At 61.5% G+C, this 55353-nt stretch carries 58 protein-coding genes (1 of these 58 only partly in view); 26 read left to right on the top strand and 32 right to left on the bottom strand.

Annotation, left to right across the window (positions count from 1 at the left end):
- On the top strand, positions 1-1024 hold the 3' portion of the coding sequence (locus HX823_RS22900) for a methyl-accepting chemotaxis protein (RefSeq protein WP_177076863.1). 617 nt of this gene lie to the left of the window's left edge; the window shows 1024 of its 1641 coding nt (coding positions 618-1641); the start codon falls outside the window, past its left edge; its stop codon occupies positions 1022-1024.
- On the opposite strand, the gene HX823_RS22895 is transcribed toward HX823_RS22900, so the two are convergent.
- Positions 1021-1752 carry a GntR family transcriptional regulator gene (locus HX823_RS22895; RefSeq protein ID WP_177076877.1) on the bottom strand — a complete coding sequence of 244 codons (732 nt, stop codon included), beginning with the start codon at positions 1750-1752 and terminating at the stop codon, positions 1021-1023. The two genes, HX823_RS22900 and HX823_RS22895, sit on opposite strands and share 4 nt — an antisense overlap.
- Before the next feature lie 113 nt (positions 1753-1865).
- Between HX823_RS22895 and HX823_RS22890 the strand changes: the two genes are divergently transcribed.
- The 3 genes from HX823_RS22890 (at position 1866) to HX823_RS22880 (ending at position 6091) form a co-directional block, all read left to right on the top strand.
- A complete protein-coding gene (locus HX823_RS22890; RefSeq protein ID WP_177076861.1) occupies positions 1866-3221 on the top strand; it encodes an adenylosuccinate lyase family protein in 1356 nt (451 codons plus the stop codon).
- A gap of 164 nt (positions 3222-3385) precedes the next feature.
- Complete coding sequence (locus tag HX823_RS22885; protein ID WP_177076859.1) at positions 3386-4690, top strand: cation:dicarboxylate symporter family transporter; 1305 nt, start codon at positions 3386-3388, stop codon at positions 4688-4690.
- A gap of 12 nt (positions 4691-4702) precedes the next feature.
- Positions 4703-6091: a lyase family protein gene (locus HX823_RS22880; protein ID WP_177076857.1), complete on the top strand. Its 1389-nt coding sequence runs from the start codon at positions 4703-4705 to the stop codon at positions 6089-6091.
- 32 nt (positions 6092-6123) lie between these two features.
- Here the strand turns inward: HX823_RS22880 and HX823_RS22875 are convergent, their stop codons facing one another.
- Together HX823_RS22875 and HX823_RS22870 are read right to left on the bottom strand one after the other, a co-directional pair.
- On the bottom strand, positions 6124-7209 hold the full coding sequence (locus HX823_RS22875; protein ID WP_177076855.1) for a hypothetical protein: 1086 nt from the start codon (positions 7207-7209) through the stop codon (positions 6124-6126).
- A gap of 192 nt (positions 7210-7401) precedes the next feature.
- Entirely contained in the window at positions 7402-8232 is an 831-nt protein-coding gene (locus tag HX823_RS22870; RefSeq protein ID WP_177076853.1) for an IclR family transcriptional regulator, read from the bottom strand.
- 242 nt (positions 8233-8474) lie between these two features.
- Between HX823_RS22870 and HX823_RS22865 the strand changes: the two genes are divergently transcribed.
- The 7 genes from HX823_RS22865 to HX823_RS22835 are packed head-to-tail and all read left to right on the top strand — an operon-like array spanning position 8475 to position 14914.
- Positions 8475-9503 carry an ABC transporter ATP-binding protein gene (locus HX823_RS22865; RefSeq protein ID WP_177076851.1) on the top strand — a complete coding sequence of 343 codons (1029 nt, stop codon included), beginning with the start codon at positions 8475-8477 and terminating at the stop codon, positions 9501-9503.
- A complete protein-coding gene (locus tag HX823_RS22860) occupies positions 9500-10345 on the top strand; it encodes an ABC transporter permease (protein WP_033897415.1) in 846 nt (281 codons plus the stop codon). The genes HX823_RS22865 and HX823_RS22860 overlap by 4 nt, the downstream gene beginning before the upstream one ends.
- Before the next feature lie 4 nt (positions 10346-10349).
- On the top strand, positions 10350-11144 hold the full coding sequence (locus HX823_RS22855) for an ABC transporter permease (RefSeq protein WP_177076848.1): 795 nt from the start codon (positions 10350-10352) through the stop codon (positions 11142-11144).
- The gene (locus HX823_RS22850; RefSeq protein ID WP_038846668.1) at positions 11144-11434 is read left to right on the top strand and encodes a (2Fe-2S)-binding protein; all 291 of its coding nucleotides are present in this window, start codon (positions 11144-11146) and stop codon (positions 11432-11434) included. Before HX823_RS22855 ends, HX823_RS22850 begins: the two co-directional genes overlap by 1 nt.
- On the top strand, positions 11431-12774 hold the full coding sequence (locus HX823_RS22845) for an NAD(P)/FAD-dependent oxidoreductase (protein ID WP_177076846.1): 1344 nt from the start codon (positions 11431-11433) through the stop codon (positions 12772-12774). The genes HX823_RS22850 and HX823_RS22845 overlap by 4 nt, the downstream gene beginning before the upstream one ends.
- Positions 12771-13868 carry an FAD-dependent oxidoreductase gene (locus HX823_RS22840; RefSeq protein WP_177076844.1) on the top strand — a complete coding sequence of 366 codons (1098 nt, stop codon included), beginning with the start codon at positions 12771-12773 and terminating at the stop codon, positions 13866-13868. The genes HX823_RS22845 and HX823_RS22840 overlap by 4 nt, the downstream gene beginning before the upstream one ends.
- Before the next feature lie 14 nt (positions 13869-13882).
- On the top strand, positions 13883-14914 hold the full coding sequence (locus HX823_RS22835) for an ABC transporter substrate-binding protein (protein WP_033897411.1): 1032 nt from the start codon (positions 13883-13885) through the stop codon (positions 14912-14914).
- Here the strand turns inward: HX823_RS22835 and nadE are convergent, their stop codons facing one another.
- The 3 genes from nadE to HX823_RS22820 are packed head-to-tail and all read right to left on the bottom strand — an operon-like array spanning position 14915 to position 17602.
- Positions 14915-15724, bottom strand: a complete 810-nt coding sequence (gene nadE / locus HX823_RS22830; RefSeq protein ID WP_177076842.1) for an ammonia-dependent NAD(+) synthetase — start codon at positions 15722-15724, stop codon at positions 14915-14917.
- A 1-nt stretch (position 15725) separates the two neighbouring features.
- Positions 15726-16943, bottom strand: coding sequence for a nicotinate phosphoribosyltransferase (gene pncB, locus HX823_RS22825; protein WP_177076840.1), 1218 nt, complete (start codon positions 16941-16943; stop codon positions 15726-15728).
- 11 nt (positions 16944-16954) lie between these two features.
- Complete coding sequence (locus tag HX823_RS22820) at positions 16955-17602, bottom strand: nicotinamidase (RefSeq protein WP_038846683.1); 648 nt, start codon at positions 17600-17602, stop codon at positions 16955-16957.
- A 147-nt stretch (positions 17603-17749) separates the two neighbouring features.
- Between HX823_RS22820 and HX823_RS22815 the strand changes: the two genes are divergently transcribed.
- Positions 17750-18442, top strand: coding sequence for an NUDIX hydrolase (locus HX823_RS22815; protein ID WP_177076838.1), 693 nt, complete (start codon positions 17750-17752; stop codon positions 18440-18442).
- Positions 18443-18579: 137 nt separating this feature from the next.
- Here HX823_RS22815 and HX823_RS22810 read toward each other — a convergent pair whose 3' ends face one another.
- Together HX823_RS22810 and HX823_RS22805 are read right to left on the bottom strand one after the other, a co-directional pair.
- Positions 18580-19353, bottom strand: a complete 774-nt coding sequence (locus HX823_RS22810) for an L-iditol 2-dehydrogenase (RefSeq protein ID WP_177076836.1) — start codon at positions 19351-19353, stop codon at positions 18580-18582.
- An 18-nt stretch (positions 19354-19371) separates the two neighbouring features.
- Complete coding sequence (locus HX823_RS22805) at positions 19372-20631, bottom strand: sugar ABC transporter substrate-binding protein (RefSeq protein ID WP_371317978.1); 1260 nt, start codon at positions 20629-20631, stop codon at positions 19372-19374.
- 261 nt (positions 20632-20892) lie between these two features.
- Here HX823_RS22805 and HX823_RS22800 point away from each other — a divergent pair, with 261 nt between their 5' ends.
- The 3 genes from HX823_RS22800 to HX823_RS22790 all read left to right on the top strand — a co-directional run bounded on the left by HX823_RS22800 (position 20893) and on the right by HX823_RS22790 (position 23974).
- On the top strand, positions 20893-21831 hold the full coding sequence (locus HX823_RS22800) for an AraC family transcriptional regulator (RefSeq protein WP_177076832.1): 939 nt from the start codon (positions 20893-20895) through the stop codon (positions 21829-21831).
- 155 nt (positions 21832-21986) lie between these two features.
- Complete coding sequence (locus tag HX823_RS22795) at positions 21987-22934, top strand: nucleoside-specific channel-forming protein Tsx (RefSeq protein ID WP_177076830.1); 948 nt, start codon at positions 21987-21989, stop codon at positions 22932-22934.
- Positions 22935-22948: 14 nt separating this feature from the next.
- Positions 22949-23974, top strand: a complete 1026-nt coding sequence (locus HX823_RS22790) for a purine nucleoside permease (protein WP_177076828.1) — start codon at positions 22949-22951, stop codon at positions 23972-23974.
- Positions 23975-23983: 9 nt separating this feature from the next.
- On the opposite strand, the gene HX823_RS22785 is transcribed toward HX823_RS22790, so the two are convergent.
- The 3 genes from HX823_RS22785 to HX823_RS22775 all read right to left on the bottom strand — a co-directional run bounded on the left by HX823_RS22785 (position 23984) and on the right by HX823_RS22775 (position 26002).
- Positions 23984-24943: a zinc-binding alcohol dehydrogenase family protein gene (locus HX823_RS22785; RefSeq protein ID WP_177076826.1), complete on the bottom strand. Its 960-nt coding sequence runs from the start codon at positions 24941-24943 to the stop codon at positions 23984-23986.
- A gap of 30 nt (positions 24944-24973) precedes the next feature.
- Entirely contained in the window at positions 24974-25147 is a 174-nt protein-coding gene (locus HX823_RS22780; protein ID WP_080642457.1) for a DUF1427 family protein, read from the bottom strand.
- Between the two features lie 90 nt (positions 25148-25237).
- Positions 25238-26002, bottom strand: coding sequence for a helix-turn-helix transcriptional regulator (locus tag HX823_RS22775; RefSeq protein ID WP_177076875.1), 765 nt, complete (start codon positions 26000-26002; stop codon positions 25238-25240).
- Positions 26003-26148: 146 nt separating this feature from the next.
- Here HX823_RS22775 and HX823_RS22770 point away from each other — a divergent pair, with 146 nt between their 5' ends.
- Positions 26149-26421 (top strand): hypothetical protein, encoded by a 273-nt coding sequence (locus tag HX823_RS22770; RefSeq protein WP_177076824.1) that lies wholly within the window; start codon positions 26149-26151, stop codon positions 26419-26421.
- A gap of 29 nt (positions 26422-26450) precedes the next feature.
- Here HX823_RS22770 and HX823_RS22765 read toward each other — a convergent pair whose 3' ends face one another.
- The 3 genes from HX823_RS22765 to HX823_RS22755 form a co-directional block, all read right to left on the bottom strand.
- A complete protein-coding gene (locus tag HX823_RS22765) occupies positions 26451-26621 on the bottom strand; it encodes a metallothionein (RefSeq protein ID WP_016977247.1) in 171 nt (56 codons plus the stop codon).
- Positions 26622-26710: 89 nt separating this feature from the next.
- Positions 26711-27163 carry a DMT family transporter gene (locus HX823_RS22760; protein WP_038850769.1) on the bottom strand — a complete coding sequence of 151 codons (453 nt, stop codon included), beginning with the start codon at positions 27161-27163 and terminating at the stop codon, positions 26711-26713.
- A gap of 4 nt (positions 27164-27167) precedes the next feature.
- The gene (locus HX823_RS22755; protein ID WP_033901583.1) at positions 27168-27656 is read right to left on the bottom strand and encodes a DMT family transporter; all 489 of its coding nucleotides are present in this window, start codon (positions 27654-27656) and stop codon (positions 27168-27170) included.
- A 118-nt stretch (positions 27657-27774) separates the two neighbouring features.
- On the opposite strand from HX823_RS22755, the gene HX823_RS22750 reads away from it, so the two are divergent.
- From HX823_RS22750 to HX823_RS22740, 3 genes are all read left to right on the top strand, one after another.
- Entirely contained in the window at positions 27775-28707 is a 933-nt protein-coding gene (locus HX823_RS22750; protein WP_038850770.1) for a LysR family transcriptional regulator, read from the top strand.
- A gap of 141 nt (positions 28708-28848) precedes the next feature.
- Positions 28849-29208, top strand: a complete 360-nt coding sequence (locus tag HX823_RS22745) for a type II toxin-antitoxin system Phd/YefM family antitoxin (RefSeq protein WP_235165522.1) — start codon at positions 28849-28851, stop codon at positions 29206-29208.
- Positions 29205-29582, top strand: coding sequence for a type II toxin-antitoxin system VapC family toxin (locus HX823_RS22740; RefSeq protein WP_177076822.1), 378 nt, complete (start codon positions 29205-29207; stop codon positions 29580-29582). Before HX823_RS22745 ends, HX823_RS22740 begins: the two co-directional genes overlap by 4 nt.
- A 24-nt stretch (positions 29583-29606) precedes the next feature.
- Here the strand turns inward: HX823_RS22740 and HX823_RS22735 are convergent, their stop codons facing one another.
- The 3 genes from HX823_RS22735 to HX823_RS22725 form a co-directional block, all read right to left on the bottom strand.
- Positions 29607-30929: an Nramp family divalent metal transporter gene (locus HX823_RS22735; RefSeq protein ID WP_177076820.1), complete on the bottom strand. Its 1323-nt coding sequence runs from the start codon at positions 30927-30929 to the stop codon at positions 29607-29609.
- 41 nt (positions 30930-30970) lie between these two features.
- Complete coding sequence (locus tag HX823_RS22730; protein ID WP_177076818.1) at positions 30971-32524, bottom strand: DUF726 domain-containing protein; 1554 nt, start codon at positions 32522-32524, stop codon at positions 30971-30973.
- Between the two features lie 103 nt (positions 32525-32627).
- Entirely contained in the window at positions 32628-33425 is a 798-nt protein-coding gene (locus tag HX823_RS22725) for a helix-turn-helix domain-containing protein (protein ID WP_038850778.1), read from the bottom strand.
- Between the two features lie 107 nt (positions 33426-33532).
- Here HX823_RS22725 and HX823_RS22720 point away from each other — a divergent pair, with 107 nt between their 5' ends.
- From HX823_RS22720 to HX823_RS22700, 5 genes are all read left to right on the top strand, one after another.
- Positions 33533-34318 carry a crotonase/enoyl-CoA hydratase family protein gene (locus tag HX823_RS22720; RefSeq protein WP_177076816.1) on the top strand — a complete coding sequence of 262 codons (786 nt, stop codon included), beginning with the start codon at positions 33533-33535 and terminating at the stop codon, positions 34316-34318.
- A gap of 80 nt (positions 34319-34398) precedes the next feature.
- Positions 34399-35358 carry a diiron oxygenase gene (locus tag HX823_RS22715; protein WP_038850781.1) on the top strand — a complete coding sequence of 320 codons (960 nt, stop codon included), beginning with the start codon at positions 34399-34401 and terminating at the stop codon, positions 35356-35358.
- Positions 35359-35403: 45 nt separating this feature from the next.
- Positions 35404-37308: an asparagine synthase (glutamine-hydrolyzing) gene (gene asnB / locus HX823_RS22710; RefSeq protein WP_177076814.1), complete on the top strand. Its 1905-nt coding sequence runs from the start codon at positions 35404-35406 to the stop codon at positions 37306-37308.
- Positions 37309-37361: 53 nt separating this feature from the next.
- Positions 37362-38264 (top strand): EamA family transporter, encoded by a 903-nt coding sequence (locus HX823_RS22705; RefSeq protein WP_038850783.1) that lies wholly within the window; start codon positions 37362-37364, stop codon positions 38262-38264.
- A gap of 82 nt (positions 38265-38346) precedes the next feature.
- Positions 38347-38748, top strand: coding sequence for a RidA family protein (locus HX823_RS22700; RefSeq protein ID WP_038850786.1), 402 nt, complete (start codon positions 38347-38349; stop codon positions 38746-38748).
- Here the strand turns inward: HX823_RS22700 and HX823_RS22695 are convergent.
- On the bottom strand, positions 38738-39634 hold the full coding sequence (locus HX823_RS22695; protein ID WP_371317977.1) for a LysR family transcriptional regulator: 897 nt from the start codon (positions 39632-39634) through the stop codon (positions 38738-38740). The two genes, HX823_RS22700 and HX823_RS22695, sit on opposite strands and share 11 nt — an antisense overlap.
- Positions 39635-39666: 32 nt before the next feature.
- Complete coding sequence (locus HX823_RS22690) at positions 39667-39972, bottom strand: XRE family transcriptional regulator (RefSeq protein WP_177076812.1); 306 nt, start codon at positions 39970-39972, stop codon at positions 39667-39669.
- 186 nt (positions 39973-40158) lie between these two features.
- On the opposite strand from HX823_RS22690, the gene HX823_RS22685 reads away from it, so the two are divergent.
- The gene (locus HX823_RS22685; RefSeq protein WP_177076810.1) at positions 40159-41967 is read left to right on the top strand and encodes a monovalent cation:proton antiporter-2 (CPA2) family protein; all 1809 of its coding nucleotides are present in this window, start codon (positions 40159-40161) and stop codon (positions 41965-41967) included.
- A 72-nt stretch (positions 41968-42039) separates the two neighbouring features.
- Positions 42040-42594, top strand: coding sequence for a hypothetical protein (locus HX823_RS22680; RefSeq protein WP_038850794.1), 555 nt, complete (start codon positions 42040-42042; stop codon positions 42592-42594).
- Positions 42595-42725: 131 nt separating this feature from the next.
- Here the strand turns inward: HX823_RS22680 and HX823_RS22675 are convergent, their stop codons facing one another.
- The 13 genes from HX823_RS22675 to HX823_RS22615 form a co-directional block, all read right to left on the bottom strand.
- Positions 42726-43445: an alpha/beta hydrolase gene (locus tag HX823_RS22675; protein ID WP_028619789.1), complete on the bottom strand. Its 720-nt coding sequence runs from the start codon at positions 43443-43445 to the stop codon at positions 42726-42728.
- A gap of 11 nt (positions 43446-43456) precedes the next feature.
- The gene (gene cobF, locus HX823_RS22670; RefSeq protein ID WP_177076808.1) at positions 43457-44212 is read right to left on the bottom strand and encodes a precorrin-6A synthase (deacetylating); all 756 of its coding nucleotides are present in this window, start codon (positions 44210-44212) and stop codon (positions 43457-43459) included.
- Between the two features lie 45 nt (positions 44213-44257).
- Positions 44258-44812, bottom strand: coding sequence for a histidine phosphatase family protein (locus tag HX823_RS22665; RefSeq protein ID WP_177076807.1), 555 nt, complete (start codon positions 44810-44812; stop codon positions 44258-44260).
- A 105-nt stretch (positions 44813-44917) separates the two neighbouring features.
- Positions 44918-45904, bottom strand: a complete 987-nt coding sequence (locus HX823_RS22660; RefSeq protein WP_177076805.1) for a LysR family transcriptional regulator — start codon at positions 45902-45904, stop codon at positions 44918-44920.
- 51 nt (positions 45905-45955) lie between these two features.
- Positions 45956-46897: a peptidylprolyl isomerase gene (locus HX823_RS22655; RefSeq protein WP_177076803.1), complete on the bottom strand. Its 942-nt coding sequence runs from the start codon at positions 46895-46897 to the stop codon at positions 45956-45958.
- Positions 46894-47346, bottom strand: coding sequence for a YbjN domain-containing protein (locus HX823_RS22650; protein ID WP_080642458.1), 453 nt, complete (start codon positions 47344-47346; stop codon positions 46894-46896). The genes HX823_RS22655 and HX823_RS22650 overlap by 4 nt, the downstream gene beginning before the upstream one ends.
- 20 nt (positions 47347-47366) lie before the next feature.
- Complete coding sequence (locus HX823_RS22645) at positions 47367-47993, bottom strand: hypothetical protein (protein ID WP_038850805.1); 627 nt, start codon at positions 47991-47993, stop codon at positions 47367-47369.
- 18 nt (positions 47994-48011) lie between these two features.
- The gene (locus tag HX823_RS22640) at positions 48012-49712 is read right to left on the bottom strand and encodes a putative porin (RefSeq protein ID WP_177076801.1); all 1701 of its coding nucleotides are present in this window, start codon (positions 49710-49712) and stop codon (positions 48012-48014) included.
- A gap of 42 nt (positions 49713-49754) precedes the next feature.
- Positions 49755-50459: an energy transducer TonB gene (locus tag HX823_RS22635; RefSeq protein ID WP_177076799.1), complete on the bottom strand. Its 705-nt coding sequence runs from the start codon at positions 50457-50459 to the stop codon at positions 49755-49757.
- Positions 50460-50462: 3 nt separating this feature from the next.
- Complete coding sequence (locus tag HX823_RS22630) at positions 50463-50888, bottom strand: biopolymer transporter ExbD (protein ID WP_016980095.1); 426 nt, start codon at positions 50886-50888, stop codon at positions 50463-50465.
- An 11-nt stretch (positions 50889-50899) separates the two neighbouring features.
- On the bottom strand, positions 50900-52699 hold the full coding sequence (locus HX823_RS22625) for a DUF2341 domain-containing protein (protein WP_177076797.1): 1800 nt from the start codon (positions 52697-52699) through the stop codon (positions 50900-50902).
- A gap of 24 nt (positions 52700-52723) precedes the next feature.
- Positions 52724-54307, bottom strand: a complete 1584-nt coding sequence (locus HX823_RS22620; protein ID WP_038850813.1) for a ShlB/FhaC/HecB family hemolysin secretion/activation protein — start codon at positions 54305-54307, stop codon at positions 52724-52726.
- Between the two features lie 59 nt (positions 54308-54366).
- Complete coding sequence (locus HX823_RS22615) at positions 54367-54960, bottom strand: transposase (protein WP_028619777.1); 594 nt, start codon at positions 54958-54960, stop codon at positions 54367-54369.
- Positions 54961-55353 lie beyond the last annotated feature (393 nt).

Below are 55353 nucleotides of genomic sequence, written 5' to 3'. Positions count from 1 at the left end.
CGTGCTGGTGTCCCTGTTGATCATCCGCAAGGTCAAGGCCACCCTTGGCGCCGAGCCGGAAGAAGTCGCCGAGGCGATCCGTCGCTTGGCCAATGGCGACTTGAACCAGCCCATCGAAACCCGCTACCCCGACAGCGTGATGGGTATTTTGAAAAACGCCCTGGCGCGCCTGGGCGACACCATTACCGAAGTGCGCTCGGCAGCCCAAGCCCTGCGTCACGCCTCGGTCACCCTGTTGTCCGTAGCCAGCGACAACCGTCAGCAGATCACCCTGCAAACCAGCGAAGCCCAGCACGTAGCGGCTGCGATTACACAAATGGCGGCCTCGGTCAGCGAGGTATCGGGCTACGCATCCGCTGCGTCCAAGGCGACCATTTTGGCGGACGCAGAAGTCGACAGTGGCCACCGCCTGGTCGGCGAAGTGACCGTGGCTATCGAGGAGCTCGCAACCATCCTCGACCAGGCCACCAGCCGGGTCAACCAAGTGTCCAGCGACAGTGAAAGCATCGAAACCGTGATCGAAGTGATCAACGCCATCGCCGCCCAAACCAACCTGCTGGCACTCAACGCGGCCATCGAAGCGGCGCGGGCCGGTGAACATGGCCGTGGATTTGCGGTGGTGGCCGATGAAGTGCGCTCGCTGGCGACGCGCACCCAGGAATCCACCCAGGAGATTCGCGACATGATCGGCAAGCTGCAAAGCGGCACCCAGGACGCCGCCGATATCATGCAACGCAGCCGCAGCCTGGCCCAGCTCACCGTGGCGCAGACCCGCGACTCACAGGTGGCCCTGGGCAAGATCAGCCAGGAAGTGGGTGCGATCAATGCGATGAACGCGCAGATCGCCAGTGCTTCAGTGCAGCAAAGCGCGGCGGCGGAAGAAGTCGCGCAGAATGTCACACGCATCCATAGCTCCACCGTGCAATCGGCGGCGGGCTCGGAGCAGGTGGAGCACTCCAATCACGAACTGGCGGAACTGGCGGATCGCCTGAGTACCAAGGTGGCGTTTTTCAACGTGGCCTAGCGTTTGTCGCGCTTCATCTGCATGGTCAGGGTAAAACGGTCTGCGGGGTAGACCGTTTCCGACACCGCGATCACCCCGCCAGCCTCATCACGATACTGGCGGATGATATTGAGCCCCAACGCGCCGCCCTGCGCCTTGAGGCTGGCGGCCAACTCAGCTGACAGCTGCACCGGCCGCACCTGTTGGTCCACCACATCGATATGCCGCGAGAACGCCTTGCCGATCAACGCGGCGATCAGTTCATCCGGGTGCTTGCGCGCTTCGGGAATTACCTCGGCATAGGTCTGCTCGGCGTACACATCGGTCCAGCACAACGGTGCGTTGCCGGCGCTGGCATCGACCTTGATGCTCGACACGCAGAAGTAATGCCCGCCCGGTTCCAGCCCCAGGCGCCGCGCCAGCGCGATATCAGCGACGAACTCGCGAACGTCCTGGATATCGCGGATATGGGTTTCGGCCACCTGCACCAGGTCGGCCACCGACGCCATCGCCTGGGAATACCCGCCCTGAGGTGAGGCCGCTTCGACCCGCGTGCCCACGCGCTTGCGCCGCGAGACCATGCCCTGCCCCTGCAACTGATCGATGGCCGCGCGCACGGTGTGCCGGCTCACCGCGTACAGCGAGCAGAGTTCGAATTCGGTCGGCAACAACGACCCTACCGGGTAATGGCCGCTGCCAATCTGATCGATCAAGTCCTTGGCAACCGCCGCATAACGCCTCTGGCTCACGCTTTCCATTTTTACCCTCGTTGTCGAGTTGACAGTGTATCAGCACAGGCGTAATCATAATGTACGGACATATTAAATATGTATGGTTTAAAAATAACAATTAGGATTTTCCCATGTCGAGCACCGTTTTTGATTCCGCCCTGTTCCGTGACATGTTCGGCACCGCCGAAATGCGCGGTGTGTTTTCCGATAAAGCCCTGATCGAACGCTACATCGAAGTAGAAGTCGCCCTGGCCCGCGCCGAAGCCCGTTGCGGCGTGATCCCAAGCGAGGCCGCCGAGCAGATCGCCACGCTATCGAAATACGAGGCCCTGGACCTGGCGCTGATGCAACACGAGACCGAGATCGTGGGTTACCCGATCCTGCCGTTGGTGGAGCAACTGTCGAAGATCTGCGGTGAAGCCGGCCGCTATGTGCACTGGGGCGCCACCACCCAAGACATCATGGACACAGCCGTGGTCCTGCAGGTCCGCGCTGCGCTGGCCATCGTCGAGCGGGATATCCAGGCCGTACGCGGCTTGCTCGCCGGCCTGGCCGAGCGCTATCGCGACACACCGATGGCGGGCCGCACCCACTTGCAACACGCGCTGCCGATCACCTTCGGCTACAAGTGCGCGGTGTGGTTGAGCATGTTCGATCGCCACGCCGAGCGCCTGGTGGAGCTGCGTCCACGCGTCGAAATCGGCCAGTTCGCCGGGGCCGCCGGCACCCTCGCCTCCCTCGGCGACAAGGGCCTGGAAGTACAGGAAGCCTTGATGGCCGAACTGGGCCTGGGCGTGCCGCAAGCCACCTGGCACGTGGCCCGCGATGGCCTGGCCGAAACCTTGAACTTCCTCGGTCTGGTCACCGGCTCCCTGGGTAAGATCGCCCTCGACATCATGATGATGATGACCAGCGAACTGGGCGAAGTGTACGAACCTTTCGTAAAAGGCCGTGGCGCCAGCAGCACCATGCCGCAGAAGCGCAACCCTATTTCCTGCGAGCTGATGTACGCCGCCGCCAAGGGCGTGCGCCAACACGCCGGGCTGATGCTCGATGCGATGATCCAGGACTTCGAACGCTCCACCGGCCCGTGGCAGGCGGAGTGGATCGCCATCCCCGAAGCCTTCGCCCTCAGCGCCGCGTCCCTCGGCCAGGCGACCTTCATGCTCGCCGGCCTGGAAGTGCGCCCCGAACGCATGCGCAAGAACCTCGACATGACCCAGGGCCTGATCGTCGCCGAAGCCGTGATGATGGGCCTCGCCCCGGCCCTCGGCCGCCAGGTCGCCCACGATGTGGTCTACGCCGCATGCCGCATGGCCAATGACCAGGGCACCAGCCTGCTCGACGCCCTCCTCGCCCAGGGCGAAGCCACCGCGCAACTGGACCTGGCCGAACTGCAACGCCTGACCGACCCGGCCAACTACCTGGGGCTGGCGCCGCAGATGGTCGATATCGCGCTGGCGCGCCCAGGCTCAGTCAAACGCTGATCCCACATCCAATGGAGATCTAACTGTGGGAGCGGGCTTGCTCGCGAAAGCGGTCTGTCAGTTGATGAATGGGTTGACTGATGCACCGCATTCGCGAGCAAGCCCGCTCCCACACTGGGATCTCCAGCGTCACACCGAACCATAACAACAATGAGATCACAGACATGTCATCCACCCCCGCAAAAAAACCGCTCTACAAGGACCTGACTTTCCAGGTCGTCGCCGCCATGTTTCTCGGCATCGCCTTCGGCTTTCTCGCCCCGGAACTGGCCGCCAGTTTCAAGATCCTCGGCGATATCTTCCTCAAGCTGATCAAGACCGCTGTCGCGCCGCTGGTGTTTTTCACCGTGGTCCACGGCATCGCTTCGGCCGGTGATATCAAACGCGTCGGCAAGGTCGGCCTGCGTGCGTTGATCTACTTTGAGGTGGTGTCCACCATCGCCCTGGCCATCGGTCTGCTGTGGGGCAACCTGTTGCAGATCGGCTCCGGCATGCACGACGCGCACCCGAGCGGTGCCGCCGCTGCCGCCGCCAGTGCTGCGGTTGCCAAGGGCCATGCGCCCGCGTCGACCATGGACTTCATCTACGGCATCTTCCCGGACAATTTCGTCGGTGCCTTCGCCGGTGGCCAACTGTTACAGGTGCTGGTGATCTCGGTGTTGTTCGGTTTCGCCCTGCTGGCCTTGAAGCCGGAGCGTCGTGAGGTGATCGAAGACGGCCTGAACCGCATCTCCGAATGCTTCTTCGAGTTCATCAACCTGATCATGAAGTTCGCGCCCCTGGGGGCCTTCGGTTCGGTGGCGTATGCCGTGGGCAGCAATGGCACCGCGGTGCTGATGTCCCTGGCCAACCTGGTGTTGATGTTCTACGTCGGCATTGCGTTCTTTATCTTTGTGGTGCTGGGCGCGGTGTGCCGGTTGAGCGGCTTCAGCCTGTGGCGCTTCCTCACCTACATCAAGGATGAAATCTTCATCGTGCTCGGCACCGCATCGTCGGAAAGCGCCCTGCCGCGTCTGCTGCAAAAGCTCGAAAAATTCGGCTGCTCCAAGCAGAGCGTCGGCCTGGTGTTGCCCACCGGCTACGCGTTCAACCTCGACGGCACATCGATCTACATGTCGCTGTGCGTGCTGTTTATCGCCAACGCCTACGGCGTACCGCTGAGCTGGGAGCAACAGCTGGGCATCATCGCGATCATGCTGGTGACCTCCAAGGGCGCGGCGGCGGTGTCGGGTGGCAGCTTCGTGGTGTTTGCCGCAACCGTCACTGCTATCGGCGTGCTGCCAGCAGAAGGGCTGGCGCTGCTGTTTGGCGTGTACCGTTTCATGTCCATGGCGATTGCCACCTGCAACACCATCGGCAACAGCGTGGCGACGGTGGTGGTGTCCAAGTGGTCTGGCGAGTTCTCCCAGCAGACCGCCCAGGATGAATATCAACGCGTGCTCGGCCGTGCTGCCGGCGCGGCGCTTTAACGGAGCCTGGTGATGACTGCTCTGCGAATCGAACATGACGCGTTCGGCCCGGTGTCGATCCCGGCCGACCGTTACTGGGGCGCACAGACCCAACGGGCACTGGAGGTGTTCGGCAGCAAACAGCCGTTCCCCGCCAGCCTGATCCGCGCCTTTGGCCAACAGAAACGCGCGTGTGCCCGCGCCAATGCACGGCTCGGCGCGCTGGCCCCGAGCCTGGCACACGCGATCGAACTGGCGGCGCAGGCCTTGGCCAACGGCGACCTTGACCTGCACTTCCCGCTGTCGGTCTGGCAGACCGGTTCCGGCACCCAGACCAACATGAACGCCAACGAAGTCATCGCCAACCACGCCAACCTCGCGCTTGGCGGTGAACTGGGCAGCAAGTCGCCGGTACATCCCAATGACCATGTGAACCGCTCGCAATCGTCCAACGACAGTTTCCCCACGGTGATGCATTTGACCACGGTGCTGGAACTGCGCGGTCGCCTACTGCCTGCTTTGGGCCATCTGCGCGATGGACTCAACGCCAAGGCACAGGCCTGGCAGGACGTGCTGAAAATCGGCCGCACCCACCTGATGGATGCGGTGCCGATGAGCCAGGGCCAGGCCTTTGGTGCGTTTGCCCAGCAGATCCAACACGGTATTGCGCGTATCGAAGCCTGCCTGCCGCGCCTGCGCCTGCTGCCCCAGGGCGGCACGGCGGTGGGCACCGGGTTGAACACACCGGTCGGTTTTGACCTGGCGTTTTGCGAAGAAATCAGCCGACTCACCGGCGAACCCTTCGAAACCAACCCCTGCAAATTCGAAGGCATGGGCACCCACGATGCCCTGGTCGAAGCCTCCGGGGCGCTGAATGTACTGGCTGTTTCCTTGACCAAGATTGCCAATGACATCCGCCTGCTCGGTTCGGGTCCGCGTTGCGGCCTGGGTGAATTGATCGTGCCGGACGATGGCCTGACCTCCTCGATCATGCCCGGAAAACGCAACCCGACCATCGCCGAAGTGCTGGTGCAGGCGGCGATGCAGGTGATGGGCAATCACACCACCATTACCCTGGCGGGCGCTTCCAGTACCTTCGAATTGAACGTGGCCAAGCCGGTGCTGATCCACAACCTGCTGCACTCGATCGAGGTCCTCAGCGACTGCGTCAGCCTGTTCACCCACAAGCTGCTGAGCGGCCTGGAGCTGAACCGCCCACAGTTGGCGCGCAATGTGGAGCATTCGTTGTTGATGGCGACGGTACTGAACCCGCTGTTGGGTTACGACCGCGTGGCGCAGATCACCCGCAAGGCGGCGGATGAAGGCTTGTCACCCAAGGAGGCGGCGGTGCAGTTGGGGCTGATCAGCGCCGCAGAGTATGACCAACGGGTGCGGCCGGAAAGCATGATCAGCCCCGGCTGATCACAGGCTCAGCCAGCGCGTTGACGCCCTGATCAGGCCGATACGCGTCCGTTGTCGAGGATAAAGTTGATATTATCCATGTCGAAGCGCTTGTCCTCGTAGCCTGGCCCGCCTTGGTTGTTGGTACCGATATCCAGTTCCCGCAGAAGGCCAGGACGGTTGAGAAGCTCAGCGGCAAAGTGTCGTGCTTCAGGGCTGAACGTACGATTTGATGGCGTCTGACCAGCCGCTTCCTTCAACTCATTGACGTTGATGTATTGATCGTCCGCACCAGCGGTAAATTGCCTGAAGTTATCTTTCACGCCTTGAATCAAGTCGTGGTTACTCATGTTTTTGTACTTGTCCGAGGAATAGGCCAGGTTTTCCCTGGAGAACGCACCGTCGAACACGCCCATGCTGCTCTGGTCGAGTTCCTTGAACACATCACCCCGCTCAAGCAGCTCATTGGCCAGGTCTTTTTCGGCTTGGGTGGCCGGCTGGCCATCCAGTTTGCATCCACTGGCCACCGCATTCAGGGATTTGTCGGTGATCAACCCAGGGGAACTCGGGTCTTCAAATGAACTGAAACGGGCCTGTATCTTGTTGAGAAGCTGCTCCTTGCTGTCGTTCGCGTAAGGACGCTGGCCCGACGCAGACAGGGATGGCTGTTGCCAATCGGCCTGAGGTGAGTAATGGCTTTCCAGGCGCTGGCGCTGCATGCCGCCGCTGTACCGGCCTGGAAACTCACGCATGGGAGGTGCTTCTTGCTGCTCACTTTGATCAATGGTGCGCTCCACATCGCCCATGCTGATCAACCCATCTGTAGAACCTGCGTGGCCGATTGAATCCAGCATCGTGTTCAATTCAGGACGTTGGAGAATCTCCCTTGCCAAAAACGTCATCCGATCATTGAATGGATTACCGGTCAGTGGGCGATTGGCGACCTGCTGGAGGGTTTGCTGTGTCACAAACCCACTGTCAGCACTCTGGAAGTAATCGAAATTTTTCGCGAAATCCCGCGCAACCTCCGAGTTGGGTACGCGCCAGCCAGCGCTCCCGGAGGACGCTTGGGGCTGCTCGAAACGAGGACTGAAATCACTTCTAAAAGGAGTTTCCTGACGAAGGTTTACATAGGACATGGCAAAGGCCTCAGAGACTGGAATCGATAACTGCCCACCCGAATCGGCTGTGCGGCGGGTCAACGTTCCATCTGTGGCCATGAGCAGAAAAACGGTTCCTGCGGGTATTTCCGAAGGCCATTCACCCGCAATCACTTCGGTGCAGTTGGACCCGGATGGCGGCCACGTCGGTAGCGTTGGCCGCCCTCTGAACTACCCACCAAAGGTCTGCGAAGGCCGGCGCAACGTCGGATCAAATGGATTGATCCTTGGACCAATCGCCGCCGCTTCGCGCTTGAGCAACTCCACCACCATCGGCAACCGGCTCGGCCCCAGCCGATCGCTGATGGTCGCCACACTCAACGCCGCCACTGCATACCCATCGCGATTGAGGATCGGCACCGCCAACCCCGCCATACCTTCCAGCACACCGGTATTGCGTGCCGCATAGCCCAGGTTGCGCACGTTCTCCACTTCCGAGCGCAACAGCACTTCGTCATACAGGTGGAAGTCCTTGAGCCGTGGCAGGTTGTAGCGGATCACGGTCTCGCGCTCTTCCTCCGGCAAGAACGCCAGGATGGCCAGGCTGCCCTGCCCTACGCCCAACGCCACACGCCCGCCGATGTCCCCGGTGAAGGTGCGGATCGGGTACGGGCCTTCGCTGCGGTCCAGGCAGATTGCGTCGAAGCCTGAGCGTGCGAGCAGGAACAGCGAATCGCCCAAGGAAGCACTCAGGCGCAGCATGCTTGGCCGCACCAGGTCACGCAGGTTGCCGGTCTTGCCCGCATTCGCCGCCAGGGCAAAGAACTCCAGGCCCAGGCGATAGCGCTTGCTGCGCGCGTCCTGCTCGACCATGCCTTCGTCCATCAGGCTGCGCAGCAAGCGGTGGGTGGTCGGCTGGGACAGGCCCACCTGTTGCGCGAGCTGAGTGACGCGCTCGCCACCCTCCGGCACGTCGCCGAGGGTACGCAGCAGCGCGAACAGCCGAGACACCCCACCGGAGCCTACTTCTTTGGCGCTTTCATTTCGTTCAGTGGAATCCATAACAACCTATCTCTCAGTAAATTCCGGTGAGTGAATAAATATGAAAATAGTAGTCCGTTCAGTGAAATTCCATCTTCCGCCCATCCTAGTCTTCGTCCTAATCTGCGTCCACAGGGGCGAAATGAACAACTAACGGCAGCCGACTCAAGATCGAGCGCCAACGCACCGGCAACACTTCATTCGCATCTGCCCAAAACAAAAAAGCGCGTTTCGACGCGACTCAAAAAAGGTGGAACGCAGACATGGCATTTCTCCAACTCAACGCCTTGAGCAAACGCTACGGCGCCGTCGATGCGGTGGTCGCCACCGACCTGGCGGTGGAAAAAGGCGAGTTCGTTTCCCTGCTCGGCCCCTCGGGCTGCGGCAAGACCACCACCCTGCAAATGATCGCCGGCTTTGTTGACGTCAGCGGCGGGCAGATCCTGCTCGACGGCCGCGACATCACCCACGCCAAACCCGCCAGCCGTGGCCTGGGCGTGGTGTTCCAGAGCTACGCGTTGTTCCCGCACATGACCGTGCGCGACAACGTTGCCTTCGGCCTGAAGATGCGCAAAGTGCCGGCGGCGCAGATCGCCAGCAAGGTCAAGACCGTATTGGAACTGGTGCGCCTGGCGCCCCACGCTGACCGTTACCCACGCGAGCTGTCCGGCGGCCAGCGCCAACGTGTAGCCCTGGCCCGTGCCCTGGTGATCGAGCCGCCGGTGTTGCTGCTGGATGAACCACTGTCCAACCTCGACGCCAACCTGCGCGAAGAAATGCAGTTCGAAATCCGCCGCATCCAGTGCGCCGTGGGCATCACCACCTTGATGGTCACCCACGACCAGGCCGAGGCGCTGTCCATCAGCGACCGCGTGGTGGTGATGCAGGCCGGGCGCGTGACCCAGATCGACGCGCCGTACAAGCTCTACGAACACCCGCGCACACGCTTCATCTCGGACTTCGTCGGCAAGGCCAACCTGTTGCCGGGCGACTACGATCAGTTGGGCACTCCACAGGTCCGCCACGAAAGCGGTAACGGCGAACTGACCCTGAGCCTGCGCCCGGAAAAGATCCAACTGGTGGACGCCGGCACCGGCCGACTGCAAGGCAAGGTGCTCGACAGCTACTTTTTTGGCAGCCAATGGCTGTATCGCATCCACACCCAGCTTGGCGAAATCACCGTAGTGTGCAGCAACGACGGCAGCGCGCCCCTCGGTTGCGGAGCAGCGGTGGGCCTGGACTGGCAAGCCAACTTGCTGCGCGTATTGGCGGCGGATGAGGTGCGCGCATGAGCCGCGGCTATCTGTTGTCGTTGCCCGCCCTGGTGCTGTTTGTCGGGCTGCTGATCCTGCCGTTGGGCCTGACGCTGGTGTTGTCGTTCAACGTGTTCGATTACCAGGTGGGCGTAAAGGGCGATGAGTGGACCCTGGCGCATTACCTGTCGCTGTTCAGCGATTCATACTTTTACGAAATCTTCTGGCGCACTTTCTGGATCAGCGCCTTGGTCACCCTGCTCTGCGTGGTGATCGGCGTGCCCGAGGCTTACATCCTCAGCCGCATGGGCACCCCGTGGCGCTCGATATTCCTGATCCTGATCCTCACGCCGCTGCTGATCTCGGTGGTGGTGCGCGCCTTTGGCTGGAGCCTGCTGCTCGGCGCGGACGGGCTGGTGAACCAAGTCATTCAATTCCTCGGTGGGCGCCCGGTGAAGCTGTTGTACACGCCGTTCGCGGTGATCATCGCCCTGGTGCACGTGATGCTGCCGTTCATGATCATTCCGGTGTGGACCTCCCTGCAGAAACTCGACCCGTCGGCAGAACAAGCGGCGTTGTCCCTCGGCGCCAGCCAGACCACGGTGATGCGCAAGATCGTATTGCCCCAAGTGATGCCCGGCGTGCTGTCCGGCACGCTGATCGTGTTCGGCCTGGCCGCCAGTTCCTTTGCGATCCCCGGCCTGCTCGGCGGACGCCGCCTGAAAATGGTCGCCACCGTGGTGTACGACCAGTACCTCTCGGAACTCAACTGGCCCATGGGCGCGACCATCGCGGTGGTGCTGCTGTTGGTCAATCTACTGATCATGCTGAGCTGGAACCGCATGGTCGAAGGCCGCTACAAAAAGTCCCTGGGGGTTTAAGCGCATGTCCAGAAACGGTCCTTTGGCCCTGGCTTTCCACACCCTGGTGGTGCTGTTCATGATGGCGCCGCTGGTGGTGGTGTGCCTGGTGGCCTTCACCCCGGAAAACACCTTGAGCCTGCCCACCTCGGGCTTCTCGCTGCGCTGGTTCCGTGCGGTGTTCGAGCGCGCGGATTTTATCCAGGCGTTCTACAACAGCCTGATTTTGGCGTTTACCGCTGCGAGCCTGGCCACGTTGATTGCGGTGCCAGCCGCCTTGGCGATCAGTCGCTATCAGTTTCCTGGGCGTAATTTTTTCAGTGCGTTGTTCTTGTCGCCGATCATCATTCCGCACCTGGTGCTTGGCGTGGCGATGCTGCGCCTGTTCGCACTGATGGGCGTCAACGGCAGCTTCACCTGGCTGATGCTCGCGCACGTGGTGATCATCACGCCGTATGTGCTGCGCCTGGTGCTGGCCGCCGCCATCGGCATTGATCGCAGCGCCGAGCAGGCCGCCGAGTCCTTGGGCGCCAGTCGCTTTACGTTGTTTCGCCAGATCACCCTGCCGATGATCCTGCCCGGTGTAGCGGGTGGCTGGTTGCTGGCGTTCATCAACAGTTTCGATGAGGTGACCTTGTCGATCTTCGTCAGCTCGCCGGCGACCCAGACCCTGCCGGTGCGCATGTACGTGTATGCCACCGAGTCCATCGACCCGATGATGGCGGCGGTGTCGGCATTGGTGATTGCACTCACGGCCGCCACCATGATTTTGCTGGACCGGGTCTATGGCCTGGACCGCGTGCTGGTGGGGAAACACTGATGGCTCTGTTCAAACGCCTGGCCGAAACCCAACGCCCTGCCCTCGCCTTCACGCTTGACGGGCAACCGGCCAGTGGCTTGCTCGGTGACACCCTGCTGACCGCCGTGTTGACCTGCGCTGAACACCTGCGTGGCAGTGATTTCAGCGCCGAACCACGGGCCGGTTTCTGCCTGATGGGCGCGTGCCAGGATTGCTGGGTGCGACTTGAAGACGGGCGCCGCGTACGCGCCTGTTCGACGCTATTGGAAGAAGGCCAGGCCATCCGCCGCGAACCGGGGCGCCAGTCATGAAGCCTGTGGTGATTGTGGGCGCAGGCCCGGCCGGGATCAGCGCGGCGCGCACATTACTCGACCATGGCATCAGACCTTGCCTGGTGGATGAAAGCCTGCGCGGTGGCGGGCAGATTTATCGGCGTCAGCCACAGGGATTTCAACGCACCGCCAAGCAGCTTTACGGATTTGAAGCACGCAAGGCCGAGGCCGTGCACCGCACAATGGATGAGCTGGCACCGCTGATCGACTACCGCCCGCAAACCCTGGTGTGGAATGCCGAGGACGGGCGCCTGGATATGCTCAACAACGGCCGCGCAGAAAGCCTCGAGTACGCGCAACTCATCGTTGCCACGGGCGCCACTGACCGCATCCTGCCCGTGCCGGGTTGGACCCTACCGGGCGTGTACAGCCTGGGCGCGGCGCAAATCGCGCTGAAGTACCAAGGCTGCGCCATCGGCGAGCGTGTGGCGTTCTGTGGCAGCGGGCCGTTGCTGTATCTGGTGGCTTACCAGTACGCCAAGGCTGGCGCCAAGGTGGTGGCAGTGCTCGACAGCGCGCCGCTCAGTGCCCAATGCCGTGCATTGCCAGCGCTGCTCGGGCAACCGGCGACCTTGGCCAAAGGCGTGTATTACCGCGCCTGGTTGACGGCCCATGGGATTCCCGTGCACCAGGGCGCCACGCTTGAACAGATCGACGGCGCGCAACGGGTCAGCGGTATTCAATGGGCTGATCAGACCTTGGAATGCGACGCCGTGGCCTTCGCCCATGCCCTGCGCAGCGAGACGCAACTGGTGGACTTGCTTGGCTGTGAGTTCACCTGGAACGCCCTTAACCGCGCATGGCTGCCACAACGGGACAGCGCCGGACGCAGCAGCGTCAACGGCGTGTACCTGGCGGGCGATGGGGCCGGGATCATGGGCGCGGACGCCGCACAAATGGCCGGTGAACGTGCAGCGCTGGCCGTGCTCGGGGATTTGGGCGTGGCCATCGATCAGCGCCGCCCTGCTGTGCTGGAGCAACAATTGGAGGCCATCCAACGCTTTCGTCATGGTTTGGAAACTGCGTTCCCTTTTCCGGCGAACTGGGCGGCCAGAGCCCCCGATGAATTGATCCTCTGTCGCTGCGAAGAAGTCAGCGTCGGCGACGTGCGCGCGGTGGTGGATGAAGGCCACTGGGAGATCAATCGCGTCAAAGCCCACTGTCGCGTCGGCATGGGCCGCTGCCAAGGCCGGATGTGCGGGTTGGCGGCAGCGGAAATTGTCGCGGAGCGCAGTGGCCGGGCCATCGAACACGTCGGCCGCTTGCGGGGCCAGGCACCGATCAAGCCGCTGCCGTTTGGCGTGGAGGTGCAGCCGTGATTGATGTCATCGTATTGGGCGGCGGGATTGTCGGCGCGTCGGCCGCGCTGATGCTGGCACAGAAAGGTCAGCGGGTGGCGCTGGTGGAGCGGGACTTTTGCGGCTCCCATTCCAGCGGCGTCAACTACGGCGGCGTGCGGCGCCAGGGTCGGCCCTTGCACCAGTTGCCACTGTCGCAGCGTGCCCACCAACTGTGGGCAGACTTGCCGGGATTAATCGGTATCGACGGCGAATACGTGCGTTCCGGTCATTTGAAACTGGCGCGCAGTCACGCAGATTTCGGCGCCTTACAAGCGTATGCCGAGCAGACACAAGGATTTGACTTGGGTTTGCAGTTGCTGGATTACGTCGAGCTGCGCGCGCGATTCCCCTGGGTCGGTGACATCGCCGTCGGTGCCTCGCTGTGCCCGGAAGACGGCCACGCCAACCCCCGCCTGGTGTCGCCCGCCTTTGCCCGCGCGGCGAAACAACGCGGCGCTCACCTGTATGAACAGTCGCTGGTCACGTGTATCGAGCATGACGGCCAGGACTTCCAGGTGCACTGCGCCAACGGTCTGCATCTGCAAGCGCCGTGGCTGCTCAATTGCGCCGGGGCGTGGGCCGGGGCGGTGGCCGAACAGTTTGGCGAACCGGTGCCGATGACCTCGGCACACCCGGCGATGCTGGTCACTGAGCCCTTGCCGGTGGTGATGGACGTGAGCACGGGCGTCGAAGGCGGCGGGATCTATGCGCGACAGGTCGCTCGGGGCAATTGCATCCTCGGCGGTGGTCGCGGCTTTGCCCTCGGCCCGCAACAAGCGCGACCGGGGCAGGCCGCAGTGTTGGAGATCCTGCGCAATGCCGGTGAGCTGTATCCGTTTCTCAAGGGTGCCCAGGCCATCCGCACCTGGAGTGGCACCGAAGGTTATCTTCCCGATCATGAACCGGTGATCGGTCCCAGCAGCACCCAACCCGGCTTGCTCCACGGTTTCGGCTTTGCCGGTGCCGGGTTCCAGCTTGGTCCCGCCGTCGGTGAAGCCCTGGCAGAGATCGTCTGCACCGGTGCCAGCCGCCAACCTATCGAAGCGTTTTCCATCCGTCGTTTCCAAGCCTGAGAGGAAAAACATCCATGAACCCACGTATTGCGCTGTCCTGCTTGTCCCTCGCCCTGCTCGCCTCAACGGTGCACGCCGCGCCCACGCTGTACCTGGGCATGAACGGCGGCACCATGGAACGGGTCTACGCCGACAAGGTGCTGCCCGCGTTTGAAAAGGCCAATAACGTCAAGGTGGTGATCGTGCCCGGCACCTCGTCGGACATCCTTGCCAAGGTCCAGGCCAACAAAGACAACCCGCAGATGCACGTGATGTTCCTCGACGACGGCATCATGTACCGCGCAATTTCCATGGGGTTGTGCGACAAGCTGGCGCCAAGCCCGACCCTGGAGCAGATCCCCGCCAAGGCGAAGATCAAGGAACACGCCGTGGCCGTGACCCTCGGCGTTACCGGCCTGGGCTACAACGCCAAGATGTTCAAGGAAAAAGGTTGGGCCGCACCCACCTCGTGGATGGACCTGGCCGACCCGCGCTTCAAGGACAAAGTGGTGTTCCAGTCCCTGGCCTCCTCCACCTTCGGACTGCATGGTTTCCTGATGTTCAACCGCCTCCAGGGCGGTGACGAAACCAACGTCGACCCCGGCTTCAAGGCCTGGCCAAAAACCGTCGGTCCCAACGTACTGGAATACATCGCCAGCTCCGCGAAGATCTCCGAAATGGTGCAGACCGATGAAGCCGCGATCTTCCCGCTGACGCCCACCCAGGTCGCTACCCAGAAACTGCTCGGCGTGCCCATGGAATATGCGCAACCCAAGGAAGGCGCGGTGGTGCTGAACGTGGCCGAATGCGTGATCGCGCGCAACGACCAGCCGGAACTGGCGCAGAAACTCGCCGCGTTTTTGCTGACCGCCCAAGCCCAGGCCCCGGCGTTGGAAGAAGGTGACCAGATCCCGTCCAACCCGACCACGCCAACCACCGACAAGACCCGCGCACGGGTAGAAGCGATGCAGGGTTACTTGCAGACGGCAATTTCGATTGATTGGGACCAGGTCAACCAGGCGCGGCCGGAGTGGAATGCACGGTGGAGTCGGTCTATCGAACGTTGATCAAAGGGGAACAATCGGCAGCGCACGCTTGTGCGCTGTCTTGCTGTACGCGCCCTCGACCAGGGTTCTCACCCGCTCACTCACCGGCTCGCCCATCAGGTACGCGTCGATCTCTGCGTAAGTGCAGCCGTAGGCCTGTTCATCCAGCTTGCCCGGCGCAAGCTCTTCCAGGTCGGCAGTCGGGTGTTTGTGTACCAGGTTGTCCGGGGCGCCGAGGGCCGTGGCGAGCAGGCGCACCTGGGTTTTGGTCAGGCCCGACAGTGGCGCCAGGTCGCAGGCGCCGTCGCCGAACTTGGTGAAAAACCCCATCAGCGCTTCAGCGCCGTGGTCGGTGCCGACCACCAGGCCGTTGTGCAGGTTAGCCACCGCGTACTGGGCGATCATCCGCGTGCGTGCCTTGACGTTGCCCTTGATGAAATCGACATGGGCGGCGCTGGCTTCAGTGGCGGTCAGGCTGGCCATGAGGCCGTCGACGCTGGCGGCGATGTTGAGGGTGTCGATCTGGTCCGGGGTGATGAAGTCCAGGGAGGCCTGGGCATCGCTTTCGTCGGCTTGGGTTTTGTAAGGCAGGCGCATGGCGATGAAGCGCGCGGCGTAGTCTTCGCCGCGCAGTTGCTCTATGGCCAACTGGCACAAACGGCCAGCCGTGAGGGAGTCAACGCCACCGCTGATGCCCAGTACCAACGCCTTGCCGCCGGCGCCGCGCAAGGTGGTCTTGATGAAGTCGATGCGCCGCTGGATCTCTTTGGCTTCACCGCCTTTGACCAGTTGCCGATTGATATTCAGTTCCTGTGCGATACGTGCTTGCATGTCACACCTCCACGCTGCCGACATTGAACACTTGTGCTGCATACTGCAAAAACGAGGCGTCTTCGCAGACGTTCTTGATTGGGTCATCCGAGAACTTCACCACCGGCTCGCCGTGCACCCGCACCAGTTTCATCACGATGCTCAGCGGTTCGACGCCCTCCACATCGCAGGCCAGGCTGGTGCCCATGCCAAAGCCGAATTTGGCCTTGCCACGCACGTGCCGCAGGATCGGCAGGCATTTTTCGAAATTCAGGCCGTCGGAGAACATCAGGTCCTTGGTCATCGGGTCGATGCCCAGTTGTTGGTAGCGGGCCAAGACTTTGTCGGCCCAGGCGATGGGATCGCCGGAGTCCTGGCGCAGGCCGTCATACAGCTTGGCGAAGTAAAGGTCGAAGTCCTTGAGGAAGAAGTCGGTGCTGATGCAGTCGGTCAGGGCGATGCCCAGGCGACCACGGTATTCGCGCACCCAGTTTTCCAGGGCGGCGTTCTGGCTTTCACGCAGGCGGCCCAGTTGCTGGTGCACCATCAGCCATTGGTGGGCCATGGTGCCGATCAGCGGCAGATCGAATTCGTAGGCCAGGTGCGCATTGCTGGTGCCGACGAACTGGCCGGGAAAGTCGCGGCGCATGATGTCGACCACTTCGCGCTGGGCCTTGAACGACAGGCGGCGCCGGGTGGAAAAGTCAGACACACGCAGGTCGGCGAGTTCTTCGCGGCTGAGGTTTTTCTGCAGCCAGTCGAATTTCTGGTAAAGCTTGCGGGTGACATCTTCCAGGGTCACGTCGGGGTATTTGTTGCGGTTGCGCAGCTCACTGACCAGGGCCAGGACCGGCTGTTCAAACATGATGCAGTGCAGCATCGGGCCGACCACGCGGATATTCAGTTGGCCGTCGACTTCGCTGACGTGGATATAGCGCAGGTTGAAGCGGAACAGGCCGAGGAAGCGCTCGTAGTCCGGGGTGAGGTATTCGCGAAAGCGGGGGTTGAACAGAAAGCGCAGCTCCCCTTCGCGCATACGCAGGCTGGCGAGTTGCTCCAACTCGGCACGGATTTCGGGAATCAGGTGACCGAGCTTTTCCTTGGACCGCACAATGAAGTTGTACTCCACATCGACATTGGGGTACTGGTGCAACACGGCCTGCATCATGGTGAAGGTGTAGTAGTCGGTGTCGAGCAAACCCTGGATAACGGGCGTTTCGTAGTCGTAGGCACTTTCCATGGTGTGTCTCCTTAACGCGCGGCCATCGCGGCCAGTTCTTCGCGGGTGCTGCTGATGACAGCACCGGCCTTGAGCAACTCATTGACCGCCTGTACGCCGCCCTCCTGTGTAATGGCCCGGCACGCCGGCAAGTGCAAAACCACTTCCAGGCCGGCCTTGAGCAATTGCAAGGCGGTGGTCTTGACGCAGTAGTCCAAAGCCAGGCCGCCTACGATCACGCGGGTCACGCCCTGGGCTTTCAGGTACTCGATCACGCCGGTAGAGAGTTTGTCGTGCAGGTCGTGGTAGCAGGCGCCGTAGGGGTGCAGGTCGGGTTCCACGCCTTTCCAGATGAAGTAGTCGTAGTCATAAGGCGTGGGCAATTCGTCGAGCAAGGTGAAACCCTCGGTGCCGGGTACGCAATGGCTGACCCAGGTCACATCGGCGTGGGCCAGGCCGGTGGGTTGCAGCATCTCGCTGTGCTGCGACACCACCCAGGGCGCGTGCGGGGTGTGGGCGTCCTTGCTGCCGACGCGATGGCCGGCCAGGCTCGCCATGTAGTTGAGCTCGGCCCCGATCTGGTCGCCACCGGCCACAGGCAACTCACTGGGGCACAGCGGCGTGAAGCTCTTCTGGGCGTCGACGTCGAATGAAGCAATGGCGGATATCGAGAGGGTCATGATGGTTCTCCTGTGGCCTGGAAACAAAAGTACACGTCGTGTACTTTCATTGCAAGAAACATTTGGTTATCTATCCTGGAGCAAGTACATGACATATCTGCTCGATTGGTTAGACTGTGCGTCATCGCTGTCTAGAAGGACGTCAACATGCCCCTGAGCCCCTACCTCCACACCGTCGACCTGTGCGTAGTGTTTTATTGCCGCGCCTCCGGGGAACTGAAATTGCTGCTGAACAAACGCGACGCCGAGCCCTTCGCCGGGCACTGGGCGCTGCCGGGCGTGGTGGTGAATGGCGGCGTGCAAGATCTGAGCCTCAAGGACGCGGTGGAGCGCTTGCGGGCGAGCGACAAAGTGGGCCTGGCGCTGGCGTGGAGCGAGCAGGTGGGCACGGTGGGGGATGCGTTTCGTGATCCGCGCTGTTGGTCGTCGTCCACTTACTACCTGGCGATCGTGGCGGATGAGGTAGCGCTGGGTGAGCATCAGGCCTGGTTTTCACTGGCGGGGGTCGCGGATGGCAGCATCAAGCTGCCGTTCGATCACAACAGCATCGTGGCCGCCGTGCAGGAGCGCTTGTTCTCCAAGTCGCTGTACAGCAGCTTGCCGCTGATGTTCCTGGGTGATGAGTTCAGCGCGCCGGAAGCGACCATGATCTTTTCCCTGGTGCTGGGGCGGCCGGTGTTGAAGACCAGTATTCGCCAGCGCTTGCTGAAGCTGACTGAGGCGGGGTTTCTGCGCGAGACCGGGCGCAAGAAAAATGGTGAAGGCGGCAGGCCCCAGGCGACGGTGACGGTTCTCAAACCTGGAGAAATCTACTTCTTCGACCGCAGTTTTGCCGAGTAACGCGTTTTAAAGAACACCGAAAATCACCTGTGGGAGCGGGCTTGCTCGCGAATGCGGTGTGTCAGCCGCCGTACCTGGGACTGATACACCGCATTCGCGAGCAAGCCCGCTCCCACATTTTGGATTGATGTACGGCTCTAGTTCATCCAGTTACCGCCGTCGACGTTGTAGGTTTGGGCCACCACGTAGTCTGCGTCCTTCGAGGCCAGGAAAATCGCCATCCCGGTCAGATCCTCCGCCGTGCCCATCCGCCCAAACGGCACCTCGTCCCCTACCCGCTTTTTCTTCTCGCCCGGCGCCAACCCCTCATGCTTGGCGAACAACGCATCCACGCCATCCCAATGCTCGCCATCCACCACACCTGGTGCGATGGCGTTGACGTTGATCCCCTGCTTGATCAGGTTCAAGCCCGCTGATTGCGTCAGGCTGATCACCGCCGCCTTGGTCGCGCAGTAGATCGCCACCAACGGCTCGCCGCGACGCCCGGCCTGGCTGGCCATGTTGATAATTTTACCGCCATGGCCCTGGCTGATCATCTGCCGCGCGGCGGCCTGCAAGGTGAACAGCGTGCCGGCGACGTTGATCGAGAACAGCCGTTCATAGCTGTCGCGGGTGATGTCGACGATAGGTGCCAAGTCGAACAATGCAGCGTTGTTGATGAGAATATCCAGCTTGCCGGCGTGGCCGACCACAGCGGCAATCGCGCTGTCGATAGACGCCTGGTCGGTGACATCCATGGCGACGGCATAGGCCTGTGGGCCCAGCTCAGCAGCGGTGGCCTGGGCCCGTTGCAGGTTGATGTCAGCGATGGCCACGGTGGCGCCTTCGGCGATGTAGGCCTGGGCAAAGGCGCGGCCGATGCCACGCGCCGAACCGGTGATCAGCGCGCTCTTGCCTTCAAGTCGTTTCATGAAAAGGTCCTGTAGAAGTTATTTCGGGTAGCCGGCGCGTTTCATTTCGCGCTCGGTGGTGGACTGGGCTTCCAGCAAGGCCTGGTCAACCGACATGCCACCGGTCAGCGCCGCAGAGAACAGCTTGCCGACCGAGGTGCCGATGGCCTGGAACTCGGGAATGGTCACGTATTGGATGCCTACGTACGGCACCGGCTTGGCAGACGGGTGCGCGGGGTCGGCGTGCTTCATCATTTCCAGGGTCACCTGGGCAAACGGGGCGGCCTTCAAGTACGCCTCGCTGTAGGTAGATTGTCGGGTGCCCGGCGGTACGTTGGTGATGCCTTCTTTATCAGCGACCAACTGGATGTACTCCTTGGAAGTCGCCCAACTGATGAAGGCCTTGGCGGCGTCCTTGTGCTTGGACGTGGCCGGAATTGCCAGCGACCAGGCATACAGCCATGACGAGCCTTTATCGGTGACTTCGGTAGGCGCGGCAGCGAAACCGACGCTGTCGGCGACCTTGCTCTGGCTCTTGTCGGTGGTGAAAGAACCGGCGACGCTGGCATCCACCCAGATCGCGCACTTGCCGCTGTTGAACAGCGCCAGGGTTTCGTTGAAACCATTGCTGGACACGCCCGGCGGGCCGTATTGCTTGAGGGTATTGACGTAGAAGTTGGCGGCCGCCGTCCACTCGGGGCTGGTCAGCTCGGGCTTCCACTGCTCGTCGAACCAGCGCGCGCCAAAGGCATTGGCCATGGTGCTCAGCAAGGCGATGTTCTCGCCCCAGCCGGCCTTGCCGCGCAGGCACAGGCCGTATTGGTCCTTGTCCTTGGCGGTGAGTTTGGCGGCGAACTCGCCGAGCTGCGTCCAGGTAGGATGCGCGGGCATGCTCAGCCCGGCCTGCTTGAACAGGTCGGTGCGGTAGTAGGTGACGGTGCTTTCGCCGTAGAACGGTAAGGCGTACAGGGTGTTGTTGACCGACAGGCCCTGGCGTACCGAGGGGAAGATATCGTCGGCGTCATAATCGGCCGGCAGCTGGGTCAAGGGTTCCAGCCAGTGCTTGGCGCCCCAGAGTGGGGTTTCGTACGTGCCGATGGTCAGCACGTCGAACTGCCCGCCCTGGGTGGCGATGTCGGTGGTGAGGCGCTGGCGCAGCACGTTTTCTTCCAGCACCACCCAGTTGAGCTTGATGTCCGGATGCTGCGCTTCGAACACCTTGGACAGGCGCTGCATGCGGATCATGTCGCTGTTGTTGACCGTGGCGATTGTCACGGTGTCAGCGGCGTGGCTGGGCATGGCCAGCGCCAGGCCGGAAAGCAGGAACAACGCTTGCGGGAGCTTGGACATAGCGGTTTCTACCTGTTGTTTTTGTTGTTGAGCGCCGATTACAGCAGCTTGGCCAAGCCCCCACAAACGCCTGGAGGATGGGCGACTGGTACTTTTTTAACCGGGGTGTGAAAGTTAAAAAAGTATCAGTACCCGGCGAAACCAGGAGTAGCGCGCTCATGACTGAGGCGCGTATTTTGGAGCAATTCCAAGCATCATAAGAATTCCACCATGCCCATCAGCCGCGCCAAGCTGTTCGAGCACCGCCCCGCCGAACTCGAAGTGATCCTGCCCGAGCCTGACCATTGCTTCCGCTGGTTCGAACATGACTACCCCTACGACCTGGCGCGCTGGAACCACCATCCCGAATTTGAAATCCACCTGATCCGCCAAGGCAGCGGCAAACTGGTGGCGGGCGACTACATCGGTGCGTTCAGTGCCGGCCATGTGGCCCTGATCGGCCCCGACCTGCCCCACGACTGGATCGGTGAACTCGCCCCCGGCGAATACCTGAGCGGTCGCGACGTGGTGTTGCAATTCGACGGCGCCGCCCTCCTCGCCCTGCGCAAGACCCTGCCGGAACTCGGTGACTTGCAACCGCTGTTCGAGCATGCCCGGCGCGGGCTGGAATTCACCGGCGACACCGCGTTGCAGGCTGCATGCTTGATGGAAGCCATCGGCAGCGCCCACGGCCTGCAACGCCTGATACTGTTCCTGCAATTGCTCGACACCCTGAAGAACGCCCCGACGCAACAGGTCAAGGCCCTGGCCAGCCCGTGTTATGCGCCGACGTTGGATGCACGCAGCGCCGAACGCATCAACAAGGCGTTCGATTATCTGATGCGCGAGCTGACCGGCGATGTGCGCTTGTCGGTAATTGCGCAACAGCTGGAGATGAGCGAACCGGGCTTCTCACGCTTCTTCAAGCGCAACACCGGCCACGGCTTTATCGACCTGATGCGCAAATTTCGCGTACAGCGCGCCTGCCGACTGCTGTTGCAAAGCGACATGTCGGTGGCGGACATCTGCTTTGAAGTGGGCTACGCCAATCTGTCGAATTTCAATCGACACTTCCGTATCGAAATGCACCAGACGCCGAGCGACTATCGACGGGAAACCGCGATGCACCTGTTCCAGCACATGGAAAAAATGACACCCAGTCAATTCTGACCAAAAGGTCGACTAAATCCCGTTTTTTTCAATTTGATCAACCGATTGAGCAAACTTGGTACAGCCTGTGCAAACGTTTGCGGTACGAACTTGCCAGCCAAGTTCACCTTTACCCGAAGAATCGGGTTCAAACCGCGTACGAATAGGGATTTTCAATGCACCCCACCTCAAGGCGTCTTGCCTCCTTTGGTGTTTCCTTGCTACTGGCCGCCGTTACGGGAGTACTCAGCGCCCCCATTTTGGCGCAGGAAAAACCCGTGGATGACTCAGCACAGGGCGAAACCCTCAGCCCGGAAGCCAGCCCGGCGAAAAAAGGCGTGTACCTGTCGGATTGGTTCAACCAGGACCTGACATTGATCGGCAGCAAAGACATCAGCTTCGGCCCCAAGCCACAGGATGATGTCTACCTGGAATACGAGTACTTCGGCCGTAAGGGGCCTTTTGAGCTGTACGGCTACATCGACGTGCCGAAGATCCTCACCATCGGTAACAGTAATGACAAAGGCGTGTGGGACCATGGCTCGCCGGTATTTATGGAGCATGAGCCGCGTATCTCCATCGACTACCTGGCGGGCCGAAGCCTGGCCATCGGGCCGTTCAAGGAATGGTACGTGGCGTTCGACTGGATCTACGACCATGGCAGCCGCAAGGAAAACCGCGCCAACACCTTGTACAGCGGCCTCGGCACCGACATCGACACCCATTCGCGGGTGAACCTGTCGGCCAACTTCTACGGGCGCTACCAGTGGGAAAACTACGGCGCCAGCAATGAATACTCATGGGACGGCTACCGCGCGCAGATGAAGTACATCGTGCCCATCGGCAAGTTCGATAACGGCGCCTCGCTGACCTACATCGGCTTCACCAACTACGATTTCGGCTCCGACCTGCACAAGGACAACCCGGCGCGCACCGCCAACTCCCTGGTCGCGACCAATGTGCTGCTGTACTCGTTCACCCACCTGCGTTTCACCCTGGTCGGCCGTTACTTCCATAACGGCGGCAACTGGGAAGACGGCAGTGAATTGAATTTTGGCGAAGGCAACTTCCGCGCCCGTTCCGATGGCTGGGGTTACTACGCCGGCGTGGGCTACCAATTCTGATAAAGGAGCTTTAGATGAACGCGTTTACACGTTTCTCAATGGCGGTCGGCCTGGCGCTGCTGCCACACGTGGTGCTGGCCAATACCACACCGATCAAACCCAAGGTGATGCTGATCACCATGTTCGCCCCTGAGGCGCAAACCTGGATCGATCGCCTGGAACTCAAGCAGGAAGTCCGCGTACCAGGGCTGTCGGCCGAATACCCGGTGATCCGCTGCAACACCCAGGACGTGTGCCTGCTGGTCACCGGCATGGGCCAGACCAACGCCGCCGCGTCCACGCTGGCCTTGGCCTTGTCGCCCAAATTCGACCTGCGCCAGAGCTATTTCCTGATCGCCGGGATCGCCGGCATCAGCCCCAAGCACGGCACCATTGGCACCGCCGCCTGGGCGCATTACCTGGTGGAATTCGGCACCCAGTGGGAGTTGGATTCGCGGGACGCGCCCAAGGATTGGCCGACGGGCTACATCGGTATCAACACCAAAGGCCCCAACGAGAAACCACCGTTGGACTACAAGACCGAAGTGTTTGAGCTGAACCCCAAGTTACAGGCCAAGGCGTTTGCCTTGTCGCAGAAAGTGGAGCTGACGGAAAGCAAGGAATCCGCCGCCTGGCGCAAACACTACCCCGCCGCCCCGGCCAACCAGCCGCCGCAAGTCACCCGCTGCGACACCCTGGCGGGCAACACCTGGTTTTCCGGCACGCGCCTGAGCGAACGCGCCGAGGTCTGGACCAAGCTGTTGACCGACAACAAAGGCGAATACTGCACGACCCAACAGGAAGACAACTCCACCTACGAAGCCCTGCTGCGCGCCAGCCGCGAAGGCCTGGTGGATATCCAGCGCCTGGCGGTGGTTCGTGCAGGCTCGGACTTCGACCGCCCGTACCCTGGCTACAGCGAAGTGGACAACCTGCTGAAGTACGCGGATCAGGGCGGTTTTGTACCGGCGCTGGAGAACCTGTACCGCACGGGCAACCCGCTGGTACAGGCGATCCTCAAGAACTGGTCGGTGTGGGAAAAAGGCGTTCCCGAGGCCTGACCGCCGGGATCAAGGCAGGAAGATGATTTTGTCTGCGCTGCCTTGATTCACCTCCTCATAACACTGCACCCCATCGGCCAGCGCCACTTCACGCAGGCCGGTGGGCAACGGCAACAGGCCCTCATCAAAGAATCGTCCGAACTGCTCCAGCATCACCGCGCACTGCTCGCAGTTGTAGAGCAACGAATTGATCCCCACCACCGAGCCCCCTTTGCGATACAGCGCCAGTGCAGGTAGTTGTACATGGCCGTCCACCGGCGCGGCGATGATCGCGATGCGGCCGAACGGTGCCAAACCTGCAACGGCCGCCGGCAGCCAGAAACCGGTGGTGTCAAAGATCACATCGGCACCGCCCTTGAACACCGCATTGACCTGCGCACCGAGCTCTTCCGGTCTGCCCAAGGCAATCGCTTCGAAGCCTTGCGCCTGCAATACCTCGACCTGCTCTGGTCGACGTACAGCGGCCAGCACCTGGGCGCCACGGATTTTTGCCAGGGCCAGGGTCGCGCTGCCCACCGCGCCATTGGCACCAATCACCAACAGGCGCGTGCCTTGGGTCACGCCACTGCGTTCCAGGGCATCCCAAGCGGTGGTATAGGGCACACCGAGGCTGGCGGCCTGGGCAAAACTCAAATGGCTGGGCTTATGCGCCACGCCCTTGGCCGACACGGTGAGGTACTGGGCGTGGGAGCCATCGGCGAAAAAGCCCAGGTCGCGGCCGGTGCCCCAGACTTCCTGGCCCAGCAGTGCCTGCGGCCCTTCCACCACCACACCGGCAAAATCGCGACCGGGAATGCGCGGCAAAGTGGTGTAGGGAAAGCGGCCGAGCACGTTTTTGACGTCGCTGGGGTTGAGTCCCGCAGCCTTGACCTGCACCAGCACTTCACCGGCGGCCGGCACCGGGGTGGCGACATCAACGAAGCGCAGGGCGGCGAGGTCGCCGGTGGCGGAAAATTGCAGTGCTTTCATGGCCAATACCCATCGAAGTTAAGAGAAAGATCAGGAGAACCAGGCGCCCACCAGCTGTCGGCCCATGGGCCAGAGCTTTTCACCCAGCAGCATGCCCATCAGGCCCACCAGGGCGATGGCCGGCGGTGCGGGCGAACGGAAATCCAAGGCGCCGTAGATCACGCCGACAAACAGGCCGATGGCGAGGGAAATCAGGTAGTTCATGGGGGCAGCGCCGTGTGGGTGGATGCGCTCAGTCTAGAGCGCTGAATCCTGAAGCATCGGCCAAGTGCTTCAGGATTTCGGCCAAACCCGTCAGCCGACGTACTGCGAAGGCGCCACGCCAAGTTCGCGGCGGAACATGTCGCTAAAACTGCTGGGGGAATAGCCGAGGGAACGTGCGATGGCACTGACCGGCTGGCCTTGGATCAGCTCCGCCACCGCCGTGGCCAATTGCACCTGGCGCCGCCATTCGGCAAAGCCCATGCCCAGGTTATTCTGGAACAGCCGCGACAAGGTACGCACACTGGCGCCGGCAGCTTCGGCATGCTGTTCGAACGGGACCTCCAGAGACGGCGCAACCATGACCGCCTGGCACGCGCTGATCAGCCGTCGGTCGGCGTCCACCGGCATGGCGATGCGGATCTGCGAGCGGCGCGCCCGCTGCAACTCCAGCAAAGCCAGGCTGACCACGGCGTCGTAATACGCCACATCGCCGTTATCGCCCTCGTCCACCAGTGTGACGATCAGCTCACGCAACAACCCACCGACTTCGATCACCTGCACCTGACTGTCCAATGTGGCCGCCAGTGCCGGGCGCAGGTAGATGTTGCGCATCTGCAAATCCGACACCACGCGAATCCCATGTTCCACCCCCGGCGGCAGCCAGACGGCGCGTTGCGGCGGCACCACCAGGGCTTCGCGCGGCGTCTCGACCCACATCACGCCACTCATGGCGTAGAGCAATTGGCCCCAGTCATGGCTATGCGGTTCTACGTACAGCCCACGCGGATAAGTACGCGCCAAGGGCTGCACGGGGACGGCGTGATCACTGAGGTCGGGAGGCGCAGCCAGGGCCATGATGTACACATCAATCAAGGGTTAGCCGCCATGGTAATGACCACCGTTCGACAATCCGAGTGAATTTTTACGGACCACGGAGATCATTGGCTTATACCGGCGCAGCTCGGAAGCGTGCGCTACAGGCTTGATCAAGGAGAGAGACCATGGATGCAATACTGTCGGTCAACGGCAAGGCCCGGATCGATTACACCCAGGACACCCTGTTCGGGCCGATTACCCGGCATGTCGAATGCCAAGTGAGCTTGCAACACCAAGCCGATGGGACGGTACTGAAAGTGTTTCAACCGCTGCCGGACGATCTACGTGACGCGCAGACGGTGGTGTTTGCGCTGGAGGGACGACGTACCCGTGGCGTGGTGAAGCATCGTCGACACCTGGCCGACCATAGCCTGCGGCTCGAACTCGAACATCAATAGGAGCCGGCTGGCCGGCTCCCCCAAGCACGTCAGCCTTTGGCGGACTTGGCGCATTCGCACCCGGTCGCCGCCGCACACGGCTCACCATGGGCATGATGCTCCGCACAGCCCTGACAGCAATAACCCTTGCCGTCCTTCATTACCGCGTCAGCTCCCAGCACACACTTGCAGTGTGGGCAGGCACAGGTTTTATCTGGCATGGTCAGACTCCTTTTTCATGGTCGTCCCGGTGCGGCGGGCGCCGGCACCTTAATGAGGGACTGCGGCCCGCCGGCGATGGTTCAAACCGTCAGTCGGCGCGGGTATTGCTGCGGTACATGAACAGCAGCGCCAGGGCCAGGCAGACCATCGCCACGATCCGCGCACCCGACAACTCAATCGCCGGATTGCCCAGCCAACCAAAGTTGTCGATCAACATGCCCATGCCCAATTGCCCGACGATCACCGCCACCGTCGCCACCGCCGTGCCGACGACAGGCACCGCGCCGACCATCACCATCATGTACACCACACCGAACAAGGCACCAGTCAGTTGCCACTTCGGCACGTCCAGCAGGCTCACCGCCTGGGCCGGCTCAAAGAACAAGATCAACAATGCGGTGACAATCGCCCCCACGCCAAAGGTCACCAGGCTGCCGCGCAGCACGCCTACTGCCTGGCCCAAGCGACCATTGATGGCGGCCTGCACACTCAACACCGCACCTGCGGCCACTACCACTACCAGCAACAAAATCAGGTTCATCGCCTTAACCCCGCGCAATCAGAACAAGTGCCACCACAATCAACGCCAAGGCAATCCAGCGTTCGCCATTGACCCGCTTGCGCGCCGCGCCGAACCAGCCGAAATGGTCGATCAGCACGCTCTTGCCGACTTGCCCCGAAAGAATCGCGATCATGGTCATCGCGATGCCGATATGCGGCGTGGCCAGGGTCAGTACCACCACGTAGATCGGCCCCAGAAAACCGCCGATCAACTGCCAGCGCGGGAGCTCGGACAACGCCGGGCCTTTTCGCGGACCACTGAACAACAGCAGTAGAAACAGGATCGCCGAGCCCACGCCAAAGATGCTCAAGGTGGCCCACAAATGCCCGACCTGCACACCCAATGGCCCGAGCAGGCCGGCTTCAACCGACAGGCCCATGCCAGCCAGGATCACCAGCGGCAAAAGCAGTAGCCGCAGGCCGTTTTTTTTCGGTTTGGCTGGCGCCACGCCCTCGATGGAACTTGCTTGCATACATCACCTGCACATCAACAAAGGATTGGATGGCACGCATTATCCGGTGGCCGTTCTGTGCGATAAATGGGAGCATGCCAACAACACCTTTGCGCAAAACGCACAGCCTGGAGGCACGATGCAAGGCTTGAATGAACTGAGCTTCAAGGCGCTGCGCCTGTTCGTCGCCGTGCTGGACTTGGGCAGCTTCTCCGAAGTGGCACGCCGTGAGGGCCTGGCGCCCTCTTCCATCTCCCGGCAGATCCAGCTGATGGAACAGGCCCTAGGCCAGCAATTGCTCTACCGTCACACCCGCGCCGTCAGCCCCACCGAGGCCGGGCGCTTGCTCGGGCGACATGCGCGGTTGATGCTGGAACAACTGGAAGCCGCCGGCCAGGCGCTGCAGGAACAGGAAAGCGAGCCTAGCGGCCTAGTGCGCATCAATGCGCCGATGGTGTTCGGCCAGCGCCATCTCTCCCCCTGGCTGGGCGAGTTGTGCCGGCGTTATCCGAAGCTGCAACTGGATATTCAGCAAACCGACACCTATGTCGACCCGTTGCAGGACGGCACCGACCTGCTTTTTAGGATCGGCGTGCTCAACGATTCCAGCATGCAGGCGCGCATCTTCGCGCCCCAACGCTTTCGCATCGCCGCGAGCCCGGCCTACCTGGCCCGACACGGCACACCGCAGCATCCTGACGAACTGATCAACCACCAGTGCCTGGCCTACAAAGGCATTACCGGCCAGCAACGCTGGTTCTTCCGCAAGGGCCAGGGCGACTGGACTCCTTATAGCGTCAAGGGCCCGATCACCGGCAACCACGCCGACACGCTCACCTACGCCGCCGAACAAGGGCTGGGGCTGGTGGTGTTTCCCTCCTGGTTGATCGGCGACAGTCTGCGGGCGGGCACTTTGCAGGCGGTGCTGACAGAGTACGAAGTAGCGACGACATTGGAGCCCCAGCAAATTGCGGCGCTGTGGCCGGGGAGCCGGCGCCTGTCGCTGAAGGTGCGCACGGTGATTGATTATTTTGTGGAGTGCTTTGGAGCGGTGCCGTATTGGGATCGGTGACCTTTCCAAGTCGAGAAGAACGTCGCCATGAAGGAAATTTCCTTACAGAAATAGGTAGGTCCGTTCTGATTTTCCGGGCCAGTATTTCTGGTCTCTGCAGGCTGCGGCAGACTCTGACAATATCTTTTTGAGAGAGCTGCCATGGAATTCACTTACCCCAAAATATCGCGCGCTGCGCGAGCTGCTTCAGCCAGCGGTCTGGCCGTCTTTGATAGTGCACGTAGTTTTGGCTATATTTGGCCAAAATACGGAGATAACCACATGACGACCGTACCTCTGGGCGAAGCGAAAAATAATCTGTCGAAACTGGTTGATGAAGCTGCCGCCGGCAAGATCATTACCATTGCCAAGCATGGACGTGCGATGGCTCAGCTTGTGCCCGTCGGCAAATCCAAGGGTCGGAGAATCGGTGCAATGAAGGGCAAGCTCGTCATTCCTGAAGACTTCGATGCACCCTTGCCTGACGACCTACTGGATGCCTTCGAAGGCAACCGCTTATGAGAATGTTGCTGGATACCCATATTCTGCTTTGGACGCTGAGTGAGGATCCTAAGCTATCCAGCAAAGCCAGGAAGCTGATTGAGAACGCAGCAGAGATTTACATCAGCGCTGCAACATTCTGGGAGATCTCGATCAAGGTCGGCCTGGGGAGACTCACCGTCGATCTGGATGAAATCCGTGAGTACTGCCTGGAAAGCGGATTCGTCGAACTGCCCATCACCCCAGAACATGCGATCGCGGTCAAGGACCTTGAGCACCATCACAAGGATCCGTTTGATCGGCTCATCATTGCGACCGCCATCAGCGAGCCCATGAAGCTATTGACCGCCGATCCGCAGGTTGCCCAATACACGTCCCTGGCAATCCTGGTGTGAGTCGTCCCAATTGCTTCGGTGCGCCTACCCAAACACCCACTGCCCTATCAACCAGGCATTCGCCCCACTGATCACCGCAAACAGAAACCACGCCAGCAAGCGTGTCGGCAGCCGATTCACGAATGGCCCCATCAGTTGCTTGTCACCCGTCATGCGGATCAGCGGATACAGCGCGAACGGCAACTGCAGGCTGAGCACCACCTGGCTGAGGATCAGCAATTTGCCGATAGCATCGTCGCCCATCAGCCATACTCCCAAAAACGCAGGGATCAGCGCCAGGCCACGTGTGATCAAACGCCGCTGCCAGCAGGGAATACGCAGGTTGAGGTAGCCCTCCATGATCACCTGCCCGGCGATGGTGCCGGTAAAGGTGGAGCTTTGCCCGGAGGCGAGCAAGGCAATGCCGAACAGGATGCTGGCGAAGGCACCGCCGACCAGCGGGTCAAGCAGGTGGTAGGCATCCTGGATCTCGACCACCTCAGTGTGGCCGGTCTTGTGGAACGCTGCGGCGGCGAGCACCAGGATCGCGGCGTTGACCAACAGCGCCAGGGCCAGGGAGCCGATGGTGTCGATGCGCGCCAACTTGACCGCGTCCTGTTTGCTCGCCAGGTCCTTGCCGATCAGGCGGGTTTGCACGATGGAACTGTGCAGGTAGAGGTTATGAGGCATTACCGTGGCACCGAGGATGCCGATGGCCAGGTACAACGGCGCGGCATCGCTGATGGCCGACAGTGACGGCGTAAAACCACTGAACACGTCCGGCCAGTAGGGTTTGATCAGTACCAGTTCGATAAAGAAACACACGCCGATGGTAGCCACCAGCGCCAGCATGATCGCTTCCAAACGGCGGAAACCACGGTTCTGCAGGGCCAGGATCAGCAGTGTGTCGAAGGCGGTGATGACAATGCCGGTGGTCAGCGACACCCCCAGCAGCAGGTGGAATGCCAGGGCGCAGCCCAGCACCTCGGCAAGGTCGGTGGCGATGATCGAGATTTCCGCCAGCACCCACTGGGTGCGTGCAGACCGCTGGCTATAGCGCTCACGGCAGAGTTGCGCCAGGTCCTTGCCGGTGGCGATGCCCAACCTTGAACACAGGCACTGCACCGCCATCCCTGCCAAGCTGGCCAGCAGCACCACAAACAACAGGTTGTAACCGTAGCGCGAGCCGGCCTCGATGGCCGTGGCCCAGTTACCGGGGTCCATGTAGCCGATAGAGATCAGCAGCCCAGGCCCGGCAAACATGAGGATGCGCTTGAAGAACGAAGCCTTGGGATCAACGGCGACAGAACCCGCCACTTCCGGCGGGCAGAACGGGGCGGTGGCGATTTTTGGCAGGCTGAATTTCACGCGGTATCCCAGGCAAACACACAAGACAGAGGCGCAGCTTATCAGTCGGACGCAACCGTGCGCATCACCGTGTCCCGTGGCAGGTCGAACGCCTCGACCACTTGCACCACCAGGTCCATCTCCTGGTTCAGTGCTTCACGCTCCATGCGCTGGCGAATCACGCCGATCACCAGCACCGCCAGGGTGGTGATCGAATACGCAGGGCCGGAAAACGCGCGCACGCCGCTCACCACCAGCATCGCCGCTGCTACCGCCTGCCCCACCACCGGAATCGCCGTGGCCGCACCGCGTCGCAGGATAAAGCCGGTCAACCCGGCCAGCGCTGTACCGCTCAACGCAGTGGTGGCCGACCGGCCCATGTCAAAACGCCTGAACAGCCCCTGCTCCTTTTGCGCGGCAGCCTTGAGTTCCGCGTCGAACACCAGCCGGTCCGCGTGGCTGAGTTTGTCTTTGTACTGTTCGATGAGTTTTTCGGCGACCTGGGTTTCAAGGTCAGCCAATTCGACGGTATCGAGCGGCTCATCGAACTTGATACCCAGCCGCTGCACCACATCTTCGGCGATCTGGCGGTAACTCACGCCATGGCCTCGGGCGAGGTTCATAAAGGTATCGCCGCCCATGCGCTGCAACTCAAGGGCCAGCTTGAGCGGCTCGCGCACGCTGGCGTCTATGGATGCACTACGTTTTTGCGCCATCAACTCGGCGAGGAACTTCAACTCCTCAGGCCGCGCCTGGACCAACGCCGGGAACAGGTCCGCGTCCTCTTCGGCAAAACGCACGTCGGCGCTGCGCTGGTCGGAGCGGATCATGCCGCGCCGCTCGTGCAGCAGGTCGGTGTACTGCACCACCGTTTGCAACTGCGGCCAGTAGGCGGCGTGATCGAAGGTCGCCAGGTGCACATTAGTGACCTTGGCCTTGAGCGCCGGCGTTACCGGAATCGCATAGCGGCCGATGCAACGCTCGGTATCCGGTTTCAGGGCCAAGGCCCAGTCCTTGCTGGAGTGGCAATTGATCACGCGCCCTTTTAGCGGCGCGGACACGTCATCCCACGGGCTGGACGTGCAGATCGCCCCACCCATCAACAGCAGGTTGTCCAACGGCAGCTCGCGGGCGGTATCAGGGCTGGCCAGCAAACTCTTGACCAGGATGCGCGCACCCAGGGAATGGCCGATCAGGTTGATGCGCCGCACTTCAAGGGATTCACCTTGCAGGTAGGCGGCCAGCTCCGGCAGCAGGCTCCTGGCAACTTCATCTACCCGCGCCTCGACGCTTTTATAGTGGTCGAGAAAGTAGGCAATCGCCTTGCCCACGCCCACAGTGGCTGCACCCAGGCTGCCGCCGCCAAGCATCGCGCCGATCACGTCCTTGAACGGCGCGAACAGGTTTTCCAGGAAATGCCCCGCCGGCCAGAACAGCATCAGGTTGGTCGAGCCTTCGATACCCGCCAACTGTGCCTTGAAGCTGCCCAGCTGTTGCCGGTTGAAGAACGCCGAATAACCGTGGACATAGAGATTAAGCACATCACCCTCGGGCTCACCACACATCAGGAACGTGGGCTTGCGGGTGCGGTGCATTTCATCCCACTGGTGCTGCATGGGGCAATGACTCCTGGTAACGAGGGACGGCGATAGTAACAAAGGGCGGGGTTCAACGTGGTACCGCTGGGGGAAAAGGCACCGCATTGGCCTCATCATCCTTTCAAAACAGAGAGGCCGCCTTGGACTTGGCCAGGTAGCGCGCCGGTGAATCGCCCAGGTTGCGGCGGAACACTGAAGTGAACGCGCTGGAACTGCTGAACCCCAACTCAAACGCCACATCGGTGATGGACGAGCCATGACTGAGCCGCGCCGTCGCCTCCAACAGGCACACCTGCTGGCGCCAGGACACAAAGGTCATGCCGGTGCATTCACGAAAGTTACGGGTAAAGGTGCGCCGGCTCATGCTCGACCAATCGGCCATCTCGCAGATGGAGATCTTCTGCGTCGGCGCCTCAAGGAAACGCTGACAAGAACGGGCCAAGCGCGCTTCGGAGGGCAACGGCGCACTGAGGGGCAACTCGGGCATGGCGCCGATTTCATCGATCAACAGGGTCAGCACACAACGGTCGCGCACGCTGGGCGAGGCCGATGGCCCAATCGCCAGCGCCGCTTCCAGCAGATGGCGCAACAGTGGCGAGACGCCAAATACCTGGCAATAGTCCTGCAACCCTGCGCGCCGGGCCGCATCGTCGTCCAGGTAGGTATTAAGCATCACCACATCGCCGCGCATGTGCATCTCATGGGAAATCCCGCCCGGCACCCAGATGGCACGCTGCGGCGGCACGACCCAATTACCCAGGTCAGTGAACATTTTCAACGCGCCCGTGGATGCATACGCGAACTGCCCACGACGATGGGTATGCCGTGGAAACACCGTACCGGACGGGTACTCGCGCAGCGTCACCACCGCTTCGGGGCTATCGGGTTCGTAAGGGGAATAGGTGAAGGTGGGTGGCATGGCCCGATTTTGTCAAAGTATGACCTGACATAGCAAGCGGGCCACTACTCTGCCACCTAGAATCGTCGCTCCCCAAGTTGGGTTCATATCGAAGGGATATTCGGAAAATGAGTGTCAAAAACTACTTGGACGTACGAGTAGACGGCGCCGTTCTGATGGTGGGTCTCAACCGCCCGCAGAAGCGAAACGCCATGTCTCTGGAAGTCATGCACGAACTGCGCGACACCTTCACCAACATACCCGAGGGCATTGGTGCCGCGGTGCTCTACAGCACCAGCCAGCATTTCTGCACGGGGCTGGATCTGTCGGAAATCCGCGACCAATCGGTGATCGATAACGTCCAGGCCTTCCGCGAATGGCACAAGACCTTTGAACTGATCCAGTTCGGCAAGGTGCCCGTCGTCGCCGCCATTACCGGTGCCGCCATCGGTGGTGGCCTGGAAATCGCCACGGCCTGCAGCCTGCGCGTGGTGGATGACAGCGCCTTCTTCTCGCTGCCCGAAGCCATGCGCGGCCTGTATGTGGGTGTCGGCGCCTCGGTGCGCTTCCCACGCATCGCCGGCATCGCCCTGATGACCGACATGATGCTCACCGGCCGCACGCTCTACGCCAAGGAAAGCTATGAACGTGGCGTGGCCCAGTACCTGGTGCCGGTCGGCCAGGCGGTGCTCATGGCCACCGAGTTGGCGCACAAAATCGCCGGCAACCTGCCCATGACCAACTACGCAGTGACCCACGTGCTGCCGCGCATTGTCGATCAAAGCCAGCAGGACGGCCTGATGACGGAAGCCTTGATCGCCGCCGTGGTGTCTTCCGACATCCGTACACAGGATCGCCTGGCGGACTTCCTCGATCGCAAGAAGGACAAGATCCAGACCGCGCCAGCGGTGTAATTCCCGGTCGTGAACGTTGCCGAGCGCACCTCGGCAAACCATGGATGGCCTTCACAACTCACTCTCAACCCGGTGAAACCATGTTTCAGCACAGCACTCAAGACGATCTTTATCGCAGCAATGACGCGACCGATGAACGATTGATCAAAATCGAACGCAGCTGGCACAAACGCGCACAGATCAAGCTCGATTCCCAACGCCCGGATATCCAGCTAGACCTGCAGGCGCCGGACTTTCTCGAGGCCCTGTTACCTTTCGCCCATGATCCGCACTATCAGAACTACCCGCATGCCCTGAAGCTGCTGATCCTGTCGGCCGGCTGGGTGATCTACAACCAGAAAACCATCGCCATCGAAACCGAAATCATCTGCCCGTCCTGCATCGACCTGCTGCAGCTCGGCTCACGCCTGAGCTCCGCCAGCGCCGCGACGATTTCCGAAACCCTGGCAGATGAGGCTTATCACACGCTGTTTTCGATCAACATGTGTGAACTGGCGATCACTCAGCGCGGCATGCGCATCAAATGGCCGGAACTGGAACTGACCCGCCACTTGAGCCAGGCCCAGGCCACCCTGTCCGAGGCAGATTTCAAGGTCTACCGCCTGGCCTTTTCGCTGGTCTCGGAAACGTTTATCAGCGACTACCTGGCCGACCTCAGCGACGCGCCAGACATCCAGCCGGTGTTCCGCCACGTGGTGGCCCTGCACAAAAAAGACGAACTGGTGCACAAGCACATCTTCCCGCTGTTCGTACAACAGGTGGTAGGTGACTTCACCGCGCAGCAAACCGCCCTGTTCACTCGCGGCATCGCCAACTCGATCCGGATCTTCCCGATGCGCGAGATTTCGGCGTGGCGAATCATCCTGCCGCAACTGCTCGAAGTGTTCGGCGATCAATCGCTGCTGCTACCGACTCAATTTACCGAGACCGGCGAAGCGGACTACTCGGCCATGCCCGAGATCCTCAGCTCCATTGGCATACACCCCGAAGCGGTGCTGCCCGAGCAGGCAGTGATGAGCGAACCGGCCACCACCGTTTAAAAACAGCGTGCTGCTGACCAATACAAATTCAATAGAGTAATTGTCATGTGTGGATACATTGGCGTCTTTGCCAAACAACCTCGTGCGTTCAACCCGAACATGTTCGATGCCGCCCTGCGTGCCATCCACCATCGCGGCCCGGACAGTTCCAGCCAGTGGTTCGACCCCAACGGCCAGGCCGCCTTTGGTTATGTGCGCCTGGGCCTGGTCGGCCTGGGTAACGGCACCCAGCCTATCGTCGCCGACGAAGGCGACCTGGTGATGATGGTCAACGGCGAGTTCTATGACTATCAACGCATCCGCGCCGAACTGGAAAGCTACGGTTGCCGCTTCAAGACCTCGTCCGACAGCGAAATCGCCATGCACCTGTACCGTCGCCATGGCGTACGTGGCCTCAAGCAACTGCGCGGCGAGTTCACCATCCTGATCTTCGATCGCCTGCGCAAAAAGCTGTTTGCCGTGCGTGACCGGGTGGGCGTCAAGCCGCTGTACTACACCGAGCATGAGGGCGCCTGGTACTTCGCCTCCGAGATCAAAGCCTTGCTCGCCGCTGGTGTGCCCGCACACTGGGACCACGAAGCCTACGCCAATCGCGGTTTTATCCTGCGCGACCGTACCGTCTTCAACAACATTCGCAGCGTGAAACCGGGTTGCTGGATCATCGCTGATGAAAGCGGCCTGCAAACCGAACAGTACTGGGACTGGGACTTCCCGGATGCCCAGGCCACCGAACAGCGCAGCGAAGCCGAGATGATCGAGTCCCTGCGCAACACCATCGAAGAGTCCGTGCGCCTGCGCCTGCATGCCGATGTACCGGTCGGCGTGTGCCTCAGTGGCGGCCTCGACTCCTCGGCCATGCTGGGGATTGCCACCGAGCTGACGGGTCAGCCATTGCAGGCGTTCCACCTGTCCTTCGAAGGCGAGCAGGCCTACGACGAGCGCCAATTCGCTGAAGTGGCCGCCCGACATAACCGTGCCCACCTCAACGTGCTGTCAGTGAACTCTTCCGACATGGCGGATAACTTCGAAAATGCCCTGTGGCACGCCGAAATGCCCTTCGCCAACGCCCATAGCGTGGCCAAGTACCTGCTGTGCAAATACGTGCAGAACCAGGGCATGCGCGCCGTACTGACCGGTGAAGGTGCCGACGAAGTCTTCGGCGGCTACCCGCACTATCGTCGCGACATGGTGTTGTACAACCACGAAAACCAGGACCCGACGGCGATTGCCGAACTGACCCGGCGCCTGCATGCCAGCGAAGATCGCTACCTGCCCGGCGGCAAAAATGATGTGAAATGGGTGCAGGACGAACTGGGCCACGGCGTGTCCTGGCTGCAAACCCAGTCGGCGTTGTTCGGCCCCCTGGCGCAGCTGTACAGCGATGACTTCCGTGAGCGTTTCAGCAACACCGATGCCTATCGTGAGTTCTACGACCGCCTGAGCCCACGGGCGCTCAATGGCTGGGAACCGGTCAACCGTTCGCTGTATATGGTCGCCAAGTCCAGCCTGCCCAACGTGGTGCTCACCTCCCTGGGCGACCGCATGGAAATGGCCGGCAGCCTGGAAGGCCGCCCGCCGCTGCTCGATCACCAAGTGATTGAGGCCGCGTGCCGCCTGCCAGTGAACATGAAAGTGCGCGGCGCCACCGAGAAATACGCCTTGCGCGAAGCCATGCGCCCTTATGTGCCCCAGGCTGTGCTGGATCGCAAGAAGCAGTACTTCCGCGCCCCGCCGGCATCCGAAAGCCCGCAATCGAAGCTGTATGAAATGATCAACGATGTGTTGAGCGGCCCGGCATTGCATAACGTGCCGTTCTTCGATCCGCGTAAAGTACGCGCCTTGCTGGCAACCCTGCCAAGCTTGTCCACCGCACAGCGCGCCTCGGCAGATAACCTGCTGATGGAAATCGCCGGGCTGTGCCTGATGCAAAAACGCTTCGCCTTGAATTGACTTCCCGGCGGCACCTCGCGATTGCGGTGTGCCGCCTGACCCAAGGAGGGTCCATGCTGAAAAAACATCTGTCTCTTGCCGTGCTCGTCACCCTGGTATGGGGGGTCAACTTCCCCATCACCAAGCTCGGCCTGCGTGCCATCGACCCGTTTGTACTCACGGGTATCCGCTTCGCTCTTGCCGCCCTGCCCCTGGTGTTCTTTATCAAGCGCCCCGCCGTCAAATTCAGCTACGTGGCGGCCTATGGCTTTATCTTCGGGCTGGGCATGTGGGGCGTGATCAACTATGGCATCCAAGTGGGCGTGAGCCCCGGTATCGCCTCTTTGATTATCCAGCTCAGCGTGTTCTTCACCATGGGCTGGGGCTTTGTGCTGTTCAAGGAGAAAATCCGTGGCGCGCAAATGCTCGGCGCCGTGCTGGCCTTGATCGGCCTGGCGGGGATCATCTCGACCCAGGAAGGCAACCATGCGGTGCTGGGCGTCATGCTGATCGTCCTCAGCGCGGTGGCCTGGAGCGTGGGCAACGTGATCATCAAGAAATCCGGGGTCAAGGAGATCTTCTCGTTCATGGTGTGGGCCAGCCTGATCCCGCCGATCCCACTGTTCCTCACGGCCTGGTTGATGCACGGCAGCGCTGCGTTCGAAGGTTTGCAGGCCAGCCTCGACCTGACGGCGGTTTTGTCGATCCTGTTCCAGGTGTACCTGGCCACGCACTTTGCCTACTGGGGCTGGAACTCGTTGCTCAAGCTGTACCCGGTGTCCACCGTGGCACCGCTGTCGTTGCTGATTCCGGTGTTCGGCATCACCAGCTCGATGCTGATTCTGGATGAGCGCATTTCTACGCCGAACCTGATCTCGATCGGGATCATTATCGTCGGGTTGGCGGTGGGGCTGTACCGCAGACCAGTCAATCTAGCCCCCGTGGAACCGCAGACGATTGTCCATATGGATAGATAGTCATGGCATAAATTCGGGATTTTGTTCGCGTATTGAGTGCTTTAGCCTGGGTCCAGTCCTGTACTGAACCCAAGGAAATACCATGAGCACGCCTGAATTTTTTGTCACCCCCGGCTACGGCGATTACATGCGCGAGCACCTGCATTACTCGCAGGCGGTAAAAGTCGGTAATCGCGTGGAAACCTCAGGCCAAGGGGGCTGGGACGATGAGCTCCAGATCCCCGCCGACCTGGCCGACGAGATCGCCCAGGCGTTCCACAACCTGGAACGCACCCTCGCGACTGCCGGCGCCAGTTGGGAGCACGTGATTCACGTCAACTCCTACCACGTCGGTGGTTTCCCGCCCGAGGTCAACGAGGCGATGGTCAAGCACTACCGCCAGTACATGCCCCACCATGCGCCGATCTGGACGCAAGTCGGCGTCGAGGCTCTGGGGCTGCCGACCATGCGCGTGGAAATCCGCGTGACCGCGATCATTCCCTGACACCGAACCTGCGAATCACCCACTCGACAAACACCTTGAGCCGCGCGCTCTGGTGGCGATTGGGTGGATAGAGGATGTGCAGCGGCGTGGCTGGACGCGACCACTGCGGTAGCACACTGACCAATTGACCGTTGTCCACGTAGTACTGAACGATGGCTTTGAAATGCTGCCCGACGCCCAGGCCGGCGAGCAGCATTTCCTTGAGGCCGTTGCCTTCATTCGTGGAATAGGCGCAATCGCCCACTTCGATGCGCCTGTCGCCCTGTTCGAAAATCAGTGGCTCCGCTTTACCTGATCCGGCAAAAAAATAGCCGGCCTTGAGGTGGTTGAGCGCCAGATCCTCCGGGGAAACCGGCACACCTCGGCGCTCCAGGTAATCAGGGGCCGCGCAGGTCAAATATTCCAGGTCGCTCACCTTGCGCCCGATTATCGCCATGTCATCCAGCTTCCCGGCACGGATCACGCAATCCACACCCTCCCCCACAATGTTCACCGCGCGATCACTGATACCCAAGGCGATGGTGATATCGGGATACTCGCGATGAAAATCCACCAGCGCCGGAATCAGCAGGCAATTGGCAAACGACGCCGGGGCATCGACCCGCAGATGCCCGCGGGGTTTGAGGACTTGCCCGCGAATGGCGCTGTCCACTTCGTCCAACTCTGCGACCAGGCGCCGGGCATGTTGGTAATACTCCAATCCCTCGGACGTGGGCGCCATAACCCGCGTGGTGCGGTGCATCAGCTTGATGCCCAGGTGTTTCTCAAGGTCGGTGATCAGCTTGCTCACGGTGGAGCGCGGCAGTGCCAACTGGTCGGATGCACGACTGAATGAGCTGGTTTCGACGACGCGAACAAAGGCACGCATGGCAAGAAGTTGATTCACAAGGATGACCTTCTGGATAGCTACAAGCGCTTTCAGTAAGCAAAGTTGTCGATCTTGACCTGACCATCGGGAAACGTCGCAATAATCTCCAACTCGCCGCCCATCGCACGGATATAGTCGCGCAATGTGCTGATGTACATGTCGGTGCGCCGCTCCATCTTGGAGACGGCCGCCTGGTTGATGTTCAGTGCTTTGGCCAGGCTCGCCTGGCTCAACTGCTGGGCTTTGCGCAACTCATGCAGTGGCATTTCCTGCAGGTGCTGCTGAAACAACAACTTGGCTTCGGCACGGGACTCCGGCGTCATGCGTGCTTGCAGTTCAGCGAATTTCTTAGCCATGGTGACGGCCCTCCCCACCAGAATTCGACCTCCCAAAATATTCCACCAAAGGAATAAAAAATTCAACCTGTCAAAAAGCGTTTTACCTGAGTCTCAACCCACCCCGCTCAAAAACACAATTTTCGAAATGTAAAAAGCGCTCTAATACACCCCTGTTGATTGGCTTTAAAGATCCTGGAGTTCGCAATGCCCCATGAAGGCAACCTGTTACAAGCAGCCGTGGTGTTCCTGCTCGCCGCCGTGCTGACCGTGCCCCTGGCCAAGCGCCTGCAACTGGGCGCGGTGCTGGGCTATCTGTTCGCTGGCGTGATCATCGGGCCGTCGGTGCTCGGTTTGGTCGGCAACCCGCAAAGCGTCGCGCAATTTTCCGAATTGGGCGTGGTGTTGCTGCTGTTCATCATCGGACTGGAACTGTCGCCCAAGCGGTTGTGGGTGATGCGCAAGGCGGTGTTTGGCGTCGGCCTGGCGCAGGTGCTGCTCACGGGCCTGGTGATGGGCGTGGTGGCGTTGTGGCTGTTTGGCCAGTCGTGGAACAGTGCGATCGTGCTCGGTCTGGGCCTGGCGCTGTCGTCCACCGCGTTTGGCCTGCAAAGCCTGGCCGAGCGCAAGGAGCTGAACCAGCCCCACGGCCGCCTGGCCTTTGCGATTCTGCTGTTTCAGGACATCGCCGCGATCCCGCTGATCGCCATGGTGCCGTTGCTGGCCGGCAGCGATCACCCGACCACCGAAGCCCAGGGCCTGCAACATGTGTTGCAGATTCTCGGCAGCATTGCCGTGGTGATCATCGGCGGCCGTTACCTGTTGCGACCGGTGTTCCGCATCGTCGCCAAGACCGGCCTGCGCGAAGTATCCACCGCCACCGCACTGTTGGTGGTGATTGGCACGGCCTGGTTGATGGAGCTGGTGGGCGTGTCCATGGCCCTCGGCGCCTTCCTCGCCGGCCTGTTGCTGGCGGACTCGGAATACCGCCACGAACTGGAATCCCAGATTGAACCGTTCAAGGGCCTGCTGCTGGGCCTGTTCTTTATCAGCGTGGGCATGGGTGCCAACCTCAGCCTATTGCTCAGCTCGCCGCTGGTGGTGATCGGCCTGACACTGCTGTTGATCGGTTTGAAGCTGCCCTTGCTCTACGCCGTAGGCCGGCTGGTGGGTGACCTCAATCGCGAAAGCGCCCTGCGCCTGGGCGTGGTGCTGGCGGCAGGTGGTGAGTTCGCCTTCGTGGTGTTCAAGATCGGCCGCGATCAAGGCCTGTTCGAACCGCACCTGTACGACACCCTGGTCCTGACCATCACCCTCTCCATGGCCGTAACACCGCTGCTGTTGCTGGTGTGCCCGAAGCTGTTCAAGCCCAAGGTCAAGCCGGTGGAAATCCCCGAGGAATACCGCACCATCGAAAGCGATGCGCCCCGCGTGGTCATCGCCGGCATGGGCCGTATGGGCCAGATCGTAGCGCGGATCCTGCGTGCGCAGAACATCTCGTTCATCGCCTTGGACACCTCGGTGGAAACCATCGAGCTGACCCGCAGCTTCGGCGGCATGCCGGTGTTCTACGGTGACCCGCAACGCCCTGAGATCCTGCATGCGGCCAAGGTCGACCAAGCGGAATTCTTCGTGATTGCCATGGACGACCCGGAGATCAACATCAAGACCGCCGAGCTGGTGCGTAACCTCTACCCACACATGAAAATCATCGCCCGCGCCCGTAACCGCCAGCACGTGCACCGCCTGGTGGACCTGGACGCGTCACCGATTCGCGAGACCTTTTACTCCAGCCTGGAAATGAGCCGCCGCACCTTGGTCGGCCTGGGTTTGAGCCAGGCCCAGGCCGATGCGCGCATCACCCGCTTCAAGAACCACGACCTGCAACTGCTGGCCGCGCAACATGCGGTGTACGACGATGCCGCCAAAGTGATGCAAACCGCCCAGGAAGCCCGGGCAGAACTGGCGCGGCTGTTTGAGATGGACCGACTTGAGGAAGAGTCCGACAAGGTGTGAGGCTATGGATGAACGATTTTGCGAAAATTCTGACAGAATACGGCGCAATTTCGTTCACCCCTGGAGCGTTTCATGGCCACTTTCACCAAGACCGCCGTCCTGCTGGCCCTCGCGTTGGCCGCTGGCAGCGCATTCGCCGCTTCCAAGCCGACCACGCAAACCATCTCCACCTTGAATGGTAAGTTCACCTTCAACTTGCCCAAGGCCTACGCCGCCGACACCCTGCCGGCTGGCAAGGCTGAAGATGGTACCGCCGATACCCAAGGCACGATGTACGCCAACCAGACCACAAAAAGTGTGGTGATCGTCGCCGAAACCGTACGTAACGACGGGGTAACCATCGGCGATAACGACGCGCAATTCCTCGATGGCGCCGTGGCCGGGTTCGTCAAGGACCAGAGCGCAGCGCTGCCGGACTTCAAGAAACAAAGCGAGAAGAAACTGACGTTCAAGGGTTTGGGCCTGCGTCAAGTGGACAGCACCGCCACCCAAGGCGGCGGCAAGACGCTGAACTCCACGTTCCTCGGTGGTTCGGGTAATCACCTGCTGGTGATCCAGGCGATTTCGCGGGCGGATGATGCCAAGGGGCATGCGGCGTTGGTGAAGCAGATTACCGGCGGCAAATAACCCGATCTACCAAGCAACACATAACCAAAGTGGGAGCGGGCTTGCTCGCGAATGCAGTGTGTCAGTCACCGATGTTTCGACTGACCTACCGCATTCGCGAGCAAGCCCGCTCCCACATTTCTTAACGGTGTTTATTTCAGGCTTTTTTCCAGCCAGGCTTTCAGGTCCTGCACTTCCGCCTCGCTGATGGTATGCGGCATGCCGGGATACCCATGAAACTCCGGCTTCAACCCCAACCCCGTCAACACCTCATTCGCCCGCGTCCCCGACACATAGGGCAGCGCCTGGTCCAAGGTGCCATGGCCGATAAAAATCGCCAATTTGCCCAATGACGCATCCGGCTTCAGTTCAGCCTTGAGCACCGGGAGCACGCTGCCGCTCAACGCCGCAATGCCGCGCAGCAGTTCCGGCCGGCGCAGGCCCACCTCATAGGACATGATCGCCCCCTGGCTGAAACCCACCAGGAACACCCGATCCGGTTGGGTGTGATATTTGGCGGTGGCTTTGCCGACAAAGTCTTCGATCAACTGGGCGCTGCGTTGCAGGTCCGCCGTCTCGCCATCGTAATCGCCGTTGCCGGGTATCTTGGTAAACCAGCGATAACCGTGGGAATCCACTGGCATTGGCGCACGGGCCGACAAGTAAGTCCACGTGGAGGGCAGCGCGTCCTTGATGCCGAACAGATCTTCCTCGTTGCTGCCAAACCCGTGCAGGAAAATCACCAGCGGCTGGTTGCGTGCATCACCCTGGGTTTGTTCCAGGTAAGACAGCGGCAAGTCCGTATGCAACCTCTCGTCGGCATGGGCGGTACCGACGACCAGCGTCAGCGCCAGGGCAACCAGTTTGAGCATGGGGCATCACCTCAGGGTTTACGTAACAGATAAGTGTCCATGATCCAGCCATTGCCCAGGCGCGCGGCCTTGCGCACCCGTTCGATTTCTTCTGCGACGTCACTGACTTTGCCGCTGATCAGGATCTCATCCGGTGTGCCCAGGTAGGCGCCCCAATAGATGTCCAGGTCTTGATCCGCCACGCTGCGGTAGGAGTCTTCGGCGTCGAGCATTACAACCAACGTGTCGGCATCACTCGCCTGCCCCGCCGCCAAACGGCGCCCGGTAGTGATCTCAACGGACTTGCCAATACGGTTCAGCGGTACTTTGTGCTGGGCAGCCAAGGCTTGCACACTGGTGATACCCGGGATCACTTCGAACTCGAACTCACTGCGGCCACTGGCAAGAATCGCCTGCAAGATGCGGATGGTGCTGTCGTACAGCGCAGGGTCGCCCCAGGCAAGGAAAGCGCCCACTTCACCGTCAGCCATTTCTTCGTTGATCATGCGTTCGAAGGTCTGCTGCTTGTCGCGGTTGAGGTCCTGCACGGCGGTGGTGTAGTCGATCTCGCCGCGAACCCGCTCGGGGCAATCGGCCTCGACGAAACGGTAGCCGGGCTCGGTGATATAGGTCTCGCAGATCTCGCGACGCAGGTCGATCAACTTGTCTTTGCTCTGGCCCTTGTCCATCAGGAAAAACACGTCGGTGCGGTTGAGCGCCTTCACGGCCTGCATCGTGATGTAGTCAGGGTTTCCGGCGCCAATGCCGATGATCAGGATGCGTTTCATGGGTTGCTCTCATTGCGGGGCGTGGATTTTGCCATGTTCACGTGCCTAGGCGTGAGTTTCCAGGCGCAGGCGCCAGACATTGTTGAAGCGCAGCTCGGTGGCGGACAGCGGTTCGACGTCGATCCTGTAGAACATCGACAGCGGAAACTGCATGGCGTGCCACATCGCGGCACGAATCACAAAGGGATGGGTGATGGCCACGACATGGCCGGGCTGGGATTCGAGGGTTTTCATCCACTCAGCCACCCGCAGGCAGATCTGCTCCACCGACTCGCCACCGTGGGGCGAGCACGTGGCGTCGGTGAGCCAGGTGTTCAGCTGATCACTCTTCAGCTGGCCGATGTCCTGGCCCCTCCACTGCCCGAAATCAGCGTCGCGCAACGCGGCCTCGATCACCCCGTCAGCACCGAACAAGCCTGCCGTCTGCCGAGCCCTGGCCTCCGGACCACATAACAGGCGCCGGGTTTTCTTGTAGCGACCAGTCAGCGACAACGCCTTGCCCTGCCAATCCATCGCCAACGCCTCGTCATCGGGAAAACGCCCCTGTTTTTGCAGAGGCGTGACGGCATGGCAAATGAGCGTCAAACGAGTGGTGTGCATTGCAGAGTGCTTGAGACCAAGAAGATAAGGTTCCAAGACTGGCGCAGTTAGCGCTGGGGCGCAACACAGAAATCAGGCTTGCCAGCCTGCTTTTCTGTGGGAGCATTAGACCTGAAAATCAAACCACTCGCGTCGTCCCTCAAACGTGCCAATGATCAACTCCACAATCATCCGCACCGCCTCCACATCTCCCACTTGCGCATTCACCGCCAGCCACACCTGCCGCTGCATGCTCTCGTCCAGCAACCCCGGCAACGCCACCAGGCCCCGGTCAAAACTGCTCATGTAATGCGGCAGCAAGCCAATGCATGCGCCACAGCGGATCATCTCCAACATCAGCGAATACGCGTGCACCTGCACCACCGCCGCCAGGCGCTGCTGCACCACCTGATTCCATGCCTGCAACGCGCCCACCTGCGCATCAGGTTGCCACTGCACCAGCATGTAGTCGTCAAGGTCTTCCACGCTGTCCGGCCGTGTGGTCAGCCGCGAATATCGCTTGGCGATATGCGGCAAGTACTGCAAACGTGCCAGGGCCTGTGGCGGCTCGGTGGCGAAGCTCGGGCCAGGCACCGGGCCGGCGGCGTCCGACAGCCACAGCACCACATCGACATCCACCGCTTGCAGCGACAACTGGCTGTCGATGGAAATGATCTCCAGGCGCACGCTGGCGTTGCGCCGCAACAAGGCGATCAGGTCACGCCCAAGGATGTCATGCAGGATCGGTTCGGCCACTGCCAGCCGAATCAACGGCTGCTCGGTGACCGGCAACCGCCGTTCATGGGCCAGGGCAATCAATTGGGCCTGCAACTGCTGGCCATCGCGACTGAGCACCAAACCACTGCCCTGGTAACTGAACAGCGAATGCCGCAGATGTTCTTCAAGCTGCGCCAGGCGCTTGCGTAACAGCGTTGCCTTGATATTCAGGCTGCGCGCCGCCTGCATGAAGCAGCCGCAGCGCGCACTCACCAGAAAGTAGCGCGCCACCTCCGGGTCGATCTCCTGGGCCAGGGCCAGCCAGCTACTGCGCCCCTCGGTCGGGGCGCGATAAGAGGACGGCCCCTGGGGGGCGGACGGTTCTAGAAATGCCATGGGAGACTCCCTGTCTTGTCTGTCTGTGCATCCAATGCGGGTTGACGCGGGTTACTCCAGCACCTTGTTCAGCTCGGCGCCGTCGATACTCAGGGTTGCGGTGTTGAGCATGCCTTCGAGGTAGGCCTTGGCGATCTGCTCTTGGCGCTGGGCACGCAGGGCCTGGGTCAGGCGCTCGCGCAGTTCGTCGAGGGTTGCGCTACGCGCCGGTTGCTGGCCCGTGAGCTTGAGTACATGAAACCCCGCCGCGCTCTGCACCACGTCCGACACGGCGCCGACCTTGAGGCGCGACACGACACTGCGGACTTCCGGCACCATCTGTTGCAAAGGCTGCATGCCCGAGTCGCCACCGCGTGCGGCGGAGTCGGTGTCCTGGGAAAACTGCGTGGCCAGGGCGGCGAAATCACCCGGCGCAGCCTGGGCACGACGGCTCAGTTCCTGGGCCTGGCGGCGCACGTTGTCGACGGTTTGCGGGTCATTGGTCGCCAGGAAAATCTGGCTCACCCGGTACAACGGCGGTGTCACCCATTGCGCCTTGCCACTGTCGTAGGCCTGCTGCAACTCAGCCGCACTCGGGTAGTCGGCCGGCACCTGGCTGACCGAGAGCATGTAGTCGCGAAACACGATCTGCTCGGCGGCGGCGCGGGTCTGCTGTTCCACGTCCGGGCGCTGTCGCCAACTCTGGGCGTCGGCCTGTTCAAGCACGGCCTTTTGGGCCAGGCGTGAACGGATCCAGGTTTCCAACGCGCCACGGTTGCCGCGCAATTGCTCGCGGGACTCGGCAGGCAGGCTGGCCAGGACGGTTTTCAGTTCCGTCAGGTCGATCTGCTGATTGCCCAGGCGCGCCACCGCCGGCCCGGCCGATACAGGATTGATCACCGGCGCCGGTTGCTGCGCCGCCACCGGGTCGCTGCCCGGCCTCAGGCTCAAGCCCACCGCCACCACCAGCAAGGCCAGCGCACCCGCGCCGACCATCAGGGTTGGTTTCTTCACAGTACCGGCGCCTCGGCTTCAGCCTGCAACTGCGCGGCCTGCTGGCTGTATTCACGCAGGTAAACGATGAATTCCTGCAACAGGCGATCCCACAGCTCCAACTGGCTGCGCAGGTGCGTGGCGCCAACGCCGGCTACCACCACGTCCATCTCCATCAACAGAAACTCGCCCTGCACCGACAACCGCGCAAAACGTCGCGATGCGTTCCACACTTGGGCCAGGCCTTCGGGCAATTCGCCCTGGATGCGCAGCGCGCAGCTGTAGGTGAAATCCACATACGTACCCTGCTCCGCCGCCGGGTTGCCGAAGCGCACCGCAAAACCGATGCCCTGGCTGGCGCTGAGCAATTGCACGATGCCATTTTGTTCAGTCTGATTGACCCGGTAACCGGCTTCCTGCAACAGCTCGGTGAGGCTCTGAGTGGTGACGCTGGTGATCAATTCGCTCATGGTGATTTCTTCCCTGTCGATCAATGATTGGCGGTTGCCTGGGGCGCATCGAAACGGCTCTTGTACAAATCGTCACCAAAGCCCTGGGCCAGTTCCTCGAACTTGACCCGCGCGCTGCTGGCGAAGGGCTGGCGGATACTCATCACCTCGGCCACGTCGATTTTTTCGTAGGCCGCGAGCAACTGCTGGGCCACGCCGTACATCTGTTGATTCTTGACTGAACATTGCTGCACTTGTGTGTCACGGTCGCTCAGTTGTGCCTGCAAGCGCGCACGCTCAGCCTCTTTGCCCTTGGCCAGCACCAGCAGTTCGTCATAGGCCTTCTTGAACTTGCCGATCTGCTCGTTGCTCGCCGTCACCTGGGCTTGCGCCTGGTTGTGCAGGCTTTGTTGCTGGCCGGCCATTTGCTCGGCCACGCCACGGGCCTTGTCCAGCTCGGCCGTCAGTTGTTTTATTTGCACCTGGGCCTGCTTGGCCTGGTTTTCGGCGGCAATGCGCGCAGCGCTGGCCTGGGCCTGTTCGCTTTGCAGGGCCTGCAATTGCTGGGTGGTGCTGCGCAGTTGCGTGCGCAAGCGTTCCTCCATGCCTTCAGCCGACGCTGCCGTGGCAACAAACACCAGGAGCAGCCCGCAGATTCGCGTGTTCATGTGGCATCTCCGTGCGCATCAAAAGCGCGTGTTGAGTTCCAGTTGCATCACATCGACTTCGAACGGCGCGCCGTACACTTCGGACGCGCTCAACCAACGCGCACTGGCGTAGATGTTCTTTTCGATGCCGTAGTTGGCGCCAATGAAATAACCCTTGGCGTTGGTGCCGCCCAGGTGAAACGACGAATCGTTGAAGCCATCAGGCAATGCGTCAGGCTGGATGTATTTGTAGCCGGCCAACACGTTCCAATCACCGCGCTTGCGCATTTCCAGCGCGCTGCCGAGGGTGAACGAGACCATCAGTGCATTGCCGCCACTTTCAAACTGGCCCTTGCTGTTGATGTTATTGACGATCTCGCCTTCGCTGCGCTTGAGCATCTCGCCCTTGTCGTAGGCCAGGTTGTGGATGAAGTTGCCTTGGGTGCGCAGCTTGAAATCGCTGGGCAGCTCGGCATCCCAGGCCAGGTTCAGGTCGAGCACGTCGAACTTGGATGCCAGGCCGACGAACTGCGGTTGCGGGGTCAGGCCCGGAGTGGCCGGATTCGGCGTGATGTCGCGCAGCAGGAACACGCTGTTGCCCTTCTGCATGAAGGCCAGGCGCGAGCCGTCGCTGTCACACGCCGGCTGCCCGGACCACGGCTGGCAGGCGCCGGAGCGCTTACCTTCGATATCGTCAAAGTGGTAGTAGGCCACTGCGCCCTTGAGGCTGTTTTCGCGGTTGATCTTCCAGTTGGCGCCGATCTGCCCGCCAAACAGCCACTTGGTCTCGCTGTCTTCCTTGTCGAAGCCATTGCTGCTGGCCGAGTCGGAGGTGTACTCCACCGGGAACGCACCCAAGGTGCCGAACAGGCCCCACTGGCTGTTCAGGGCGTGGTTGAAATTGGCGGCGATACCGTCGAAGTTCAGGTCGCCCGAATACATCATGTCCGTGGAGTAGAACGGGTTGGCGAAACGCCCGGCGGTGAGGCTCACGTCCGGGGTGGCCTTCCAGCTCAGGTAGCCCTGGTCGAGCCAGATGTCTTTCTTGCCAAAGCCGCCGCCCAGGGTCTGGGTGGTGGACACCGGGTTGTTGTCAGAGCCGGTGCCCACACGGATGCCGGCCGTCCAGTCGGGTGACAGCACCGCTTTCATGCCCAGGCGCGCGCGCAGGCGGAACAGGTTTTCGCGGTCCTTGGTGGTGTTGAGCAAAGGCGGCAGCTTTGTATTGGTATCCTTGTTGGTGTCGTACGGACCGCTTTCATTGAGCTTGGCGTAGTCGACGATCTCGTTGCTGTTGTTGCCCGAGAAGTAACGCGACTCGTCCCGCAAGCGGATATCGCCATCAAAGCTGATGCGCGAGACCCAGTCCGGGAAGGTATTGGGCTGGGCCCAGTTTTCCTGCTTGGCAGTGGCCATGACCTCGGCCTTGACCTGGTCGCGGATCTGATCCTTCACCGCCTGCGGCACGTATTGCACACGCACATCACCCGGCGCTGCAGCCGGGCCTGCGGCCACCACTGGCGCGGCATTGGCTTGGCGTGCCTGCTGGGCCTCTTTTTCAGCCTGGGCGATCAGGCCGTTGGCGGTGTCCTGGGTCAGCACGCCTTGCTGCACCAATAGGCGGATCAGGTTGATGGTGACGTTTTCCGAGGGTGCGACCGGGGCTGCAGCCGCCTGGCCGACCAGGGTCGCGATGACCATGCCGACCGCCAGGGTCAGTCGATTCACGGGGGAAATCATGTGTACGCAACTCCTGTAAAAAACCGTTGAAATAGGGTTTGTTCAATCCGGGCGCCGGCCCTTGAGCGACAGGCGCATGGGCAGCGTCAACGACGCCGGCGGCTTTTGTGTGGCGCGCGGTGCCTGGATCAAGGCGAGCATCTGCGCGTCGGTCTCGGCATCACCGCTGGACTTGGCCACCAAGGCTTTGGTGACCTGGCCTTCGGCGCCCAACCACAGGTCTATCTGGATCGAGAAGGCCTTCTTGCGCAGCTCAGGGTCTTCGCGCATCAGCCGCTGATAGGTGCCGGCCAGGTACTGCTTGTAGGTGCCCGTCCCCAACCCGCCGCCGCCACTGCCGGCCATGCCGCCGCCCTTGCCGGCGCCGATATTGAAACCGTCATTGCCGGACTGCGCGTCGCCATCGATCTGCATCGGGTTGGCCAGGTCTTCGTTAGGCGAAGGCGGCGCTTCCTCGGCGGGCTTGACCTCCTCGGGTTCGGGGCTCGGCACCGGTTCCGGGATTTTTTCTTCGACCTGGGGCTCAGGCTCCTTGGGCTTTTCCGGCGGTGGTGGCGGTGGCGGCGGCAACGGGATGATCGTCGGCACCTTCGGCGCTTCGCGGCGCACGCCGCTCATGTCATTGGCCCATTGCCACAAGCACCAGGCCGCCACGGTGCCCAGCAACAGGCCGGCACCCCACTTCAATGGGCGCAACGGCGGCTTCTTTTTCACGGGCAGCGGTGAGATCGGGATCTGTGCAGTCATGTCTCAGCCCTGACTCGGTTTGCCGGTAACCAACCCGACCTGGGACAGCTCCAGCCGACGCAGCAGGTCGAGCACTTCGATCACCTTCTGGTACTGCACCATCGCATCGCCACGCACGATCACCGGGAAATCCGGGTTCAATGCTTTCTCGATGCGCAGGCGTTCTTCCAGCTCGCCGAGGGTCACCGGGTAGGCGTCGAGGAACACCTGGCCACCGTCGTTCACGGAGATGGCCTTGGTCTTGGCCTCCGACAACGACACCGAGGCGCTGGCCTTGGGCAGGTGAATCTGGATGCCCGAGACCTGGGCGGTGGCGGTGAGGATAAACATCACCAGCACCACCATCAGCACGTCCACCAGGGGCGTGATGTTGATGCTGTCGACGGCGGCATCATCGTCATCGTCGTGGGAGGTATTTACGGAAGCCATGGCAGATCTCCTCAGGCCGGAACAGCGGCGTGATGGTCACGACGGTGCGCGGCTTCACTGTGCTGGCTCTCGCCGTGCATCTCCGCCAGGCGAGTGATGAACTCGTCGACAAACACACGCATGTCCGCGCTGACTTCCTTGTTGCGCGTGATCAGGCGGTTGTAGCCAAACAACGCCGGGATCGCGACAAACAGGCCCATGGCCGTGGCCAGCAGTGCCGCCGCCATACCGGGGGCAATCGCGTTGATGTTCACATCGCCGGCCATGGCCGTGCCGAGGAACACCACCATAATCCCCAGCACGGTGCCGAGCAGGCCGATGTACGGGCCGCCGGCAATGGCGTTGGACAGGGTCGAGAGTTTGGAGCTGAGCGCCTGGTTTTCGCGGGTGCGCACGCCGTCCATGGAGCAGCGGATGGCTTCGATGGTCGCGGCCGAGACCGACGAGGTGTCGGCGCCCTGGGCACGCCGGGTGCGGATCTCCTTGACCGCCACCAGGTACAGGCGCCACAGCGAAGAATGGGCCAGGCGTTCACCCAACTGGGCGTCGTCGGCGTACATCTCCAGGCGCGTGCCGATCTGCGCAAAATGCTCGCGGAACACCTCGTTGGCGCTGCTCACGCGGCTGACCTGACGGTTCTTGCGCAGCATGATGACCCACGATTGGAACATCATCGCCACCAGCACCAGGATGATCACCCAGGCATCCACCGGCACCGCGTTGAGCAAGAAGCCCAAGCTGCCGAAACCGAAGCCGGACTGTTCTTCATCGACACCATAGGCCACCAGTTTCGACTCGGCGCCCTGGGCGCTGGCATCGGCCAGCAACAGTGCCGCCGGACGCGCTACCTTGGACAGACGCAGTTCATCGATGGCCCCGGCAAACGGCAGGGGCGTGCTGCCCGCTTCCGGCAAATCGGCACCAATGGCCAGCTGGGAATTAAACGCCGGCAAGGCAACGGCCAGGATGGCGGTTTCGCGGCCATTCACATACAGCGAGACCTTGTCACCCTCGGCGGTGAACGCCAGGTGCTGCCATTGGCCGGGGTTCAGCGGTTGGCTCGACACGGCGCGCTGGCCGTCGACTTCCACGAACGGCATGCCTTGGTTCAAGCCCAGCAACAGGCTATGGGGGCCATCGCGGCGGGCAAGCACGACTTGTTCGCCACTGGCCTGGTCCAGGCGCAACCAGGCGCTGAAGGTGAACGCGCCACCCGCAGCGTGTTGCAGCGAAGGGCTGGCCGGCAACATCAGCGGTTGACCGCTGAACTGCAAGGCACGGCCGATCACACCGTCGATGCTCGCACCGGTGGCGTTCAACGCGGTGTTGGCGTAGGCCGTGGTGTCGCGGGCCGGTGTGCCGTTGGCCCCGTCAAAATGGTAGAGCGCGGTGTAGTTCGGGTCGAACGTCAGCTGGCCGTTGGCGGTGGCCGGGGCCTTCTGGTTGCCGTAGTACATCCACAGGTCCTGGCGCTGGCCGCCTTCGACCTTGGGCACATCGACCCAGATCAGCGCCATGCCCATCAACGGGTCGAAGCTTTCGATCTGGTGGTTGAACACGGTCTTGTCGTCGGCACTCACAAAACGCAGGTCGGCGCCGTCATCCTTGACCCCATCAAAGGTGAAGTTGCCCGTGTGCAGGCGCACCAGCAGCGCGGTACGGCCCAGGGCCTGGTTGATCGCGGCGCCTTGGGCGGTGGTGTCCACCGAAATCTGTTTGCGGTAGTGCCAGTCGTCCTGCCACCAGGCATGGGCGGTGGCCGGGAGCGTGAAGCCCAGGCAGATCAACAGGCTCAGGAATAGGCGTTGCATGGGTGAAGTCTCCGGAAGAAAAAGTCAGAAAGTCGCCTGCACACTGAAGTGCAGTCGCGAGTCCTGTTTCTGGGTGTTCGGTCCATTGAGCAGCGGGTAGCCCCAATCCAGGCTGCCGGACAACCATTTGCTCAAACTGGCGCGGGTGCCCAGGCCGACACTGGCCAGGCTGTATTCGTCTTCTTGCTCGGGCAGCGGGTCGTGCAGGCGCATGCGTGCCCCTTCGGCGAACGCGTAGAAGCGCCACTCCTGCACGTAACTGCCAAGGAACTTGGCCAGCGACGGCGTGCGCAGTTCCTGGGAGAGCAAGTACCCCTCATCCCCGGTGCGCTCCGCCGCGAGGTAACCGCGCACCGATGTGGCGCCGCCGGCGGAATACTGCTCGTTGGACACCAGCGGCCCCGACGCCAGCTGGAAGCCGCCCTTGGTTGCCGACTGCCAGTCGTTGGCGAAGGTGTAGGTGTAATTCAGGTCGCCCTTGAGCACGGCAAAACTGGCGCTGGCCTTGTAGCGTTTGTACTCGAACTCTTCGGCATCGCTGCCGTAGCCGAAGAACGCGCGAGTACCCACCACCAGGTTCAAGCCCAGGCCCAACTGCGCTTGTTCGGTGTAGCGAAAGCCGTTGTAGCCGAAGGTGAATGGCGCGTATTTGAGGGGCACCTGGTCGCTGCTGGAACCGAACTTCATCTGTTCGTCGAAATCCTTGAAGTCCACACCAAACGAGAACGAGTTGGCCCAGTTGCCCGCCGCCGGCAGGTTATAGATGGCCGACACGCCATAGGAATGGCCCTTGCCCAACACGTTGCTGCCGCCGATGGTGGCGATGTTGCTGTCGGACTGGTAACCGGAGAACTGCAAGGTCCAGCGCTCATCCAATGGCGCGCTGTAGGAGCCCGACCAGACCTTGGCATTCTCGGTGTCCTGGGGCGCGGTGAAGTAGGTCAGGGAAATGCTGTGACCCAGTTGCCAGAGGTTGTCGTACCCCAGGGTCGCCACCGAGCGCAGCTTTTCGGTGTCGGCGCTGTAGTCGTTGTTCAGGCCGATACTGGCGTGCCAGGGGTTCTGGTCTTCCACCTGCAAATCCACATCCATGGTGCCGGGGCGTTGGCCCTCGCGCACCAGCGGCGTGACCTGGCGCCCAGCGCCGCGATTGAGGCCCGCCAACTGGGTTTGCACCGTGGCAAAGTCCGGCACCGCGCCCTCCTCCAGGGCCGGCACCTGCTCGCGGATTTCCACCGGCGAATAGTGCTTGGCACCGACCACGCGCACACGGCCGACCTTGGTCTCGCTGACCTGCAGGTAGACGATACCGTCATCGACCTTCTGCTCCGGCAACTCGACAAACACCGACTGATAGCCACGCGACTGGTAGATCTTCTGCAACGCATCGCGCGCGCCTTCGATATCGCCCAAGGTCTTTTGCGGCCCCAGGAACGGATACACCGCCTCCTCGATCGTCGCCGCATCCAGCACCGTATTGCCGCGCACGAAGTACTCGTTGACGTCGACCTTACGCGCACCCTCTTCCTCCTCGGCCAACACCGGTTGCGCCAGGCTCCCCAGCGTCACGCAACACAGCGCCAACGTTAATTTGAACAGATGCTCCACACCGCCCCCTGACTGTCTGATTTTTTGCGCCGTCGCCGCAAGCCCGGCGTGCGGCCTGCTCAATTGCTGGTGATCGAAGTGCTGCCGTGGCGTGCCAGCCAGGTGTGCAACAGGGCGAAGTTCAACGAGAACTCCGGCATGTGCAGCAAGGCGCCACAAAACACGTCACCAATGATTTTCTGGATGAGTTGCACCGCACGCGGGTTGTTCAGCAGCGTGGCGATGTCGCGGGTCAGTACGTGAATGCTCCAGACCTTTTGGTTGAGATCCAGGCCGACGAACCAGCGAAACAGCAGGTTGTAGTTCAGCTGTTCATGCAGCTGTTGTTCGCTGGGCACCGAGTACAGCAGTTGCAGCAGCAGGATCTGCAGCACGGTGTGCGGGGCGATCGACATCGCGGGTTCGGCGGTGAGCCAGTCACGGTGCTGGTCGAGCACTTCGTCGATCTGTGGGCGCAGCAGCACCAGGGAATGGCCTGCCGGGATGTAGCTGGAGACTTCCTTGCGAGCGCCTTGCCAGTCTTCCTGGGAGACGATCCAGACCCAGGGTGCGCCGTAGCGATAGACCGACACCGGCTTCTTGCGCGCGGCTTCGACGATCTTTGACAGGCGCTGGTCGAGCTCCTGCATGCCGACTTTCGAGTAACGTTCCATAGTTCCCATCGCCCCACTCCTGGCATCCTGCTTGCGGCTGAAAAGCCCAACGTTCTGGTGGGCTCAAGCGCGTTACACAGAGGAGACGGGAGTGGTCGGGGGCTACCGAACTTTTGTCATGAAAGCTTCATTTTGGATTGGGTGGGGGGCAATTCTTGGTGGTGTGTATATCCGTTGTTTAGGTAACGGCTGCTATTGGTTCCGCCCTTACAGCGGGCTACTTTGGAAAAGCCCCACAGTAACCAAAGGGGTCTTTCCCCAACACCCGGTACCCAGCCCAGGCTCGGTATACCCGTAATTCGACAGTGATTTGGGGGGCCGCCGCCAAGTGCCCTCCAACGCGCGGGGCGCCTCAACCGGCATCCCTGCCGGTTTATCCCCCAAATCCCTGCC

The sequence above is a fragment of the Pseudomonas sp. P7759 genome, from assembly GCF_013386445.1.
GTDB lineage: Bacteria > Pseudomonadota > Gammaproteobacteria > Pseudomonadales > Pseudomonadaceae > Aquipseudomonas > Aquipseudomonas azotoformans_A.
The sequence above is the reverse complement of the archived record's forward strand: the minus strand, read 5'-3'. Positions and strand labels throughout refer to the sequence as shown.

What these genes read in the sequence shown, in the direction of transcription:
- HX823_RS22890 (WP_177076861.1), top strand. Translation starts at nt 1,866, where the DNA reads ATGTCGAGCACCGTTTTTGATTCCGCCCTGTTCCGTGACATGTTCGGC.
- HX823_RS22885 (WP_177076859.1), top strand. Translation starts at nt 3,386, where the DNA reads ATGTCATCCACCCCCGCAAAAAAACCGCTCTACAAGGACCTGACTTTC.
- HX823_RS22880 (WP_177076857.1), top strand. Translation starts at nt 4,703, where the DNA reads ATGACTGCTCTGCGAATCGAACATGACGCGTTCGGCCCGGTGTCGATC.
- HX823_RS22875 (WP_177076855.1), bottom strand. Translation starts at nt 7,209, where the DNA reads ATGTCCTATGTAAACCTTCGTCAGGAAACTCCTTTTAGAAGTGATTTC.
- HX823_RS22870 (WP_177076853.1), bottom strand. Translation starts at nt 8,232, where the DNA reads ATGGATTCCACTGAACGAAATGAAAGCGCCAAAGAAGTAGGCTCCGGT.
- HX823_RS22865 (WP_177076851.1), top strand. Translation starts at nt 8,475, where the DNA reads ATGGCATTTCTCCAACTCAACGCCTTGAGCAAACGCTACGGCGCCGTC.
- HX823_RS22860 (WP_033897415.1), top strand. Translation starts at nt 9,500, where the DNA reads ATGAGCCGCGGCTATCTGTTGTCGTTGCCCGCCCTGGTGCTGTTTGTC.
- HX823_RS22855 (WP_177076848.1), top strand. Translation starts at nt 10,350, where the DNA reads ATGTCCAGAAACGGTCCTTTGGCCCTGGCTTTCCACACCCTGGTGGTG.
- HX823_RS22850 (WP_038846668.1), top strand. Translation starts at nt 11,144, where the DNA reads ATGGCTCTGTTCAAACGCCTGGCCGAAACCCAACGCCCTGCCCTCGCC.
- HX823_RS22845 (WP_177076846.1), top strand. Translation starts at nt 11,431, where the DNA reads ATGAAGCCTGTGGTGATTGTGGGCGCAGGCCCGGCCGGGATCAGCGCG.
- HX823_RS22835 (WP_033897411.1), top strand. Translation starts at nt 13,883, where the DNA reads ATGAACCCACGTATTGCGCTGTCCTGCTTGTCCCTCGCCCTGCTCGCC.
- nadE (WP_177076842.1), bottom strand. Translation starts at nt 15,724, where the DNA reads ATGCAAGCACGTATCGCACAGGAACTGAATATCAATCGGCAACTGGTC.
- pncB (WP_177076840.1), bottom strand. Translation starts at nt 16,943, where the DNA reads ATGGAAAGTGCCTACGACTACGAAACGCCCGTTATCCAGGGTTTGCTC.
- HX823_RS22820 (WP_038846683.1), bottom strand. Translation starts at nt 17,602, where the DNA reads ATGACCCTCTCGATATCCGCCATTGCTTCATTCGACGTCGACGCCCAG.
- HX823_RS22815 (WP_177076838.1), top strand. Translation starts at nt 17,750, where the DNA reads ATGCCCCTGAGCCCCTACCTCCACACCGTCGACCTGTGCGTAGTGTTT.
- HX823_RS22810 (WP_177076836.1), bottom strand. Translation starts at nt 19,353, where the DNA reads ATGAAACGACTTGAAGGCAAGAGCGCGCTGATCACCGGTTCGGCGCGT.
- HX823_RS22805 (WP_371317978.1), bottom strand. Translation starts at nt 20,631, where the DNA reads ATGCCCAGCCACGCCGCTGACACCGTGACAATCGCCACGGTCAACAAC.
- HX823_RS22800 (WP_177076832.1), top strand. Translation starts at nt 20,893, where the DNA reads ATGCCCATCAGCCGCGCCAAGCTGTTCGAGCACCGCCCCGCCGAACTC.
- HX823_RS22795 (WP_177076830.1), top strand. Translation starts at nt 21,987, where the DNA reads ATGCACCCCACCTCAAGGCGTCTTGCCTCCTTTGGTGTTTCCTTGCTA.
- HX823_RS22790 (WP_177076828.1), top strand. Translation starts at nt 22,949, where the DNA reads ATGAACGCGTTTACACGTTTCTCAATGGCGGTCGGCCTGGCGCTGCTG.
- HX823_RS22785 (WP_177076826.1), bottom strand. Translation starts at nt 24,943, where the DNA reads ATGAAAGCACTGCAATTTTCCGCCACCGGCGACCTCGCCGCCCTGCGC.
- HX823_RS22780 (WP_080642457.1), bottom strand. Translation starts at nt 25,147, where the DNA reads ATGAACTACCTGATTTCCCTCGCCATCGGCCTGTTTGTCGGCGTGATC.
- HX823_RS22775 (WP_177076875.1), bottom strand. Translation starts at nt 26,002, where the DNA reads ATGGCCCTGGCTGCGCCTCCCGACCTCAGTGATCACGCCGTCCCCGTG.
- HX823_RS22770 (WP_177076824.1), top strand. Translation starts at nt 26,149, where the DNA reads ATGGATGCAATACTGTCGGTCAACGGCAAGGCCCGGATCGATTACACC.
- HX823_RS22765 (WP_016977247.1), bottom strand. Translation starts at nt 26,621, where the DNA reads ATGCCAGATAAAACCTGTGCCTGCCCACACTGCAAGTGTGTGCTGGGA.
- HX823_RS22760 (WP_038850769.1), bottom strand. Translation starts at nt 27,163, where the DNA reads ATGAACCTGATTTTGTTGCTGGTAGTGGTAGTGGCCGCAGGTGCGGTG.
- HX823_RS22755 (WP_033901583.1), bottom strand. Translation starts at nt 27,656, where the DNA reads ATGCAAGCAAGTTCCATCGAGGGCGTGGCGCCAGCCAAACCGAAAAAA.
- HX823_RS22750 (WP_038850770.1), top strand. Translation starts at nt 27,775, where the DNA reads ATGCAAGGCTTGAATGAACTGAGCTTCAAGGCGCTGCGCCTGTTCGTC.
- HX823_RS22745 (WP_235165522.1), top strand. Translation starts at nt 28,849, where the DNA reads ATGGAATTCACTTACCCCAAAATATCGCGCGCTGCGCGAGCTGCTTCA.
- HX823_RS22740 (WP_177076822.1), top strand. Translation starts at nt 29,205, where the DNA reads ATGAGAATGTTGCTGGATACCCATATTCTGCTTTGGACGCTGAGTGAG.
- HX823_RS22730 (WP_177076818.1), bottom strand. Translation starts at nt 32,524, where the DNA reads ATGCAGCACCAGTGGGATGAAATGCACCGCACCCGCAAGCCCACGTTC.
- HX823_RS22725 (WP_038850778.1), bottom strand. Translation starts at nt 33,425, where the DNA reads ATGCCACCCACCTTCACCTATTCCCCTTACGAACCCGATAGCCCCGAA.
- HX823_RS22720 (WP_177076816.1), top strand. Translation starts at nt 33,533, where the DNA reads ATGAGTGTCAAAAACTACTTGGACGTACGAGTAGACGGCGCCGTTCTG.
- HX823_RS22715 (WP_038850781.1), top strand. Translation starts at nt 34,399, where the DNA reads ATGTTTCAGCACAGCACTCAAGACGATCTTTATCGCAGCAATGACGCG.
- asnB (WP_177076814.1), top strand. Translation starts at nt 35,404, where the DNA reads ATGTGTGGATACATTGGCGTCTTTGCCAAACAACCTCGTGCGTTCAAC.
- HX823_RS22705 (WP_038850783.1), top strand. Translation starts at nt 37,362, where the DNA reads ATGCTGAAAAAACATCTGTCTCTTGCCGTGCTCGTCACCCTGGTATGG.
- HX823_RS22700 (WP_038850786.1), top strand. Translation starts at nt 38,347, where the DNA reads ATGAGCACGCCTGAATTTTTTGTCACCCCCGGCTACGGCGATTACATG.
- HX823_RS22690 (WP_177076812.1), bottom strand. Translation starts at nt 39,972, where the DNA reads ATGGCTAAGAAATTCGCTGAACTGCAAGCACGCATGACGCCGGAGTCC.
- HX823_RS22685 (WP_177076810.1), top strand. Translation starts at nt 40,159, where the DNA reads ATGCCCCATGAAGGCAACCTGTTACAAGCAGCCGTGGTGTTCCTGCTC.
- HX823_RS22680 (WP_038850794.1), top strand. Translation starts at nt 42,040, where the DNA reads ATGGCCACTTTCACCAAGACCGCCGTCCTGCTGGCCCTCGCGTTGGCC.
- HX823_RS22675 (WP_028619789.1), bottom strand. Translation starts at nt 43,445, where the DNA reads ATGCTCAAACTGGTTGCCCTGGCGCTGACGCTGGTCGTCGGTACCGCC.
- cobF (WP_177076808.1), bottom strand. Translation starts at nt 44,212, where the DNA reads ATGAAACGCATCCTGATCATCGGCATTGGCGCCGGAAACCCTGACTAC.
- HX823_RS22665 (WP_177076807.1), bottom strand. Translation starts at nt 44,812, where the DNA reads ATGCACACCACTCGTTTGACGCTCATTTGCCATGCCGTCACGCCTCTG.
- HX823_RS22660 (WP_177076805.1), bottom strand. Translation starts at nt 45,904, where the DNA reads ATGGCATTTCTAGAACCGTCCGCCCCCCAGGGGCCGTCCTCTTATCGC.
- HX823_RS22650 (WP_080642458.1), bottom strand. Translation starts at nt 47,346, where the DNA reads ATGAGCGAATTGATCACCAGCGTCACCACTCAGAGCCTCACCGAGCTG.
- HX823_RS22645 (WP_038850805.1), bottom strand. Translation starts at nt 47,993, where the DNA reads ATGAACACGCGAATCTGCGGGCTGCTCCTGGTGTTTGTTGCCACGGCA.
- HX823_RS22640 (WP_177076801.1), bottom strand. Translation starts at nt 49,712, where the DNA reads ATGATTTCCCCCGTGAATCGACTGACCCTGGCGGTCGGCATGGTCATC.
- HX823_RS22635 (WP_177076799.1), bottom strand. Translation starts at nt 50,459, where the DNA reads ATGACTGCACAGATCCCGATCTCACCGCTGCCCGTGAAAAAGAAGCCG.
- HX823_RS22630 (WP_016980095.1), bottom strand. Translation starts at nt 50,888, where the DNA reads ATGGCTTCCGTAAATACCTCCCACGACGATGACGATGATGCCGCCGTC.
- HX823_RS22625 (WP_177076797.1), bottom strand. Translation starts at nt 52,699, where the DNA reads ATGCAACGCCTATTCCTGAGCCTGTTGATCTGCCTGGGCTTCACGCTC.
- HX823_RS22615 (WP_028619777.1), bottom strand. Translation starts at nt 54,960, where the DNA reads ATGGAACGTTACTCGAAAGTCGGCATGCAGGAGCTCGACCAGCGCCTG.